Raw genomic sequence first — 55,440 nt, forward strand, 5'->3', positions numbered from 1 at the left:
AGACGAACCCTTCAAGCCGGTGCAGGACCAGAACGACGTGTGGAACCGAGGGGCATACCTCGTTCAGGGTCTAGGCCATTGTGGTGCCTGTCACACGCCTCGCGGCGTTGGCTTCCAGGAGAAGACCATGACCAGCGAGGGCTCTAGCGGCGGCCTGTTCCTGGCCGGGGAAACCGTCGAAGGCTGGCGTGCTCTGAGCCTACGTAACCTCTGGACCTCCGAGGAAACCGCCGAGATGCTCAAGACTGGGCGCAACAAGCACGGCACAGTCTCAGGCAACATGGTGGACGTGGTGCAGCACAGCACTCAGTACATGACAAACGACGATCTGCTCGCTATCGGCATCTACCTGAAATCGTTGCCTTCTGGCAAAGACGACCTACCCATGCAGGTCGCCCAAGGTCCGGGACCTGTCATCACACCATACCGGACTGGTGGCAGGGTCAATCCCGGCGAAGTACCCGGCGACATCTTCACCACACGCGGTGGCCTTGGCTACTTGCAATTCTGTGCCGACTGCCACCGCTCGAACGGCGATGGTGTGCCCAATGCGTTCCCCTCTCTAGTCGGCAATAACACCCTGCAATCGCAAAACCCGGCAACGCTGATCCACATCATGTTGACGGGCTGGCAGGCGCCGCTCACGCAAAGTCATGCACGGCTACTGACGATGCCCTCGTTCGCGCAGTTGAGTGACCAAGAGATCACCGAAATCCTAAACTTCACACGCCGCGCATGGGGTCGGGCCGACGCTCGTGAGATCAAAGCCAGCGAGGTGAGTCGCGCCCGCCAGCTCCTTGATGCCACGGCCGACAATCATCGTCCGTTCGAGACGCCACGTCTCGCAGAAATGCTTAAGGAAAACAACGCCGAGCAACTCGTATTGGGTGCGCGACTGAATATCGATACGGCACGCATGCTTCCAAATAATGTGGGCAACAAGCTCAACTGCGCTAGCTGCCACCTGAATGCCGGCACGGTTGCGGATGGCTCCCCTTATGTTGGCGTTTCTGCCTTCTTCCCCAGCTACGCCCCACGCGCAGGTCGCATCATCACATTGGAAGACCGCATCAACGGATGCTTCCAGCGTTCCATGCACGGCAAGCCATTGCCCATCACCAGCGACGAGATGAAGGCGATGGTCGCCTATTTCGACTGGATGAAGCGAGAGACAAAGCCTGAGGACAAGGTTGAAGGCCGTGGAATCGGCAAGATCGATCGGACGCTCATTCCCAATACGGAGAATGGCAAACGCATCTATGCGGCGCAATGTGCGTTGTGCCATGGAGATAACGGCGAAGGTGTCAGAAATGCTAAGGGCGAGATGGTCTATCCGCCTCTGTGGGGTGACGAATCTTTCAACATCGGCGCCGGCATGGCTCGCACCTACACAGCGGCGGCCTTTGTGAAGCGGAACATGCCCATTGCCTTCGGCAAGCATTTCCCGCTGGGTCAAGGGGGGCTCACTGACCAGGAGGCATTAGACGTGGCTGAATACTTCTCTCATATGGAGCGCCCGGATTTTGCACCCAAGGTCAAGGACTGGCCCCAAGACAAGAAGCCCGGTGATGCGCGCTATTGAAGAACCGGGGGAAACGCGACGCGTGGCATGTAGCACTCGTGATTGCATGCCACGGGAAGCCTGGTGCCTAACACACTATCGGGAGGTTGGCGAACTGACATTCTGACCGAACGCATGACCTGAGCATGCCGTTGGATAGCACTCGCCCAGAATTGAGCTGGTGCTATCGGATATCTCCCACCCGCATAATTCCCACCTAGTCAATGAAGCGCACCTCAGTTGAGGTGTAACGCCACCTCGACAATCGGGCAACCCGAATTTCGCATTCCTGGCTGACCACTCGGCAGCACCCAGTCAAGGTATCGGCATCGCAACAGAAGAGCCGATGCCATGCCCGCAATCCACCCATACCGGCGACTGGTCGGGGCCGGCCTGCTGACCGCAGCCCTGGTCAGCGGCTGCGCGACCACCACGGCGCCGCTGCCGTCCGAGCCCATCGAGGAAGCCGCACCAGTCCTCGAACCCGAGACGCCCGAGTTCATTCCCGTCGTGCGCTATGGCCGCTACACGCTGGTCGAACTTGCGCCCACGGCGGCGCAGCGCGACTTGCTGCTACAAACCATCGACGTGTCTATGCCCGAGGATGCTCGCGCGACGGTCGGCGACGGACTGCGGCACGTGCTCAAACGCAGCGGCTACCAGCTTTGCGAGACCACGTATGCCGTGATCGATCTGTACGCGCTGCCGCTGCCGGCGGCGCATTTGCATCTCGGCCCCATGACCGTGCGCGATGCGCTGCTCACCCTGGCCGGCCCCGCCTGGGAACTGCACGCGGATGACCGGGCACGGCAGGTTTGCTTCGAGCGGTCCGGTGACGACGCGAGCGCCGACCCAGCACCCGAGCCGCCCGCCGCCGAAGCAGTGCAGACGTTCCCGCTGATGCCGTCCACGTCGGGAGGCCAGCCATGAACGCTGCACAATCCCTGCGCCGCCCGACCGCCGCCGTGGCGGTGCAAAGCCTGCTCTGGCTCTGGCTGATCGGCCTCAGCGTCTTCGTGGCCCTGGGCTACCAGGCGACGAACGACCAGGCCGGACAGCAGCGGCTCGATTCCCACCTGCAACGCCTCGAAGCGCAAGTCGCCGCGCTGACCGAAACCACCCAGGCCTTGCAGCAGCGCCCAGCAGCCGCGACAGCCGCAGGTCTGCAAGACGCCCGCAAGGTCTTGGAAGCTCGCATTGCCCAGGTCGAGCAGGCGTTGAGCGACCGTGCCGCTGCCGATGAGCTTCAGGCGCTACGCGCCGAGGTCGAGCAGTTCAAGGCACGCCAGACCGCCGCGCTGGCTGCGTCACCCGCCCAGCCACGCACCACGCGCAAGCCCGCTGCCAAGCCTGAGCCGCCGCCGTTGCCGTTCCGCGTCATCGGTGCCGAACTGCGTGCCGGTGAGCGCAGCGTGTCCGTCGCGCTGAGCGCCGAGGATTTCACGCCCGACCAGGTTCAGGTGCTGCTGCCGGGCGATGCATTCGGCCCGTGGCGCTTGCAGTCCATCGAAGGCAGCACCGCCGTGTTCCAGACCGGCGGCCATACCCGCCGCGTGGCGATTCCTTGAGGTCCATGCGATGAAACATCCTCCCATCCTCATCCTGTTGCTGGCTGCGCTGCACCTGCCGGCGTCTGCGCAGCAGACGCCTCAACAAGCCGCCAACATCCAGCCCGCCCGCAGCAGCCAGAGCCAGATCGCGCACAGCCAGGACACACGTCAGGCAAAGGAATGGGGGCTGCGCGATGACGAGTTCGCCCGTTATCGCGAGTTGATGGAGGGGCCGATTGGCGTCTATTCGCCCAACCTGGACCCGCTATCGGTCTTGGGCATCGAGGCCCGCTCCGACGAGGAACGGCGGCGTTACGCGGAATTGCAGGTACAGGTCGAAGCGCGTCGCGTCGAGAAGCTGCTGGCCTACCAGCGCGCCTACGACGAGGCCTGGCAGCGCCTGAATCCCGGCATGCAGCGCGTGAACCTGCCCGATGACAAGCCTGGTGCTTCCGCCACGCGCGGCATCGGCCGCACAGCGGTGTTCGTCAAGGACGGCTGCGACGCCTGCGGGCAAGTCGTGCAGCGCCTGCAATCCTCTGGGGCCGAGTTCGACCTGTACATGGTCGGCAGCCGCCAGGACGACGCACGCATCCGCGACTGGGCCAAGCGCGCACAGGTCGACCCGGCGCGCGTGCGCAGCGGCAGCATCACGCTCAACCACGATGGTGGCCGCTGGCTGTCGCTGGGCCTACCCGGTGAACTGCCCGCAGTCGTGCGCGAGGTGAACGGCCAATGGCAACGCCAGCCCTGACGGGACGGTTACGTGCACTGGTGGTCGCCGCGGGCCTCTGGGCCTGCGCCGCCCAAGCCCAGGAAGTGCCGCCACCTGCCTACCAGCTTGCCGCCCAGCGTGCGGGCATCCCCTCGACGGTGCTCTACGCCGTGGCATTGCAGGAGAGCGGCATCCGGCGCAACGGTCGCATTGTCCCGTGGCCCTGGTCGCTCAACATCGCCGGCCAGTCGCGCCGCTTCGCCACCCGTGCCGACGCCTGCACCGGCTTGCAGCAGGCGATGCGTTCCACCCCGCACACCCGTATCGACGCAGGCCTGGGGCAGATCAACCTTGGCTATCACCAGCAGCGCTTCACCAGCGCGTGCGATCTGCTTGACCCGTACCGGAATCTGGCCATCGCCGCCAAGATCCTGAAAGAGCAGCACACCCCCGGCAAGGACTGGCTGTTGGCGATCGGCCGCTACCACCGCCCCGCAGGCGGCGAGCCCGCTGCCCGCTACCGGCGCAGCGTGTCGCGCCACTTGGCCCGCGTGCAAGGCACACGCCCAACCACCACGGCGCTCGCAGCGCGCCAGGAGTCCTCCCCATGACGAAACCCCATTTGCCCAATTTCACCTTGAAGGGCCTGCTCGTGTCGCTGGCAGTGCTGCCGGTGGCCTCGCTTGCCGGCGAACCGCTGATCGTGGTCGAGGATCGCGGCGGCACGTCCGCGCTGCCGTACTACGAAGCCCTGAACCTTCAGCCGCGCGCCAATGCGCCGGCGCGCCCGCCCCTCCCGACGCCCCAGGTTCCTGCCACGCCAGCAGACGAGGCCGCAATGCTGCCGGTACGCAGCGCCAAGCTCACGCCCGGCACCGTCGCGCGTCGGGTGATTGAGGCCCCGGGCCTGCGGCCTTTCGTGGTCGTCGGCGACGACGGGGCTTCGAGGGACTGGCTGCGCCGCCATGCAGCCTCGCTGCGGGAGCGTGGTGCGATCGGACTGGTGGTCAATGTCGAGACGGTGCCGGGCCTGGCGCGGCTGCGTGCCCTGGTGCCCGGCGTGCCGCTCGCGCCCGTGGCCGGCGATGACCTGGCCGAGCGCCTGGGCTTGCGGCACTACCCGGCGCTGATCACGGCCACCGGCATCGAGCAATGAAGCCATGTCGGGGAAACAGCCCGTCGAGGTGCTGCTTCGCCCAGCGGTGGAGCTATACACCGTCGCAGCGTGTGCAGGCGCCGCGTTCTTGTCCCTGGTGGCCCCGTGGTCGCTCGCGCTGAGCCCCGCCATGGGCATCGGCAGCGCGCTGGCATTCGGTGCCTATGGCGCGATCCGCTACCGCGATGCCCGCGTCATCCTGCGCTACCGGCGCAACATTCGTAGGTTGCCGCGCTACGTGATGACCAGCAAGGACGTGCCGGTCAGCCAGCAGCGGCTGTTTGTGGGACGCGGTTTCCTGTGGGAGCAGAAGCACACCCATAGGCTCGTGCAGACGTATCGGCCGGAGTTTCGCCACTACGTCGATCCGACGCCGGCATACAAGCTGGCGCGCCGTCTGGAGGAACGGCTGGAATTTGCGCCGTTCCCGCTGTCGCGGCTGCCCGCGCTCATCGGCTGGGACATGCCTTTCAACCCCGTGCGTCCGCTGCCGCCCGTGGGCGGCCTGCCGCGCTTGCACGGTATCGAGCCGGAGGAAGTGGACGTCAGTCTGCCGCTGGGCGAGCGCGTCGGGCACTCGCTGGTGTTGGGCACCACGCGCGTGGGCAAGACCCGGCTGGCCGAACTGTTCGTGACCCAGGACATCCGGCGCAAGAACGCCGCAGGCGAGCATGAGGTCGTGATCGTCATCGACCCCAAGGGGGACGCGGACCTCTTGAAGCGGATGTACGTCGAGGCCAGGCGCGCAGGCCGCGAAGGCGAGTTCTACGTGTTTCATCTCGGCTGGCCGGAGATCAGCGCCCGCTACAACGCGGTGGGCCGCTTTGGGCGCATCTCGGAGGTCGCCACCCGCATCGCGGGGCAGCTTTCCGGTGAAGGCAACAGTGCGGCGTTCCGCGAGTTCGCCTGGCGCTTCGTCAACATCATCGCCCGCGCCCTGGTGGAACTGGGACAGCGACCGGACTACATGCTGATCCAGCGTCACGTGATCAACATCGACGCGCTGTTCATCGAATACGCGCAGCATTTTTTCGCGAAAACGGAGCCCAAGGCCTGGGAGGTGATCGTCCAGATTGAGGCCAAGCTCAACGAGAAAAATATTCCCAGGAACATGATCGGGCGCGAGAAGCGCGTGGTGGCCTTGGAGCAGTACCTGAGCCAGGCCCGCAACTACGACCCCGTGCTCGACGGCCTGCGCTCGGCAGTCCGCTACGACAAGACCTACTTCGACAAGATCGTCGCCAGTCTCTTGCCGCTGCTGGAGAAGCTCACCAGCGGCAAGATCGCCCAGCTCCTGGCCCCGAACTACTCCGACCTCAACGATCCCAGGCCAATTTTCGACTGGATGCAGGTCATCCGAAAGCGCGCCATCGTCTATGTAGGCTTGGATGCACTGTCGGACGCCGAGGTCGCCGCAGCGGTCGGAAACTCCATGTTCTCCGACCTGGTTTCGGTCGCGGGCCACATCTACAAGCACGGGATCGACGATGGCCTGCCGGGCGCATCGGCTGGCACGCGCGTGCCGATCAACGTCCACGCCGACGAGTTCAACGAACTCATGGGGGACGAGTTCGTTCCGCTCATCAACAAAGGCGGCGGTGCCGGTCTGCAAGTCACCGCCTACACGCAGACGCTCTCCGACATCGAGGCCCGCATCGGCAGTCGTGCGAAAGCCGGTCAGGTGATCGGCAACTTCAACAACTTGTTCATGCTGCGCGTGCGCGAGACGGCCACCGCCGAATTGCTGACTCGGCAGTTGCCCAAGGTCGAGGTCTATACGACCACGATCGTGAGTGGGGCGACCGACGCTTCGGACATCCGCGGGACGACGGACTTCACATCGAACACGCAGGACCGTATCAGCATGTCGAGCGTGCCGATGATCGAGCCGTCGCACGTCGTCAGTCTTCCGAAGGGGCAGTGTTTCGCGTTGCTTCAAGGCGGTCAGCTTTGGAAGGTTCGAATGCCGCTTCCAGCGCCAGACCTCGATGAGGTCATGCCGCAGGATCTGCAACAACTCGCGGGCTACATGCGCCAGAGCTACAGCGAGGCCACGCAGTGGTGGGAGTTCACCAGTTCCCCGGTCTTGCAGGACGCGGCCTTGCCCGATGATTTGCTCGATGAGGTGGCCACCGCCGAACCTGCCACTTCCGGCACCGCCGATTCCGCCAGCGACGAGGCGGCGCCATGAACAACGCTGCTAGCACCGCACAGCGAGAGCAGAACCGCCGTCAAGGATTGATCGTTGGCACGCTCACGTTGCCGTTCCGGCTGCTCGGTGTGCTGATCGCTTCGCTGCTGTTCTCGATCGTGGTGGAGTGCGTCGGCATGCACCTGTTCTGGAAGGACCAGGGCTGGCGGCACTCCCAACAGATGCTGCAGTACGAACTCGGGCATCTGTCGAGCCATTTTCAGCGCAGCGTGGTGGTGCAAGAGCCAGGGCGCACGGCGCACGAACTGGTGGACACCGGCTACGAATGGGTGTTCGTGCGCTCGGGGCTGCTGGAGCGCATGAGCCAGACCGCCGAACGTGCCCGCGCACCCAGCCATGGTCAGGTGCGCAACTTCCGCTACTACATCAGTCAGGTCTATGTCTGGACGGAGAGATACCTGATCGCCGCGGCCTTCACGACGCTGACTTTCCTGGTGCGTCTGCTGGTCCTGCTGCTGACCCTGCCACTGATCTTCACGGCGGCATTCGTCGGTCTCATCGACGGCCTGGTGCGTCGGGACGTGCGCCGGTTCGGCGCGGGCCGGGAATCGGGCTTCATCTACCACCGCGCGAAAGCCAGCCTGATGCCATTGGCCGTGCTGCCATGGGTCACGTACCTGGCACTGCCGATCTCGGTGCATCCATTGCTGATCCTGCTACCGAGCGCCGCCTTGCTGGGACTGGCGGTGAGCCTAACGGCGGGAAGCTTCAAGAAGTATCTTTAGTGGACTATGGCATATCCATGCCAGATCACACCCAGCGAAAAACAGTAACTGGACTCAAGCGAACTGCCGGACAGTTTGCTTACTCTTGGGTGAAGCGGACATCGCTTGATCGATTCCCTGCTGGAAGATGGCGAGCAGTCCCTCTTCAAGCCCAAGCGTGTGGACGTCGTTCCCACCGTGCTGCAAGCCCAACTGCACGTCCTCGGCAACAGCGAAGTCCTCTTGGTCAAAGACAGCGTCATTCGTATAGTTGAAGCGTTTTTCCAGCGCTTTCTGACCTGCTTCCCCCTGAAACTCCGAGGACTTGTAAAGCATCTCGTGTGTCCAGATCGTTCGGTTCGCAGCCAGCGGGAAGAACATGTTGATGGACACATAGTCCGGATGCATGATGAAGAAGGCCTGCGGAAAAATTGAGTAATACACCGATGCGTAGTCCAGGATGTTCCGATCCGCCAACGGCACCGAGAGCATGTCCAGGAAATTGGTGCGCGCTGCGGAGAGCCGTATGTGATGGCCGTGTTCATAGTGCGCAATAACGCCTTTCCTGAAGGCGTGCGATAGCGTTTCCCGGTGCAGATAAGGAACGTGGTATCCCTCCAAGTAGGTTTTGATCAGTAGCTTCCAGTTGGCGTGCTTGATCACACTGTTCTTGCGGTAGCTGATGAGTTCACCCAGGGCGAAGTGATCGAGGTCATCCCCAATAGGTCCAAGCGCATTGTCAAGGTCTATCTTTCCGCCCGGCGTCGGATGAATCCAGATCAGGCCGGCCCGCTCTACCACGGGAAGTTCTACCAATGCGAAGTTGTCCCGATCTATGTCTGGAAAGTTGTAGGACTTGGTGATCCCTTTGAGGCGACCGTCCAATCCGTAAGTCCAGCCATGAAACGGGCAGATGAAGGCTTTGAGGCACGGTTCTTTGCCTGACACAATGCGAGCGCCTCGGTGGCGGCACGTATTGAGAAAGGCGCGCAGGTGACCATCCGTGCCCCGGACGATCACATATGGGAAGCTGGACCAATCGCTTAACAGGTAGGAGCCGGGTTCACGCACGCTGCTCACGTGCCCTGCAAGCATGGGGTGATGGCGGAACACGCTCGCCATTTCGCGATCAAGGATTTCCGCGTCGGTATAGATGCTTACGGGTAGTTGGACCACCTTCCCAAGCATCTCCTGGTCACGCCCCTTTTTATGTAATGACTCCAACTGGCAAAGGATATCCATCTGGGTGCTTTTGCGCATATCGGCCTCCTGCAGTGTGGGGCAATCTCATTTTTGGAGCTATGGTCAGGCGAATCGGGTTGATTTCAGGCTGCGGGGACAACAGTCCCCTGAGCCAAAGCACAAAGCTTGCGGCTCTCTCCATCCTCCGCGTATATCTCGCACTGACAAATTGCCATCCGTTTGCCAGTGCTGCGTGCCTGCGCACTGGCGATAAGCCTGATACCAACGCCAGGGCGGATATAGTTGATTTTGAATTCAGCCGTCAGCGCGTTGCCCCCTAAAGCGATGCCACCCGCGAAGGTAATGGCGTTGTCGGCCAGGTAGCTGATGACACCACCATGCACGAAACCGTGCTGCTGCAGATGGTGATCCTGGATGGTGAGGGAAAGCTCCGCGCTGTCACCTGTGGAGGCAGTCAACTCCGCGCCGATGAAACGACTGAAGGGCTGGCTGGCAAACACCTGTTGTGCGAATGCCTGAATATCTTTCATTACCTGTCTCCTGGGGCGCTGAGGCCCGACATCATTCATCTGTGGCAGAACTCGTTCAGAGGTGATTCCTGCTATAAATATTCTAGGAATTACCTTTGCTCCTTGTGTTCGGATTTTGGACATGGCCTATCGTCCCAAAAATCTCTCTGGCGCCACACGGCGCAAGCCGCAGCAGTCGCGCTCCCGGCACACGGCTGGCGCGTTGCAGGAAGCGTTTGTTCAGCTTTTGGTGACACGCGACTACGATGCCGTCACGATCCGTGACATCACGGACCTGGCAGGGACAAGCCTTGGGAGCTTCTACGAGTACTTCGGCAACAAAGATAACCTTGCGAAGGTCAGCGTGCATTTGCGCTCCAAGCGTTTGCTTCGGGTTCTGCAGGACGAAAGCCTTGTTTCCATCCGCATGCCATTGGACAAGGCTATGCATGCAGCCGTCGACCAGTTGCTGGAAGCTCACCGTGAGAGCCCACCACTTTGGGGAGTGCATTACCTGCTGGAGCGTCGCTTCTCTGGGATCGATCCCTACGCGAAGATGTATGAACAGTTCGTGGGCGCCTGGCAGCGCTTGATCATGATGGCGTCGGACCGATCCTGCCCTTGGCCACAGGACGTCGCCAGGACTTGCCACACGATCATCTATGGACTCTTCGCACATGCCCATCTACAAGGTCTTGGCACGACCGGGGCGTGCATTGACTACGATCAGTTGCGCCTCCAGTCCCGACATGCATTGCTGGGCTATCTGGCATTGGCAACGCCCCCTTCTGGGCAGCAAAGAAGCATCTCGATGCGGGGAACTAGGCTTCCGATTGAGCGACCAGAAGACGATCAAAAACCCTTCCCCAGGCCTCATCACCCTTGACCTGAGTTGTGGCCACCTCGGCCCGAATCATTGCCACCAGTTCGGCGTGGCCACTTTCGGTGCCTTCCCAGGTCGCGTACCGTCGCACTGGCTCCGCTCCGTGGTGGGTGTAAACCTCGGTCTCAAATAGAGCCGGACTCCGGTCCGGCAGCGGGCTATGCGCCAGGCCGAGGAACATCGTAGAGACCCGAACGTCATCGATCCACGTTTGCGCCACGCGCCGATCAGCCGCCGCAAACCACACTTTCCATTGCGCATCGTCTTCGCACAGCACAACGCGACGATCATCGAGTATGTACTGGCAGGGGTAATAGCCGACGGAAGGGCGACGCAGCATATCGCCAGCCTACCGCAGATCGTCGTTTAGATGCCAGTGATGGCATTGCAAGCCATCAATCCGGTCGCGCGCGAGTTCCTATTGTTTGCTGCCTAGAACAGCCCTGATCTCCACGATCTAGCCATTGCTGATCACACAGGAATGGCGCGATGTTGGCTTCAACCTGGCTGCGCGCCGCGCATCGCGGCGTGCCCACTTTTCTCGTGACGGCCCTTCTACTGGGTCAGTCCCCGGTGGCGTTGGCCGAGCCCCCGGCACAGCGCCAGGAACTGATCGCGGCACTACGCCAGCTCGACGCATTGCAGCGCAGCGTCGCCGACAGCGCAGCCCATGCCCCCATCCAGCCAAGCGAGCGCTACCACTTCGACTACCCACGGCTGCAAGCTGACCTGGCGCGTGTGCGCGCTGGCATCCAGGCCCATCTCACACCGACGCGCGCCCAGCCGCGCGACCTCTCCGAACTGGCCGGCGGCTACCGCACCGAGCGGTCCGTTTCGCCAGCACCTCGGACGACTGCGGAAGGCAAGCCATGAACGGCGCTCAGGTTTCGGCATTTCAAGCCAACAGCGGCATCGCGCCGTCCGCGATGGCGACCGTCCTGGTCGGCGTCGTGTTCGCGGTCCTGCTCGTCTGGGGCGTATGGGCCATCCGAACGGCCTACGTGGGGTGGTCCGAGAGCCGCCTCAACCAGCGCCAGTTCCTTGGCGTGTGCATCCGCTTCATCGCGCTGTACCTCGTCCTGAGTTTCTTCCTCCTCTCCTGACCTGAAAGGCACGACCATGCAAAACCGCATCCTCCATTCCCGCCTCGCCCAGCGCACCGCTCTGGCTCTGGGCACCGCTGCGCTGCCCGCGCTGTCGTTCGCGCAAGGCCTGCCCCAGTTGGAGAACCCGACCCGTGGCACCGGCAACGGCATCATGGAAACGATCAGGAACTATGGCTACGACATCATCATGCTCGTGGCCTTGCTGGTGGTGGCGTCGATGTTCATCGGCGTCTGCTACCACGCCTACGGCACCTATGCGGAAATCCACACCGGCCGCAAGACCTGGGGCCAATTCGGCCTCACGGTCGCCATCGGTGCCGTCCTGCTCGTGATCGGCATCTGGCTGCTCACCGAAGCCACCGGCATCCTGTAAGGCGAAGCCTGTATGTCCGAGCAGCAGCACGTCCGTGCGGACGGGACGGTCACGTTCCTTCCGCACCGGCTCAACCGCCATCCCGTTGTCGTGCGCGGCCTCACCGCCGACGAGCTGTGGATCTGCTGCGGCCTGTCCGGCGCCGCCGGCCTGCTGGTCGGCGCGCCGCTGTCCTGGGTGTTCCGCACGATCGCCATCGCGCCGACGTTCATTGTCCTGGGCGTGGCCTTCGGCGTGTTCATCGGCGGCGGCATCCTGCGCCGCCTCAAGCGCGGCAGGCCCGACACCTGGCTGTACCGCCAACTGCAATGGCGCATCGCCACGCGCCATCGGCTGATGGCCGGATGGGTGGGCGGCCATGTACTGATCTCGCGCTCGGGCTTCTGGACCACCCGAAGGTCTGTTTCAAGGGGAGCACGATGAGCCGCTTCAAGAACGAGATCGCCCACCTGCAGGCGCACATCAGGACACTTCGCCTCGGTGCTGGCGCGCTGGTCATCGTCGCCCTGGTCATGGGTGGCGGCTGGTGGAGCGCCCCACGCGACCTGACCATCCACGTCCCGCCCGATTTGCGTTCCGGCAGCACCCGCAAATGGTGGGAAGTGCCGCCTGAGTCGGTCTATGCGTTCACGTTCTATGTGTTCCAGACCCTCAACCGTTGGCCGACGAATGGTGAGGAGGACTACCCGCGCAACCTCCACACGCTCTCGCCGTACCTCACCCCATCCTGCCAGGCCTTCCTGCGCGCCGACTACGACTATCGGCGCAGCACGGGCGAACTGCGGCAACGCGTGCGCGGTATCTACGAAATCCCCGGCCGCGGCTACGGCGACGATCCCACGGCGCGCGTGCGCGTGGTCTCTGACCGCGATTGGGTGGTGATGCTGGACATCAGCGCCGACGAGTACTACGGCGCGGAGCAGATCAAGCGCGCCCTGGTGCGCTACCCCATCAAGGTCACGCGAGTGGACGTCGATCCTGTCCGCAACCCGTTCGGTATGGCGCTGGACTGCTACGAAGGTACGCCTCAGCGCATCAGCGCACCGGAGCCGACGCGCCCGGCATCGGGTGGCTTGGCTCCGCAAGCGCCTCAAGGAGGTAATTCCCCATGAAGCCCATGAAGCATCCTGTACTCACGCTGCTGGGGCTGCTGGCCGTCGCCGTAGCTCCCGCCGTCCAGGCGTTGGAGATCCTCCGCTGGGAACGCATGCCGCTGGCGGTGCCGCTGAAGGTGGGCCAGGAGCGCATCGTGTTCATCGACCGGAACGTCCGCGTGGGAGTCCCCGCAGGCATTGGCGAGCGCCTGCGCGTGCAAAGCGCGGGCGGCGCGGTGTATCTGCGCGCCAGTGAGCCGATCGAGCCTACGCGGCTACAACTGCAAGACGCCGACACGGGCGCGCTGATCCTGCTGGACATCGCGGCCGAGCCACCCAAGGACGGCGAACCGGCATTGGAGCCGGTGCGCATCGTCGAGGGCAACAGCACTCCGGCGCGCTATGGCGACCAGGCGGGCGATGCCGACAAGGCCTCGGCGCGCGGCCAGGACCAGGCAGGCGCACGGGCAGCGCGACGCGAAACCCCTGTGTCGGTCGTCCTGACACGCTTTGCTGCACAGAACCTCTATGCGCCGCTGCGCACTGTAGAAGCCATACCCGGCGTCATGCGCGTCAACCTGCGCCGCGACCTCGATCTCGGCACGCTGATGCCAACGTTGCCCGTTCGTGCGATCGCGATCGCGTCGTGGCGTCTGGAAGACCAGTGGGTCACCGCCGTGCGTCTGACCAACACCGGCACGGGCTGGGTCACGCTTGACCCGCGCGTGCTGCAAGGGGACTTCCTCACCGCCACCTTCCAGCACGAGGCGCTTGGCCCACGCGGAACGCCAGAAGACACGACCGTCCTGTACCTGGTGACGCGCGGGCGCGGCCTCGCGCAGTCGCTGCTGCCGGCGATCCACCGCTTCGATCCGGCCGCACATCTGCCGCTGCCACCGACCTCATCGGAACAGGGACGCGAAGCCTCGGACAACAAGGAGGCCGGCCATGCGCAGTAACGGACTTCTGAAGTGGTTGCTGATTCCCGTCGTCCTGCTGGTGCTGTTCATTGCCATCCGGCTGTTCTCGGGTGGAGACTCGTCGGCGCCAGCCGCTGAAGATGCCAGTGCCCAACTCACGCCCGAGGAAATGAAGGCGCTGGGTATCGAAGGCGATACGCCCCGCGACACCGTGGCCACGCTCGTCGCCCAGGTAAAGCAGTTTCGCACCGAGCTTCAGGGCGCGCTCTCGGACAACAAGTCCCAGCGCGAGGAGAACCAGCGGCTGCGCCAGCGCGAGAACTCCATCGACCAGCGCATCAATTCAGCCCTCGAATCCGAACGTTCCAACCTGCGCCGCGACCAGCAGCTGGCGGCCAGCGATCGCCAGCAGACCGAGGGGCTTCTCTCCGATCTGCAGCGGCGTCTGGAGAGCATCGGCGGGCGCGGCGAAGGCCATGCTGATTTGCCTGTGGGCTTTGGACTGCGTGACGGCGACGAGGCAGGCATGGAAGGTGGCCTGCGCTGGGTCGAACCGGATGACGCGAAGCCTGCAGAGGGGCGCAATGCAAGTCGCGGAACGAAAAGCAGCCCGAGTTTCCCCACGAGTTTTGGTCCCGCGCAGAGCACGCAGAAAACGCCGGCCGAACCCGCGGAAAAAACGGGGGCAAACACCACGAACGCAAAGAGCGCCAAGCCCGTCTATACCGTGCCGACGAACTCGACGCTGATGGGATCTGTGGCTATGACGGCGCTGATCGGCCGCGTTCCGATCGACGGCACGGTCAACGATCCATACCCATTCAAAGTCCTCGTCGGCCCCGACAACCTCACCGCCAACGGGATCGATATTCCGGACGTTGCCGGTGCCGTGTTTTCCGGCACTGCATCGGACGACTGGACGCTCTCGTGCGTGCGCGGCCAGGTGCGCAGCATCACCTTCGTCTTCCACGACGGCACGATTCGCACGATCCCCGATGACAGCAATGGCAACCAGCAGAACAGCCAGCAGCAGAACGCTCAAGGTGGAGGCCTGGGTTGGATCAGCGATCCCTATGGCATCCCTTGCGTCGGCGGGGAGCGGCGCAGCAACGCCCAGCAATACCTCGGCTCGCAGGCCCTGATCACGGCCGCTGGTGCCGGCGTGGCCTCGTTGATCGACAGCGACAGCGGCCAGATGTCCTACGTGGGCGCCGATGGCTCCATCGGCAGCGTCGGCATCTCGGGCAACGAGGCCATGGGCCGCATCCTGGCGGGTGGCGTGCGCGACATGGCCGACTGGGCGAACAAGCTGTACGGAGAAGCCTTTGCCGCCATCTATGTCCAGCCCGGCGCGAAGGTCGCCGTCCACCTCGAAAAACCGCTCGCCATCGACTTCGATGCCGAAGGCCGCAAGGTCGATCACCGCGCAGGAGAAAGCCATGCCCTCGAACTTGACTAACCTGGCCCGGGGCCTGGCGCTGGCCGTTGCCGTCGCCGTACTCGGCGGCTGCGCCACCAGCAAGGACAAGCTGCTGCCGCACGGCGACAGCACGATGATGGACATCTGGCAGCAGAACGCTGGTGATGGCGGCGGTAGCACAGGCAAGGCCGCACGCAGGCAGTTGCTTGATGCACGCCAGAGTCTGCGCCGGCCGCTGACCGATGCCGATGTGCAGGCAGCGCCCGCGGAGCAAATGCGCTACACGCGCACGGCGCGCAACGAGGTCTATCGCCAATTCCAGCGCCTGCCCAATCCCGACCTGGTGATGTACGTGTACCCGCACCTGGCGGGCACGGATCCCGTGCCGGTTCCGGGCTACACCACGGTCTTCCCGCTGTACCAGCGCGTGCAGTACGCCATGCCAGGCGAGCGCTTGGAGGACTACTGATGCGCTGGAAGCTCCCTTGGCCGAATCTGGACGCATCTGGCGCTGGCGATGACGAGCAGCCGGACGGCTGGCAGCGCCACGTCGAAGCCTTGCGCCAGGCCGGCATCCCTGAACCCGGCACGGCGGTCCAGGGTCGCAGGCCGGCGACCGTGGCGGACGAGCAGGCGCTGTACGACGTCGCGCCATCCTTCACCGAACTGCTGCCGTGGGTGGAATTCCTGCCCGGGTCGAAGTCCATGCTGCTGGAGGATGGGCAATCGGTCGCGGCCTTCTACGAGTTGGTGCCGCTGGGCACCGAGGGCCGGGAACCCGGCTGGCTCGCGCATGCCCGCGATGCCTTGGAGAACGCGCTCCAGGACTCGTTCGATGAACTGGACGAGAACCCCTGGGTACTCCAGCTCTACGCGCAGGACGAACCCAGCTTCGATCAGTACATGCAGACCCTGCGCGACTACGTGCAGCCGCGCGCCCGCAATACGGCCTTCACCGAGTTCTACCTGCGCTTCTTCGGTCACCACCTGCGCGCGGTCGCCAAGCCGGGCGGGCTGTTCGAGGACACGGTGGTCACGCGGCTGCGCTGGCGCGGACAGACGCGGCGCGTGCGCATGGTGATCTATCGCCGTGCCACAAACCAGGCAAGCCGTCGCGGTCAGACGCCCGAACAGATGCTGAACATCGTCTGCGACCGCCTGTGCGGCGGGCTGGCGAACGCCGGCATCCAGGCCCGGCGCATGGCCGCAGCCGATGTCCATGACTGGCTGCTGCGGTGGTTCAACCCGAACCCCACGCTGCTCGGGCCTGGTGCCGAGGATCGGGAGCGCTTTTATGCGCTGGCACGCTACCCCGACAGTACCGAGGGCAGCGAAGACGGCGAGATCGAACTGGCGAGTGGGCGGGATTTCAGCCAGCGGCTATTCTTCGGCCAGCCGCGCTCCGACGTCGCGCAGGGCACCTGGTGCTTCGACGGCATGCCGCACCGTGTGCTGATCACCGACCGCTTGCGCATGCCGCCCGGCACGGGACACCTGACGGGAGAGACGCGCAAGGGCGATGCGATCAACACGCTGTTCGACCAGATGCCGGAAGACACCTTGATGTGTCTCACCATCGTTGCCACGCCGCAGGATGTGTTGGAAGCGGACTTGAACCACCTGGCGAAGAAGGCCGTGGGCGAGACGCTGGCGTCGGAACAGACGCTCAAGGATGTGCATGAGGCACGCTCCCTCATCGGCAGCGCGCACAAACTCTACCGGGGGACGCTGGCTTTCTACCTGCGCGGGCGAGATGAGGCGGAACTGGATCGGCGCGGTCTGGACTTGGCGAACGTCATGCTCAACGCCGGCCTGCAGCCGGTGCGCGAGGATGACGAGGTGGCACCGCTCAACAGCTACCTGCGCTGGTTGCCGTGCTGCTACAACCCTGGCCAGGATCGGCGCAAGTGGTACACGCAACTGATGTTCGCCCAGCACGCGGCGAACTTGTCGCCGGTGTGGGGCCGTGCCCAGGGTACAGGGCACCCCGGCATCACCATGTTCAATCGCGGTGGCGGGCCGATCACCTTCGACCCGCTCAACCGCCTGGACCGGCAGATGAACGCCCATCTATTCCTGTTCGGTCCTACCGGCTCCGGCAAGAGTGCAACGCTCAACAACCTCTTGAACCAGGTCACGGCCATCTACCGGCCACGGTTGTTCATCGTGGAAGCCGGCAACAGCTTCGGCCTGTTCAGCGACTTCGCGCGCAAGCTCGGGCTCACCGTGAACCGGGTCAAGCTGGCCCCTGGCTCCGGCATCAGCCTAGCGCCGTTCGCAGACGCACGCCGGCTGATCGAAACGCCCAGCGACGTGCAGACGCTCGATGCCGATGCGCTGGATGAAGACCAGCCGCCGGATACCCCGGCCATGGAAGCGGATGAACAGCGAGATGTGCTGGGCGAGTTGGAGATCACGGCCCGGCTGATGATCACGGGCGGAGAAGATAAGGAAGAAGCCCGGATGACGCGGGCCGACCGTTCGCTGATCCGCCAATGCATCCTCGATGCCGCCGAGCAGTGCGTGGCCGAGAAACGTACGGTACTCACGCGCGACGTGCGCAACGCGCTGCGCGCCCGGGGCCAAGACCCGACGCTGCCCGAGATGCGGCGCGTGCGGTTGCTGGAGATGGCAGACGCGATGGATATGTTCTGCCAAGGCACGGACGGCGAGATGTTCGACCGCGACGGATCTCCGTGGCCCGAGGCCGATATCACCCTGGTGGATCTCGCAACGTATGCCCGCGAGGGCTACAACGCCCAGCTTTCCATCGCCTACATCAGCCTGATCAGCACGGTGAACAACATCGCCGAACGCGACCAGTACCTGGGCCGTCCCATCGTCAACGTCACAGACGAAGGACACATCATCACCAAAAATCCATTGCTTGCCCCCTACGTGGTCAAGATCACAAAAATGTGGCGGAAGCTGGGTGCCTGGTACTGGTTGGCTACGCAAAATATCGACGATCTGCCGCGTGCTGCCGAGCCGATGTTGAACATGATCGAATGGTGGATTTGCCTGTCGATGCCGCCGGACGAGGTGGAAAAAATCGCCAGGTTCCGCGAACTCTCACCAGCGCAAAAGGCGTTGATGCTGTCCGCCCGCAAGGAGGCGGGAAAATTCACCGAGGGCGTCATCCTGTCGAAGTCGCTGGAGGTGCTATTCCGCGCCGTGCCGCCGAGCCTGTACCTCGCGCTCGCGCAAACCGAACCCGAAGAGAAAGCCGAGCGCTACCAGCTCATGCAGCAATACGGCTGCAACGAACTGGAAGCGGCCTTCAAGGTCGCCGAGAAGATCGACCGGGCACGGGGCATCGAATCGCCCGCGCTGAACCTGCCGCAATAGCCGCCGGAGAACGCCATGAAGCCGAAACGTCCTTCCATCCCAATACCAATACAGGTTCAGGCGTATCGCCGCCGTCGCCGTGGACGGTCTCGTTGGCCTTGGGCCTTGGTCGCTGCACTGATCGCGCTGCTGCTGATCTGGCTCGTGTCCCGGCCGCCCGACGAATCCTCGCCGCAACCGCCCACGGCGGTCAGCACGGCACAGGTCGATGGGCCGCCATGGCTGATGGGCAACCCAGAGGGCCGTTTCATGCTGACGCTCTATGCGGACCTGGAATGCCCGTTCTGCCGGGAGTACTTCCCGCAGATCAAGCGGTGGGTGGGCAGCAACGCCGATGTGGCCCTGCAATGGCAGCACCTGCCTCTGGCCGCACACGAGCCTGCCGCGTCAACCGAGGCACGCCTGGCGGAATGCGCCGCCGAAGCTGGCGGGCATGCCGCGTTCTGGCAAGCCGTCGAGTGGGTCTATGCCCATACGCGTAGCGACGGCCAAGGCTTGCCTGATGGCTTACGCTACCCCGAATCAACGCCAGCCATTGAGCAATGCCTGGCGAGCGAACAAACCGAGGCGACCATCCGCACCCAGGCCGCTGAAGCCACGAAAAGCGGAGTGACCGCCACGCCGTCGCTGCGTGTGCTCGATCGCCAGACTGGCCAAGCCATTCTGCTGCAGGGACCGGTCGAAGGCGATGCCTTGCTGTCTGCTATGGACATGCTGGCGACCGAAGATACGGCCAGCGGCGCATCCGCCATCCCCACATCCGAAATGCCTGCCGACGTTGTCGGCGACATGCCCAGGTAGCCCTCGGTCTTGGAGGCTACGGCACGGCTTTGCCGCGCTGACCGCTACCCGTTCGCTTCGCATCCTGGCTGCGAACAATCACCGCTGTGCGGTGGTGGATGCATCTTGTTCCGCTGTTTCCATCCCCAGGAGGGCTTGCCCCTTCCAGGGTTCGCACCCTCCGATCTCATCGTCAGGAGGTTTGCCATGTCTTCTCTAGTCAATGATGCCTGTACAGGGTGTCTCTCTACTATCACACCCCAGTCCGATGACTGGATCATCCAGAAAGCCATCGAAGTGCTGGAACAGCGTATGTTCAAGGCAGGTCCGCTCCTTGAGCGGCCTCAAGCCGTGAAGGACTATCTGCGCCTGAAACTTGTCGCCGAGCCCAATGAAGTGTTCGCCATCTTGTTCATGAACAGCCAGCATGAGGTGCTGGCCTACGAACCGATGTTCAAGGGCACCATCGATTCGGCTGGCGTACATCCTCGCGTTGTCTTGCAGAGGGCCTTGGAGCTGAATGCTGCCGCCGCGATTTTTCCCCACCAACACCCATCGGGCAAAACGGAACCATCAAGTGCGGACCGCCAGTTGACCACCCACCTGAAGACCGCGCTGGAATTCATCGATGTGCGGGTACTGGACCACATCATCGTCGGCAAGGGCACCCCATACTCTTTCGCAGAGTCCGGCCTGCTATAGCAGCAATGGCATCAGTTTCACTGATCACTGCGGGAGCTTCGACTCCCGCATTTTCTTTGCGGCAAGACAAGAGCGTCGATCCTCGGGTTGCTCATTCGGCGATCTGCTTGCGGGCCTCGCGCACCCCCATCTTGAGCACTTCGCGCACGCGCACCAGTTGCGCCTCGCGCGGGGTGACCTGGCCTTTTTCCCATTTGTAGACGCTCAGCGTCGAGACACCGAGCAGGCGCGCCATTTCATTCTGGGTCATGCCGAATGCCTTTCGCTTGGCCGCGAGCGCCTCATGGCTGAAAACAAACGCACGCTTCCTGCGCTTGCCTGTGACCTGTCCGGAAGCGCCCTCCACTGGCTGCTGCGGCGGCCGGCGTTCGGCTGTCGCCATCGCTCTTTCCAGCGCCTTGGCGAGGCTACGCACCTGACCCGCCAGTTCCTTGACGTCGCGTTTGAGCGCAGCAACGTCTCCGCGCTGACTCATCACCGCCTTGCGCAGAGAGGACATCTCTTTCTTGTTGTCCTTGCGCGCAATGCGAGCAACCTCCGATCTGAACGATTCAGAAAATGCAGTCATGGTCTGTGGCACCCTCGCCGATGAGTTGAATGAAGGTCACTCGAAGCACCAAAGCCGTCAGGTGTCGCCACCCGCAGCAAGCCCCAGGTGGACTTATTTACCCGCCTTGCGCTTTGCGGCCTTGGGGTCGACAGCAGCCTTGAACTTTGCGCCCGCCACAAACTTCGGAACGGTCGACGCGGGGATCTTCAGGGCCACACCGGTAGCAGGGTTCTTGCCGGTACGGGCTGCACGCTTCGCGGACTTGAAGGTGCCAAAGCCCACCAACTGGACGACATCGCCTTTTTTGACAGCGGTCTGGATGGTCTCGATCAGGGTATCGAGCACGGCATTGGTAGCAGCCTTGGACAGATCGTTCTTGGAAGCGAGGATTTCCACGAGTTCGGCGCGATTCATAGGAATGGGTATCCGTTGAGAGTGAAGAATCGTAATTTATAACCGATCGCAAGTTATGTGTCGCAGAAAGCGCTCGCTGAGCCTTCGGACATACATCCACCTTCTGCGCAGGTATCGCCGTTACAACCAATCTAGCTGAGAGCCTGAGTAGGCCAGACCTTTCTCGCAACACCGAGGGGAAGATGATGCAGATGGTTCTAGAAGTAGTTGACCAGGCCGATCACAGCGGTGACCGTGAAATAGGCTTGCAGAGCCAAAAATCCGAACAGGCGCTTGCGAAACGCCATTCCAACGAACATGGCGTTGCTGACAAAGAACAAGACCCAAGCGAACTTGACATGCTCCCCATTGAATGAAAGAAGCATAGACCCCCCCGCGCTGAAGAAGGACGCCACGCATTCCGTCTTGTTGCGGCGTACGTACTCGACTGTTGAAGCCAGGAGCCGCATGCGGTGACTCGCGCGCGCGCAGTCGGCACCATCTTGTGGCCGAGGCGGTTTGTCGGAGTTGCACGGAACCATGGCGCCAATGTAGAAACTCACCGTGCCAACGTCTCAATAAACCGTGTTTCCTGCCATCTCCGGTTGACGCTTGACAGATCCATTTGTGCCGGGCAGCAAGCCTGCCCCTCTCTTCGGGTGAGGAGCGGCCATGGCCCTCCTGCTGTCTCGGATGGCTTGTGCAGGGTCGAGTTCATTTCTGCGGGCTGCGTGGTGTCCACTGGCAAATAGGACACGCCGAGTTGCGCATTGTTTGCCCCTAAAGAGCATGCGTCAGCGTCTCATAGACATCTGATCACTTTCTGGGGCTCTCGACATGTCGGCATCTCATTCACGGTTCGCTCCGGGCTGGCGAACTCTCGGCCTGGCCGTGGCACTGCCGGCCGCTCTGGCTGTTTTCAGCCCGGCCACCTTCGCCGCGGACGTTGTGGTCGTCACCGACAGCCATCACCCGGTCAAGACCATGGGCGGTGAGCGGCTGATCGAGCTGGACGAAGCCCACCGGATTGAAGCGGAGCTTTCGGCAGAACTGCCCACCGATCCGGAACAGGCGACGGCCATCGCCAAGCGACGGCTCTCCAGCGGCGGCGCTGACCTGCAGCGCCGCATCGCCATCGCATACCAAGGCGTCACCGACGCTTGGAGCCTGGGTGTCACCAGCATCCCGGCAATCGTGGTGGACCAGCGCTACGTGGTCTATGGCGAGCCGGACGTGGCACGCGCCGTCGCGCGCATCGAGCAGCACCGGAGGGCACAGCCATGACTCGCACATTTGACTTGGTGCGCCGCCTGCGCGCTGGCGTGGCGTCCGTGCTGCTGTTGAGCGCCACGGGCAGCTACGCCCTCAACACAGCAACGATCGTGGGCTCCGTGGCTTCGCCTGACTGCCTGGAGTACCGGGTGGTGGGCATCTGCTACTGGCTCTACTGCTCGTGGGGCGGCTGCACGGTACGCACGTCCGTCAAAGTGCGCCACTACATCCCCGATGCTGTTGTCTCCAGCTACAGCAACACCGGGGCGAACCCCTGGATCGAAGTCCGGGCGATGAGCATGCCCAACCCCACGGCCCAGGCGGGCGGGGACGGAACCACGAACGAAGATCACGAGAACAATCTCGCGAAGTTCAAGAACGCGGACGTCATCGGCCATCCCGGTGCCGAGGTGTTCAACCAGTTCGTCTCGTCCTCGGGCTACTTCTGCGAAGGCGCGGGCACGGCGTTCATGCCGTACCTGCTCAGTACCCTGGACACGCTGGCCTGGCGCTACAACGTGCCGGAGATGGTCTACCCCGAAGCGCTGATTCCCGGGATGCGGGAGGTCGGCGCACGCACTTCGATGAATCTCTGGGGGAGCGTGTATCCCCGTGGCGGCTTCCTGCACCAGACCGACGACTTCAAGGCTGGCGCAGTGGTGGCCCAGCGCGCGGGTGATGTGGTCACGCGCCGCGGACAGATCCACGTCTATCAGCCGATGTTGGCGGACTCGCGGCCCGGCTACTGGCCTGCCGGTGCGCTGATGGAGGGCGATGCCTCGACCGGCAAGTGGCAGGAACTCACCCCCGTCCTGTCCTCGTCCTGCACGGTGTTCCCGCGCAGCGGCTTCCTGACCCAGGCCCAGCAAGGCGACTACGCCTGGGCGCTCTGGCGGCCCTATGCGTGCTGCCAGCGGCGGGGCCAGGTGTTCCTTGGCAGCATTGATTTCCTCTGAGGTGGCGCGATGAAACATCGTGAATTCAAACAACTCTCCGTCCCGGTGCGCCGCGCGAGGCACGCTCTCGCACTGGCGAGCGCACTGGCGCTGGCCAGCGGCGTGGCCTGGGGACAACTGGGATACCAGACCAGCGGCAGCGTCATCGGCGATGACGTCATGTACTCAATCGGCGGCGGCAACGCGGTGTCCATGGGCCGTGCGGCCGGCATGCGTTCCATCGGGGTCGGTGTCGGTTGGAACAGCAACCTGATCTGCGGTGACATGAGCATCCAGACCACGTTGAAGAACCAGCTCAACGGCATCACCAACGGGTTCCAGCAGATCATGTCGACGGTGATCCAGAACGCCACCAGCGCGGTCGCGTCCCTGCCGGCGCTGATCATCCAGCGGGCCGATCCCGGCCTCTACAACCTGCTCACGAACGGGGTGCTGCAGGCTCGGCTGGACTTCGACCGCTCCAAGCTGACGTGCCGAGCGATGGCCGAGAAGATGGCTAACATGGCGGGCGGTCAGCTCGGCTGGAGCCAGATGGCGGAAGGCATGGCTTTGCGCGATGCCGTTTCGAGCACCGATGCCGTCTCGGCCATCGAGCAGGCCGAGACGCGCCGGGGTAACGACGGCGTGCCCTGGGTGGGTGGCGGCAATGCCGGCGGCGCGGGCCAGTCCGCCATCAAGGTGGTGGGCGATGTCACCCGTGCGGGCTACAACCTGGTCAATGGCCGAGGCGTGACTGACACGTCATCCATCCCGACCGCCAGTTGCGCGAGCCTGTCGTGCCAGACCTGGACCTCGCCGCAGCAGGCGGTCGAATGGGCCACGCGGGTCCTCGGGGAGCAGGAGCAGCGCACCTGCGATTCGTGCACGAAGACCGAGACGGTGCCCGGCGTCGGCCTCACGCCTTTGATTCAGGAAGAGTACGAAACCAAGCTGCAGGCGCTTCAGGATTTGGTCTCCAAGACCAAGAGCACAACGACTGAAAACCTGAGCGAGGCTGGCAGTGCATCGCTGCCGATCACGCGCGGTGTGATCGAAGCGCTGCGCGACGAGCCGGACCAGCACCTGCTATCACAGCGCCTGGCGTCCGAGGTCGCCCTGTCCTCGGTTCTGGAGAAAGCGCTGCTGCTGCAACGCACGCTGCTGACGGGCAAGAAGGAACCCAATGTCGCGGCTAATGAGCTTGCCGTGGAGGCAGTGAACAAGGAAAGCGACACGCTCGACCGCGAGATCCGCAACCTCAAGACGGAATTGGAGCTGCGCCGCGAACTGGCGAACAACTCGCCGATGGCGATCATCCAGCGGCACAGCACGCGCGCGGCTGGCTCGCGCGGTATCTACCAGGGCGATCCGGTGCCCGACCGCCTCGACCAGTTGCAGAAGGGCAATCCGGGAGGCAACCCATGAGCCCGATGCGCGCAAGCTGGCTGCGGCCGCACTGGCTGTTCAGCCGCCGCACGGCAAAGGCGCTGCTGTGGACGGTGGTGATCGTTGCTTCCGCCGTGGGAGCCAACGTCGCCGGCATTTACCTGGTCGGCAGCATTGCCGGCTGGGACCGGTGGCTGGCAGCCGCCTCAGGCTACTTCCTGGTGTGGCGGTTGTGCCTGTACGGGGCGACGGTCTATGGCTGGGTCTGGATGCGTCGGCGGCTGTTGGCGCGCGAGGCCGATCACGAAGCCGTGCGGCAGGCACGGCGCCGCCTGCTGCGCAGCGAGATCGCCGGCGTCGTCGCCATCGTGGCGCTCGAAGCCAGCCTGCTGATGCAGGGCTGAGGGGAGGTTCGGGTCATGACGCTTTTCACGACGGATTACCTGGAGTACTACCTGACGCTGGTGTCCTGGATCGTCCATAACGGCATCTGGGCGGTGCTGGTATCCAGCGGGGTGTTCGCATTGCCGTTCGTCGCCATCATCGTGCAGGAATGGCTGAAGGCACGTGCAGAAGGCGCCGACGAAGGCAACAAGGGCGTACTCTCGGCCGCCCGCATCGAGAACCGCGTTTTTGTAGCCATCGTCGTAGTGATGTTTGCCGGCATCCCATTCATCGACGTTGATCTGAACACCATCAAGTACGACAGCTCGCGCTCGGCCCAGTGCCAGGTCAACGTGCCACAGCCCGCCGACACGGGCTGGTCGCAGTCCTTCAGCACCATCAATAACCAGTCGGCGAAGGTGCCGGTCTGGTGGGGGTTCATGCACGCACTCTCGCGCGCCGTCACCGGCGCTTCGGTCGCGGCGATCCCGTGCGGCACGGACCTGCGGCAGATGAGGATGGAGATCGACGCGACCCGTATCGACGATCCGGTGCTGGCTCAGGAAGTGGCGGATTTCAGCCAGGACTGCTATGGGCCTGCGCGCGCCAAGCTGTTCATGCAGCGACCCGACCTCGATGAGGATCAGATGCACGACGTGACCTGGATTGGTTCGCGGTATTTCACTGACACGGGCGGCTACTACGACAGCTATCGGTCCAGCACGGCACGGGAGTCCTGGCCCTACGACAGCAACCGGGATGCGGGACTGGCGCAGGTCGCCAACGGCGGCGGCTATCCGACCTGCCGGCAGTGGTGGGCCGATGGTAGTAACGGCCTGCGAGCGCGGTTGCTCGGCCAGGTGGACCCGAGCCTCTTGAACCGTCTGGCGGGCTGGGCCGGTTTCCTGAGCCGCACCGAAGTGGATGACTCCGTGATCCGCGCTATCGCTTCGCCGCGGCAGCAGAAACTGAACCAGGGCAGCGTCTATACCGACTATGGCGGCCAGATCGACAAGACCTTGCCGAATGTCATTACGCGTGCGGCTGGCGATGCAGGGCTTGCGGTCGGTGCCATTGGGGCTTTCCCCGCTATGGACGTGGTGCGGCAGGCGGTGCCAATGGTGATGGCTTTGTTGAAAATGGCACTGGTCATCTGCATCCCACTGCTGCTGCTGGTGGGCACCTACGACTTAAAGACCGTTGTGGTACTGAGCATCATCCAGTTTGCATTCTTCTTCGTGGATTTCTGGTTCCAGATTGCGCGTTGGATCGACAGTACCATCTTGGATGCGCTCTACGGTTGGGGCTGGGGCTGGAACCGGCCACACTCTAACTTCGATCCGGTGATGGGGTTGAATAACGCTTTCGGTGACCTGTTATTGAACTTCGTGATGGGCACGATGTTCATTGTGCTTCCCACGTTTTGGATTACAGCTCTGGGATGGGCTGGCATTCATGCCGGGGGTGCGCTTCAGGGATTGATTAACGGCACGGGAGACGCCAAAGCTGCTGGCGGCAAGGTAAGCAACATGGCATTTGGCGGAGCTATGAAAATGGCAGCGAGACCAGACAAGAAATAACGCGGGTTTCAAAAGTTATTTTCGTCGTCTGGGTCATGCGGGTCGATGCGGTAGCCATCATAGGTATACAAACCGAATCCAACGGGGCCTTGCTTCCACTCGGGCTCTGGAGGCTCAGTCTCCCATTCCATATCCCTGGCTCCCCAGGCAACCGCCGTCAGGAACAGCAGTAGCAGCGCCATCCAAAAAGCAACGTATAGCAGCAGCCCCAGCGCAGCTAGTTTGGCCGCCCACAACAACAAGGAGGCTCCCGCCACCGGCACTTCCTTGGAGACCAACCAGTTCGACGCGCGCCGCTCGCCACGCGCATAAGCGCGCCATCCACGACCAAGGGCGCGGCCGAGGCGTTCTGCGGTGCTGATGCGGGTTGTCGTGTTCATGGTTGTCTCCTGCTACAAGGATGCCTATTCCCGTTTGCTCCAATCCGGTTTGCTTGCCTCGACCAATGCGTTCCAGTCGTCTGGCGGATTTCCACGTCCGAGCATCTTCTCGAACACCGCATAGGGGTCCGACTTGCTACCCGATGACCGCAGGGTCTGCTCGTCGTTGACCCAGGCGTACACGATGACCTTCGCCTTTGAGTCGTACCGGAAGAACAGCCGGTATCGCCTTCCGAGCTTGGCTCGCCGCCAGTGGCGATAGGCCGGCCCCATGGTATTGCCCTGACGGTATTCGTCGCGCGCCGGATCACTCGGCACCACGTCTTGTATCAACTGGACCAAGGCCCGGAAGAACTTGACGTTGGCATTGGCCCCGAACCCTTCCGGGTCGTTCTCTTGAGCGCGCAGTACAGCCGCGCGCAACTTCACCATCTGCTCGATCAGGTTATCGTGAAACAGCAGTGTCCATCCATGCTGTTGCATCAGATTTCCACGTCCTCATCGAACTCGTCGCCCAGGTCCACCTTGTGGCCCGCGTGTTCCAGCATCGTGCGAGCCAGATCCTCGGGCAGACCGCGAACATTCCGGCCAGCTTCAATGTCGCGCGCCAGCAGGGCCAGGAACGCGGCAATGGCAGGGTCCTCGTGTTCGGCATCGGCGCGGGTAACAACCACTTCGGCACCACGCAGCTCGAACGCGAGCTTGCTGCCGGTATCAGCGCCAAGCGCCTGCCGGATGGACTTGGGCAGTGTGATCTGACCCTTGGAGGTCAGCGTGGCAACTTCATGAATGGCGGGCATGGCGGCTCTCCTGATCGCAATGCTTGCATTGTAAGGAAACTTCCTTACTTCGTCAATATGAGGTCTCATCTGGGCTCTCCAGCATCCAACATGGACCTCATCGTAGGGTGGAAACAGTGAGCCTTCCCGCATCAATCCGGCCTCGTTGAGTCCCGCATTGGTGGTGGACGACCGATGCTCGCCGCTCTATATCCAAAGGCTGCAACGGCCAAAGGGCCGAAAGGGCAAGGGAACGGGGCGCAAGGGGAAAGGCCCTATCGAGAAAAGGCGAAAAGGCCTCCCAGTCAGCCCACCACTAGGACACCCACATGCTCTCTCTGTTCAAGCGAAAACGGCCCCCGGTCACCGCCGCGGCGTCACCAGCACCCGCCACCGATCTCCCGAAAGGGCTGATGCGGCCGCAGTCGGCCGCATCGCTGCTGGCGACGCCGCGGCGGCAGAAGCTGCTGGAACACATTTGGCAGAGAACCTCACTCTCGCGCCAGCATTTCGCCACCCTGTACCGCACGCCCCTGGAGCGCTACGCCGAGCTTGTGCAGGCTTTTCCTGCTTCCGAAGCGCATCACCATGCCTACCCAGGCGGCATGCTCGACCATGGCCTGGAAATCGTCGCCTACGCGCTCAAGCTGCGGCAGTCCTATCTGCTGCCCATCGGCGTCAGCCCCGAGGACCAAGCCGCGCAGTCCGAAGCCTGGACTGCTGCCGTTGCCTACGCCGCACTGCTGCACGACATTGGCAAGATCGCCGTCGATCTGCACGTCGAACTGGCCGACGGCTCGCTGTGGCATCCCTGGCACGGCCCGCTGCACCAGCCATACCGCTTCCGCTACCGCGACGATCGCGAGTACCGGCTCCACAGCGCCGCGACAGGCTTGCTCTACCGCCAACTGCTCGACCGCGAAGTCCTGGACTGGCTCAGCGGCTATCCGTCCCTGTGGGCGTCGTTGCTCTATGTTCTGGCTGGGCAGTACGAACACGCCGGCCCGCTAGGCGAGCTGGTGATCCAAGCGGACCGCGCCTCGGTTGCACAGGCCCTCGGCGGCGACCCGGCGAAGGCGATGGCAGCGCCGAAGCACGCGCTGCAACGCAAACTGCTGGAAGGCCTGCGTTACCTGCTGAAACAGGAGCTGAAACTCAATCAGCCGAAAGCTTCGGACGGCTGGCTCACCCCAGACGCACTTTGGCTTGTGAGCAAGACGGTATCGGACAAGCTGCGTGCGCATCTGCTGTCCCAAGGAATCGACGGCATCCCCGCGAGCAACACCTCCGTCTTCAACGTGCTCCAAGACCACGGGATCTTGCAGCCGACGCAGGACGGCAAGGCGATCTGGCGTGCCACCATCAGCAGCGACAGCGGCTGGTCGCACAGCTTCACGCTGCTGCGCCTGGCGCCTGCGCTGATCTGGGAGTCCGGCGAACGGCCCGAATCCTTTGCCGGCACCGTGGCGGTTGAAGAGGGCACGCCAGTTGATGCCCAGGCGGAAGCGCAGCCACCTGCCGCACAACCTGCGGCTGCATTTGAAGAAACAGCCTCATCCCCAGTCGGCCCATTCCCGTCGCAGCCAGGGAGTCTGGCTATTGCTTCGTACCCAATGGAGGACATCCTGTCCATGATCGGTGGAAGCGGGCCTGTGGCCGCAGCGGAGCTTGAAGACGAGACATCCGCCAGACGGCCCTCACTGCCCATGATGGAGGGCACAGCATCGGGCCAATCCTCCTTGACCGTCGAAGCCTCGCCAGCATCTTCGACCTGTTCGCCAGCTCACTTAGCACAGCAACCTACGGGAGAGCACTTCATGGCCTGGTTGCGCAACGGTATTACCGCGCGTCGGCTCATCATCAACGATGCCAAGGCACTGGTGCATACCGTCGATGACACGGCCTACTTGGTCAGCCCTGGGCTGTTCCAGCGGTACGCGCAAGAGCACCTTCAGGTCGCTGCGCTCGCCAAACAGGACAATGTGGCTGACTGGCAATGGGTGCAGAAGCGGTTCGAGAAGCTTCAACTGCACCGCAAGCAACCCAACGGCCTGAACATCTGGACGTGTGAGGTGAAAGGGCCTCGCAAGTCCCGACGGCTGCATGGTTATCTGCTGCAAGAGCCTACCTGTTTGTTTGACGAAAGCCAGCCGAACAACCCTTACCTATTCCTGCAACCGCAAGGCATCGCAGGAAAGCGGCGGACCAATTAAACTGTCAGATGCTTCATGAGCACATGACAGGGCGATAGGGGTGTACTCGCGTGCATACTGATCTTCGGCACCGATGTCGAAGGACTGCACCTTGGTTTACAAGTTCACGGGTTACTTCGGCAGAAATGGGTTCGACGGTCAGGGCGAATAAGTACTAGCATGCGCCGAGACAGCGTTTTGCATTCAATCCGCCATCGCCTCTCCATAGCGCACTGAATGTTCAGGCATCCAACTGGGACTAAGCTGCGCCAAATCAGGTGGGAACAACACCACTACGGTCGAACCCAGTAGAAAGCGCCCCAGTTCGGCGCCTTGTTTCAAGTTAATACGACGGTCGTGATAGCTCCAGTGCTGCACGCTGCCGCGGTATGGAGGCCTGACCACTCCGTGCCAGACCGTCACGATGCTGCCAACGATGGCGGCACCCACCAGCACCAGGGTGAATGGGCCATGCGGTGAGTCAAAATGGCACACCAAGCGCTCGTTGCGTGCGAACAGCGCATCGACGCCGCGCGCAGTAGCCGGGTTTACCGAAAAAAGCTCACCTGGCACGTAGCTCATTGACAGCAGATGGCCATCGCATGGCATATGGACGCGGTGATAGTCGCGCGGGCTGAGGTAGAGAGTGGCAAATGTCCCTCGTTCGAACCTGCGCGCAAGCTCTGGATCGCCAGCGAGTAAGGCACCTATGCTGAAAGATTTGCCTTTGGCTTGGAATAGCTGGTCGCGCTCGATGGGACCACACTGGCTGACGGCCCCATCTACCGGGCATACCCATCGCGCAATTGCCAAAGGGCGCACATCGGGCCGCAGCGCACGAGTGAAAAAATCGTTGAAGGTCTCATAAGCTTCGGGGTCGCTCCACACCGCGTCTGCCATGTTGACATCGTAGTAGGCGATGAAACGCCGGATCACCCATTGCGTCAGCACGCCCGCACGCCGGTGCGCGAGAAAGCCGAATATTCGGGTGATGAGACGCTTGGGCAGCAGGTGCTGCGATTGGACGAATACACGTTCGGACAAGCGCGGTTTCATGTCGGCGCCTGGCGTTTCCCTCGTCATTTGGCAGCGACCTCCATGAATAGCCAGTAACGGAGGGCAACCAGTCTTGGCAGACAGATGCAGTCACCGCAAGCAATGTTTTCAATGTGGAATTTCATTTCACATCTCCTGATAGCTGTTGTTCCATAGCTCTACTAAGACGTTTCATCGTGGGAAGGTCAATCTCTTGGGAATCCTCACTTCTGAGCTTGCGTGGTGACAGGGCCGCGCAAATCCAGGAAGCCGCACGGCTACCTGATACAAGACCCTCGTGGACTGTTCAATGAATGTCCGCCAAATAACCCATATCTGACACGGGAATCGTAAAAATATCTTCCGACCAGCACCTCAGAGACCCACATTCTCCTTTTCCAGCACTTGCTCAGCTCGATAGCTAGAACGCACGAGCGGACCTGAAACAACTTCGCGAAAACCTTTGGCCAGGCCAAACTCACGATAGGAATGAAATTGCTCAGGCGTGACGTACCGCAGAACTGGAAGGTGATTGAGCGTGGGACGCAGATACTGCCCCAAAGTCAGCACATCGACATTGGCAGCTCGGATATCGTCCATGGCTTTCATGATTTCATCGTCGGTCTCGCCCAGGCCAAGCATGATGCTAGTCTTCGTGATGACGTTTGGTGCATACCGTTTAGCATGCGCGAGAATGGCAAGCGTTTGCGCGTAACCGGCCCGCACATCACGCACAGGATGGGTAAGCCGTTCAACGGTTTCGACGTTTTGGGCGAAGGTTGTGAGTCCAGCATCAATGACCTGTTCTACGCCGCCGAGATTTCCCTGGAAGTCTGGCGTCAAGGCTTCGATCGCCGTCGTTGGCGATTTTTCGCGTATTGCCCGGATGCAAGCGGCATAGTGGCTGGCCCCCCCATCTTCAAGATCGTCGCGGTCCACAGATGTCAGCACAACATATTTCAACTGCATCAACGCCACTGCCTCGGCTACTGCCGCAGGCTCATCGTGATCCAGCCAGCCGTGTGGATTTCCAGTGTCCACTGAGCAGAATCGACAGGCGCGCGTGCAGACAGCCCCCATGAGCATCAGCGTAGCGGTCCCGCGCCCCCAACACTCGCCAATGTTCGGGCACTTCGATTCAGCACAAACCGTGTTCAACCTGTGCGCCCTGACGATATCCTGAACTTCCTGATAGTGACCTCCCGATACAACGCGCACCCTGAGCCATGCGGGCTTGGGAGCAATATCGTGTGTCTCGGAAAGGCGGTTGGGACGTATGCCGTCTTTGACTGCCTTCGTTCCTTGAGGACTTACGAATTTTGCTCCCGAAGGTACGCGAACAATGGGTATTACTGTGGTCATAAATTTTTCCCATTCAAAGTGGAGCTACCCAGCATCTTCGCGGTTGCACCATCATTCAAGATGAAGCGATGGACACCGACCATCGCCAGGTGCCCCGCTATTGCCGCCAATAGTGACCAGCCAAGCCAGCCGTGCAGCGTAAGGTGTGTGGCATCGCAGGATATCTCCACGAATTGCTCCCATGCTGGCTTGGGGGTGCTCGACCAGAGAATGGGAACGATGCCGTACAGCGCGAAATCACGCCCCATGCCGCTCCATCGGACAAGCGCTAGCAACGGAACCACCAACATCAGCCCGTACAAAATCGCGTGCCCGACACTGGCGCACCAGGCGAGGCCGCCTGTTCCGTATGTCGGACGCACATGCCAATTGGCGATTGCCCAGATGCTCCGTAGACCGGCCAATATGCCGAGCAGGAGCCCTGCATTTGGATGCGATGGCATCACCCAATAGTCACTTGAATGCCAGCCTAACCCGACCTCCAGCCCCAGGCCGATGAATAGCCAGGCGAACAAGATCGCCATCGTCCAATGCAAACCTCGGCTGACAAGGCCATAGCAAGAGGAATTGTCGAATAGGGGGCTTGATTGCGGCCTTACCCTATTCGAGAGTGCTTTCGTCTGCGCCTGCATCCAATTCAACGGCCCACTGTCGCTGGCATCAAGATCGGAGCAGCAGCTACTCCGCCGTCGTCTCCATCGCTGTCAACGGCTGCGGCTCCCTTGAATCGAAGCAGACGCAAGGCGTTGAGTGTCACCAATGCGGTGGCCCCGGTGTCAGCCAGCACAGCAACCCACAAACCGGTGACGCCCAGTACCGTCGTGACCAGAAACAGCCCCTTCAATCCCAAGGCGAAGAACACGTTCTGATGAATGTTTGCCATGGTTGCCCGCGAAAGAGCAACAAGATGGGCGACGTCCACCACCCGGCTCTTGAGCAGGGCTGCGTCAGCGGTTTCGATGGCGACATCCGTTCCGCCCCCCATGGCGATGCCTACGTCCGCAGTAGCCAAGGCAGGTGCGTCATTGATACCGTCTCCGACCATGGCAACCTTGCCGTCGCGCTTCATGTCGTTGATCAGACGCAGTTTGTCCTGCGGCAACAACTCAGCCTCACACTCCATGCCCAGGGCGGTCGCAATGGCCTGCCCCGTGCGCTTGTTGTCCCCGGTAAGCATGATGGAGCGAATGCCCATGGCTTTAAGCCGTGCAATGCCTTCGCGTGCATCGCGCCTAGGTTCGTCTCGTAGCGCGATAAGCCCCAGCACCTGACGAGACTGCTCATTGAACAGGACCGAGACCGTTTTTCCGCTCTGTTGCAGCGTTTCAATACTGGATTGATGCGCATCGGACAGGGCTGCCGCCTGAGCAGCATGCAAGGGGGACCCGACGGCAAATCGCTGCCCGCCGACAGTCGCATGTACAGCCTTGCCCGCCGTCGCAGACGCATCCAGGGCATCAGGAATGACCAACTCCGCAGCCTGAGCGTGCGTCACGATAGCCTTGGCCAGAGGATGATTCGATCCCATCTCGACGCTGGCCGCCAGCATCAAGACCTGATCTTCCCCGCCTTCGCGGAAGGCCACCACATCTGTGACGCGCGGCTTGCCTTCCGTCAGAGTGCCGGTCTTGTCGAAGGCGATGGCTCTTGCGCGGCCAATGATCTCCAGGGCGTTACCCCCCTTGATCAACAACCCGCGCCGCGTACCAACTGCCAGACCCGATGCAATCGCTGCGGGAGTCGATAACACCAGGGCGCAGGGACAGGCGATCAACAACAGCGCCAACCCGCGGTACAGCCAGGTCCCCCAATCGCCGCCCATGATCAGCGGGGGCACCATTACGATCAATGCCGCAATCACCATGATCGCCGGCGTGTAATAACGACTGAACTGCTCGATGAAGCGCGCGGTAGGCGACTTGGCCGCCTGAGCCTGCTCTACCAATTGAATGATACGAGAGATGGTGTTGTCGGCAGCAGCTTTTTCCACTTGGACCTGAAGGGTGCCATCGACGTTGATAGAACCTGCGAACACACTTTCGCCGATCGCTTTCGGCCGGGGAACGGACTCCCCTGTGACAGGGGACTCGTCGAGACTGGACATGCCCTGTACGATCACGCCATCTGCCGGCACACGGTCACCCGGTCGAATCAGCACACGGTCATCTACGCCCAGCGATGCGGCCGGCACCTCGCGCTGGCCACCTTGCGGGTCGAGCAATACAGCGATCTTGGGCACTAACGATGCCAAGGCTTTGATTCCCGCGCGCGCCCGGCCTGCAGCCACGCTTTCCAGCAGTTCACCCACCGAGAACAGGAATACCACGGCGGCCGCTTCTTCCGCTTCGCCAATGACCAGCGCGCCGATGGCTGCCACGGACATCAGCATTTCGATCGAGAACGGAGAGCCAGACAACGCCAGCGCGAAGGCCTTGCGCACGAACGGAAGCACGCCCGCAACCACTGCGGCAGCGAAGATCCATTGCCCATATCCTGGAATAAGATTGGCAATGACGTAGGCCGCAGCCATCAACGCGCCAAGACCTACGACGTGCTTGCCTTTCCTGCTCTGCCACCAACGCGGGCTGTCGGCCACCGGAGATGGGTTGGGCATAGCAGTAGTGCCCTCCGAGTCTTGGACGGCGGATACGCCAAAGCCCAGGCTCTTGACGGTCTTTTCAATGTCGTTGGCTTTGGTCGCCGCGCCGGGAGCCAGTGTCAAGCCAAGAGTTTCAGAGGTGAAATTGACTCGCACATCGGACACCCCAGGCATCCGCGCCAGAGCGGTTTCGATTTTTGCAACGCAGCTCGCACAATCCATACCCTCAACACGCATGGACAGATTCGGGGGGCTTGCGGGAGGTGCCCTGAAAGCAGAAGATTGATCGCCATGCTCATGCGAGCAGCACGCTCCCTCCACATGGCTATGCCCTTCGCTGTGGCTATGGCCGTGATCGTGGTTGTGACCATGACTTGTGTGCTCATGGCCATTGCATCCAGCATGATCATGAGCGGAATGGCCGTCCTGACTCTTACGCAGATGTGCAGCCGGCTTGACTGGTGCATGAGAACCAGGCAATTCCCGCGCATCAAATCCCAGCGAGCGGATCTTGTTGGTGACGTCCGCGCCCGAGGTTGGGCTGGCCGGGCTCCGCGCCAATGTCAGGGTTTCCGCCGTAAAGTTGACCTCGACTTCCGAGATACCGGCCATGCGTTGCAGGGCCGTTTCGATCTTCCCGACGCAACTCGCGCAGTCCATGCCTTCCACCTGAAAGACAAGCTGCTCATTGGTTTCTGAGGCAGCCTCATAGGGTCTTGACGACATCACAATCTCCTTTGCTCACCGATGTGCTGGCGTTAGTGCGAGTCAGCGACACCATCGATGAGCAAATAATAGCACACATGAACATGTGTTCATATGATTGATGCCAAAGCCCCACAGGGAGCGCAGAAGTTCTGATCTTCACCTAGCCGGATCATTCGGCAACCATGCATCCATGAACCCCTTTACCACCGGGCATTGATGCAGCCCCGTCGAGTTACCTGGGCATCTCGGTTGCTAGTCTTCTGTGTCGTCTTCGGAGACATGGCTTGCCATGTCAAGCAGGACTTGGCTCACGTGCATGTCGGCCACCTCGTAAAAGACTTGTTTTGCCTGGCGCGTGCCCTTGACCAATCGGGCACCGCGAAGCAGTCGAAGATGGTGACTGACCAGTGACTGTGAAAGATCAAGGCATTCAGCAATCTCTCCAACCGACGAAGAACCATCGAGACAACACAGCATGATCTTGAGCCGAGACGGATCACCGAGAAGGCGGAATGTTTCCGCCAGAATCGTGATGTCGTTTTGCGACAGTTCCGACAACACAATGCCATTTTGCGTTGCATCGCGCTGCTTGGAGAACTGCTGCTTGTTTACGGAAAGCGGCGAGTCATCAGCCTGTTTTTTTTTCGAAGTCATTAAAAAATTCCTGAATACAAACTCGAAATGCCTGTCCTGCTGGTGAGAAGCGCAAGGAAACCGCAATCACGTTTCACAGGGTCAATTTTAAGCCATAGGGTAGATCAGTCGCCTACCAGAGTCACCCGCCGCTGCAAGCGGTACCCTTACTTCATGGCAAGACCCTTGCTTTTCTCAGATCGTCACAGTGCAACTGGACATCGCCCGGGCAACGCTGGTCTACCGAGCCCGCCGCTACGGCATCCCCCAAAGTCGAGTGCGCAAGCCATGAAGCTCTCGACGTCAGCAACGGCCTCAGACTACTCATCCCGCCAGCCCTGATGCAAACATGATCAGGCCGGAAACGATCAACAAGCCCAGTACAACCTGTCGGAACCGAAGATCCGACATCCCCTTATACATCCGCGTTCCCAGAAAGGTGGGGATCAGCATTGCCGGCGCCACGATGGCGAACAAGGGCAGTGTGCCCTTAGTCACTAGACCGGATGCGACATACGTTGCCATGATGACGACAAGCATGGCGAGGTTGAAGTTCTGGATGACCGCGCGCTGTTCTTCTCTGGGAAAACCTCGCAGCACGCACCACAGAGTTGGGATCACGCCCGTGAAACCACCAAATCCGCCCAACACACCGCCAGCCAAGCCAGCGGCGGCATCAGCCAATCTGCCGCCGAAGGCAATCTTGGGAATCCGCTGGGCGAACAGCATTGTTGGGCACCAGACCAGCAATATGGCACCCATGCCAATCTTGAAGGTATTCGCATCAACCATGGGCAAAAGCCAAACGCCGACAGGAATTCCCGCCAGCCCTCCCAGCACGAAGGGAAGCAGCAACCTTGAGCTGAAACCGCGCCGGACTGAAAATGCGGCAATCAACTGCCCCAGAAGGCCGCCAAACACTGTCAGCGCGGCGGCTGTCTGTGGATCGACCGCCCACACCCAGAACGACATCGCTACCAAGCCAAAAGCGAACCCAGAAAGTCCCTGAACGAAGCCGGCCACAACCGCGCCCGCAGCAACCACGAAGTAAACAGTCATTATTTTTTGAAATCAGAATATCCAATTAGCGAGATACCAAACAAAAACTGCCCGGACTGGCTCCCAAAAAATCAATCTATAACGGGTTCGTTATCGTAGCCGAGCGCTCCATGCGAGCGTCATGGCCCCCAGGCCCCGAGCACGAAGGAGGCAATCCGAGCGAGTGCTGAGGCCGTGCTGAGGCCCTTGACCTTTCAATAATGAAAGGCTTTAGCCTCTTTGACATCAAAGAGTCAAAGAGAGAACGCGATGAGTGCATCTGCGGAAATGAGAACCGGAGCCAGCGCGGCGACCATCAGCCTTCCCAGGTTGTAGTCCCCCAGAAATCCTAAGACGTCCCATCGTGGAAAGTTCAAGCCCAGCGTCTTCCCTCATCGGTCACGTCGGCGGCAATCGGCGTCTATCCCATCTCAAGAGCGGCATGATCTTCGCCAACGTCCGCGGATAGCGCCTGTTGGCTGGCTCGCTTGGTATTGCAGAAACTGCGCCGGTAATCCGAAGGCGAGGTTCCGAGTTGCGCACTGAACTGCTGGCGCAGCGACAGGGGTGTCCCGAAGCCTACTTCTGAGGCGATGCACTCGATAGGCATCTCTGTGGTTTCGAGCAACTGCTGGGCACGTGCGACCCGCTCGGCGTTGACCCACTTGATGACGGTGGTGCCTGTGGTTTCCCGGAAACGCCGGGTGAAAGTGCGTCGGCTCATCTTCGCGACCTCGGCAAGCATATCGACCGACAGCGGCTCGGCCAGATGTTCTCGTGCCCATTCCAGAACCCCCGGTAGCCGGTTCTCGCTCGGGATCTGTGGCACCGGCCTCTCGATGTACTGGGCCTGGCCGCCCTGTCGGTGCGGCGGTGTGACCAATTGCCTGGCCATGCGGTTTGCCGCATCGGAACCGTGCCGCTCACGAACAAGTTGCAGGCAACAGTCGATCGCAGCCACCGTGCCGGCCGAGGTGACGATGTTTTCATCGGCGACGTACAGCACATCGGGGCGAAACAGCGTGTGCGGGAAACGCTGAGCAAAGACGTCTCGCGCGACCCAATGGGTTGTCGCCTCACGGCCATCGAGCAGGCCCGCGTCGCCCAACACGAAGGCGCCCAAGCACAAGCCCACGATCATCGTGCCCCTGTCATGCGCCTGGCGCAGTGCTTCGATCAACTCCGCCGGGGCGGGTATCTCTGGGTCGGACCAAGCCGGCACCACGATGATGTCAGCGTCGTACATCGCCCACAATCCGTCCGGCACTTCGATCACCAGGCCTTGGTCGCTGGTCACACGCCCTGGTGTCAGCGCGCAATACCGCACCTCGTAGGCCGGAAAGTCCGGTGGCCCGTTGACGACGCCGAACGCCAGCGCAGGGACAGAAAGCTGGAACAGGCTGACGCCTTCAAAGGCCAGTACGGCGACACGAATGGGTGCCATCAAAACACTCCGCGAGACACTATTGGCCCATTTTCTTCCAACAATAGATTCAGGTCAACTCAAGTCTCGACAAGGCCATGGCGGTAAAACGACTCGCCCAGGCGCGATGGGACAGGTCTTCGGCGCAGATCAGCCAGCAGCCCCCCCTGCGGCATCTGGCCGGCTCATCAGTTTCCACCAAGGTAGAGAAAAGTTGTGCCGCTAGCAGCTCTCGTGCCAGCGGCGCGCCTTGCCCCGTCCATTGCGCGGCAATTCTTGGTTGCCGAAATCCGTTGCTGCAGCGTTCAACTGTCTGGTCGCGTCATAGGTAATGGGAAAGGCCGGTGGCGGTGGACTGCCTGCGGTCTCCCGAAACAATCGTTGGAAGACCGACGAACCGTGTGGAAGCACGCGCGCCAGCCGTACATTCGCGCCCTGATCAGGGAACTGCTTTTCGCAGCCTACTCCGCTCGATAACTGAGCAATGCGCTCCTGCTGTGCTCAAGGCTGCTTGCGCGCCACCAAATCGATCAGCGCGGACATGCCGCGGTGGCCGTGGCCCTCGGAAATCTCACTATCATGCTCACGCAGGTGTTCGATCGTCATCTCGGCAAAGGCTGAACGCAGCAGTTCAGTCGTGTAGAGATTCTCGATAGCAGATGGCCCCCCCGTGCGGTAAGCGAGCTGCTCGGGGCGATAGCCCTGCAACAGCAGCAGTCCGCCCGGCCGCAAAGCCTGCTGCATGCCAGTGAACATCGCAGCCCTCAAGGCAGGCGCTGCGAACTGCACAAAGATCGCCACCACCACATCAAAGCTGGCGGGTTCCCAATCGAAGTCACCTAAGTCGGCAAGCACGGTCTTGAGCCCCACGTCATTGGCGGACGCCAGCTTGCGCGCCTTTTCCAGCCCAACCGCTGAAGCATCCATCGACAGCACATCGAGCCCTTGCCTGGCCAGCCAGACGCCATTGCGGCCCTCTCCATCCGCAACTGCCAATGCGCGCATACCCGCTGCCAAGCGATGGCCCTGGGCGGCCAGGAACGCATTGGGTTCGGTGCCGAACACATAGTCATCCACGGCGTAGCGCTGATCCCAGTGCGGGTTGCCCGCAGCTTCCTTAGATCCAAGACTCATGTGACATCGACCTCCTGAAGTTGCCATGAATAGATGAATGGCCTAAATCTATCTCACATTGTCGTTTAGGTCAATTGTTGAGAATGGCTTCCATCCCCAGAATTTCAACCTGAGACGCTCTCCTTGAAAGAGGAGGTGTTTAGGCAATCCATTTTCAAGAGAGAACGCTCGTGAACGACTCGATTTTCGGCACACGCCGTGGCACAGCACCCGCCCCAATTTCCATTCTTGACTTCGCCATGGCCGGCAAAGGTGTTTCAGCGCGCGAGGCGCTGCGGGACAGTATCGAACTGGCCAAGCTGGTGGACCGCCGTGGCTTCACCCGCTACTGGGTCGCGGAGCATCACTCCATGCCTGGCGTGACAACATCGTCACCGGCCATGCTGCTGGCCCGACTGGTCGGTGAAACCCAGCGGATTCGATTGGGTGCCGGCGGGATGATGCTGCCCAACTTTCCGCCACTGGTGGTGGCCGAGCAGTTCGGTCTGCTGGCTTCGTTCGCACCCGGACGCATCGACCTGGGCATTGGACGCGCGCCCGGCACCGACATGAACACCGCCGCCGCATTGCGTCGCGGGCAGACAGGTGCCGAAGATTTCCCGGCGCAATTCAAGGAGCTGCTGCACTTCCTTGACGGAGACTTTCCAGGCGGCCACCGCTACAAGCAGGCAGGCGTCTATGCCGTGCCCGGCCCCACGCAAGACCAGGAAAACGGCATTGAGCGGTCGTTCCAGCGACCGCCGGTCTGGCTGCTGGGCTCGTCGGACTACTCGGCCCGAATGGCCGCAAAGCTCGGTTTTCCATTCGCTTTCGCCGCCCACCTGGCCGACCAGAACGTGATGTACGCGCTGGAAGCCTATCGCGAGAACTTCCGTCCTTCGGCAGTGCTGGATCGACCCTATGTCATCTCCAGCTTCGGTGTCATGGCCGCAGACGATGAGCTGGAAGCTCGCCGTCAAGCCTGGGCGTACTCCCACGCAATGATGCGCATGACCATGCGGCGCTCTTTCGTCGTGCCGACGCCGCAGGAGGCTGCGCAATACAACTACTCATCCGCAGAGCAGAGCGCCATGCAGATGTGGAACGACAAGATCATGAGCGGCACCGGAGAACAGGTGACGGAGAAACTCAATGCGTGGCAAGGGCGCGTCGAAGCGGACGAGCTGATGATTCTGAATCTCGGCCACTCGCAGCAGGCCATCTACCGCTCCACCGAACTTATCGCGGACGCCTACGGCATGCCAGACAACATTCTGGAATAGGCCTCAACCGAGAACAACGCCACCGCCGGCGCCGCGTCGGATCAGCCATTGAGGCTGTTGTTGACTGATACAGACGATGCACACAAGGCAGGCCATCAACAATTACCGGAAGCAAGAAAAATGACGGACCAAAACTACAAAGATCACATTCCAGAGATCGCCAGGCGCATTGAAGAAGCCGATGCGATCCTAGTGGGCGGCGCGTCGGGCATGTCCACCGCCAACCAGCACGACTTCTACGGCTACAGCAAATACTTCCGGGACAACTTCAGCGAGTTCCAGGATGCCTACGGAATCCGCAACCTCTGTGGCGCGCTTTACTACCGCTACAAGACGAGCGAGGAACGCTGGGCCTACCTTTCCAAGCACGGCGCGCTGCTGTTCGACGAACCACCAGGTCAGACTTACGTCGATCTGCACGCGATGATCAAGGACAAGAACTACTTCATCGTCACGACCAATCAGGATTTGCAGTTTTCCAAACTGTTCCCTGACGAGAAGCTGTGCTATCCGCAGGGAACCTCTCACTATCTGCAATGCGGCGTCCCCTGCCACGATGACGTGTACCCGTCCGAAGAAGCCGTCAGGACGATGGCAGCGAACATCACGGGCACGCGCGTACCGAAAGACCTGATTCCCAAGTGCCCGCGTTGTGGCGAGGAAATGGAACCCTGGTTCCGATCGCCGGTATTTCTGGAGGGAACATTCTGGCAGTCGTACATGCGCAAGTACCAGGATTTCATCGAACAGAATTCGCACAAGAAGATTCTCCTGATCGAGCTGGGTGTCGGGCCGATGACGCCGAACATCATCAAGCACCCCTTCTCGGTGGCCACCTACCACTGGCCGAAGGCTTTTCTGGTGCGCATCAACAAGGACGAGCCCCCAACTCACGAGTTGCTGCGCAACAAGACCATTACCTTGGACGCAGACATTGCCGATGTGTTGCGTGACCTGCGAACGCACATGCAGGCTCCGCTCGCAATCACTTCCAACTGATCGCCAAAGGAACAAAAATGACGGAACAACTCCAAACAGTCATGGAGCACATCCAGGCGGCTGATGCCATTGTCATCGGCGCGAGCAACGGACTGTCGATTTCCGAAGGAATCCATATCTTTGCGGAGAACGAGGACTTCGCCCGGCACTTTGGCGAGTTCCGCGCGCAACATGGATTTCGCTGCATTATCCAGGGGTGTTTCCATCCCTATCCTTCAGAAGCGCAGAAGTGGGCGTTCTTCAGCCGAATGCACCAGTACTTCCTACGTGACAAGGCCCCCAGCCAGGTCATGCAGGATCTGTACGATTTGGTAAAGGACAAGAACCACTTCGTCCTCACTTCCAATATCGACGCTCACTTTCATCTCGCGGGCTTCGATCCTTCACGGCTCTTCGAGATCGAAGGCAATTGCAGAAGCATGCAATGCGCGGTCGCCTGCCATGATCGACTCTATCCGGGCGACGATGTGCTCTCGGAACTTGCCCAATCGGTGCAAGACGGAAAAATCCCTGAAGAACTGCTCCCGAAGTGCCCCGAATGCGGAGGACCGATGAAGGTGCATATCGAGATTGATCGCCTGTTCCTCAAGGGAAGCGAATGGAATGAACGGAAACGCGGCTTCAGCGATTTTATCGAAAGAGTCAGTGGCAAGAAAATCGTCTTTCTTGAGCTGGGCGTGGGCGCACGCAACCAACTGATCAAGGCGCCGCTCATGCGAATTGCCGAGTGCGAACCGAATGCAAGCTACATCTGCTTCAACAGGGGAGCGGAGGTCTACATCCCACGCGAAATTGAATCAAAGGCGATCGGCGTCGATGGAGACATTGCGCAGGCGCTGAGGCAACTGGCTGCGATGTTGCCAGCCTAAAAATCTTGGAGACAGCCATGCTTTTGGAAAATGCACTGATCAAACATCCGCTATGCCAACCAGTTGCCAAACGCTACAGGCAATGGTACGACTTCATGGAAAACAACGTCGAATATTGGATGGCAGACAGTCCATGGCATGCGAAGGATCATGCCGCGAGGGTGTTGCTGCTGGCCCTGATACTCGGCCATAAAAAAGGCCTTGATGACGAAGGCATGGACACCTTGAGCTTGGCGGCCGTCTTCCATGACTCCCGCAGAGTAGACGACTGGATCGACAAGGGACACGGGGAGCGTGCGGCACATTACTACCGTGAGCGCTGCCGTGAAACGAACATCTACATAGATGCACATGCCGCCTTCATCATGCACCACCACGACTTGGACGACCGCATTGGATTGGCTGAGATCGACAGGATGTACGCGGGCCGCACGGAGCGCTTGGCGCTCTTCCAAATATTCAAGGACGCCGACGCACTGGATCGCTTTCGTTTGGGGGATGACAACTTGAACGTCTCAATGCTCCGCACAGAGGAAGCACCGACGTTGATCGAGTTCTCCAAGCAAATGTTGCAGCAAAGCAGGAACGAATTGAATGCTCGCTCAGGCGCGGTGACGCTCTAAGCATAGGAGGGAAATGAATTATGCGAATACTGGTCGTGGTTGACATGCAGGAAGACTTCATTCGCGGAATCCTGGGAACACAAGATGCGCAGAACATACTCGCAGATGTCAGGGCCAAGATTGATGGCTATCTCGCTGCGGGTGATGTCGTTATCTATACCCAGGACACCCACACGAGCGACTATCTGCAAACGCAGGAAGGCAGGAAGTTGCCGGTCGCGCACTGCATCAAGGGAACGCATGGCTGGGAAATCGTCCCCGAAGTCCTCGTTCAAGGTTGCGCAGTCATCGAAAAGCCGAGTTTCGGATCTTTGGCACTCGCAGACCATGTTCAGGAGCTTTCGGGGGTCACCGCCATCGAGGTCATCGGGGTGTGTACCGACATCTGCGTCATATCCAATGCGATGATCCTGCGGGCGGCGCTGCCGGAAGTGCCCATCCAGGTGGATGCTTCATGTTGCGCGGGATCGAGTCCCGTTGGACATAGCAACGCGCTACAAGCCATGCAGGCATGCCAGATCGAAGTCGTAGGAGGCTAGTACGATGAGCCAGTATGACGACCGCAACATCAGCATGATGATGGACCTTTACGCGCTGACCATGGCCAATGGCTACTTCGTGTATGGAAACGAGAAAACGTGGGCTGCGTTCGACGTGTACTACCGTAAGAACCCTGATGACGGTGGATTCGCAGTTTTCGCTGGCTTGGAACAAATCATCGAGCACATACAAGGTCTGCATTTCAGTGAACGGGACATCAGCTACTTGCGTGAACTGAGGCAGTTCGATGATGCCTTCCTTGAATATCTGCAAAATTTCCGGTTCTCGGGTGATATTTATGCGTTCCCGGAAGGAACCATCATGTATCCCAACGAACCTATACTGACTGTCATCGCGCCGATGATCGACGCGCAAATGGTCGAAACAGTCATCCTGAACCAAATCAATCACCAGTCCCTGATTGCAACCAAAACGCGGCGCATAGTGAATTCGGCGCAGGGGCGACCGGTGTTCGATTTTGGGGCAAGGCGAGCACATAACGTCGATGCCGCTGTCTATGGCGCGCGAGCTGCTTACATAGGCGGAGCGGCGGGCACGTCAAACATCATGGCTGGCAAGCAGTTCGGAATTCCCTTAAGCGGGACGATGGCCCATAGCTGGGTGATGTTCCATGACAGCGAGTACAAGGCGTTTCGCCGCTACGCAGAACAGTACCCCGATGACGCAGTGCTCCTGGTCGATACCTACGACGTCATGCGTTCCGGCGTTCCTAACGCGATTCGCGTTGCAAAAGAGATATTGGAGCCGATGGGTAAGCGCCTCAAAGGCGTGCGCCTGGACTCGGGCGATCTGGCTTATCTGTCAAATCGGGCGCGAATCGCACTGAACGATGCTGGACTCGAAGACTGCCGCATTTTTGTTTCCAACAGCCTCGATGAATGCACCATCAGGGCGCTGATCTTGCAAGGTAGCAACATCGACGGTTTTGGGGTCGGGGAAAGTCTGATTACATCAAAGAGTGACCCGGTGTTAGGGGCTGTCTACAAACTCGTTGCTGTTCAGGATAAAGAGGTTTTCGTACCACGAATCAAGGTTTCGGAAGCTGCAAGCAAAACAACTAACCCTGGACTCAAGAAGGTGTACCGCATTTATTGCGAAAAAGGTCAGGCCATTGCTGACTTAATCACAGTTGCGGACGAAATACTGAATCTGGCAAAGGACTCCCGGTACGTTGATCCAGAAAAGCCTTGGCAGAATCGCAGCTTCACCAACTGTTCTGCCAAGGAGCTTCAAGAACCTGTTATCAAAGGTGGTCGCCGAGTTTATCCAAAACGCAGTATTGAAGAAATCCGCCATTATGTAGAACAGCAAATTTCGCAAGAAACTTGGAAGGAGGTCACTCGGTTAGAAAGACCTCACGTCCACTATTTGGATCTTAGCCCTGCATACAACGAAATGAAGACAAGAATGCTTCGCGAGGCTTCAATGGCGGATAAGTTTATGCCGAATGCGCTTTCATAGGTTTCCCGTTCAAGCTCGAATATAGGTCCAACCCTCCTGTTTCAACCGGGCAAGCTCCAAAACGGCGGGTCCAGAAATCAAGTTGAGTGGCGATCGGTTTTCTCTTTCAGAGCGCGCCAAGCTGATCGGACATAACCAATCCACAGAATCAAGACCCTCATGTACGATGCCACGTGCAGCAGGAACTGCATAGCATTGGCAATAATGCGTACCTGTGTGCCCGGAGCCTCTCTCATTATATTGGCAGCGTTTTTTCGCGATCGTTCCAAAGAGGTAGGACTCGGAGCATGCCAAATGATCATCATCGGATTTTCACGGTTTATTGGATCTCACTAGATCTTGATGTCTCCCGTCTTCTTCCGAGTATCCCGCAGGCGTTTTCCAACCATGCCAACGCTACGATAGAGTCAAGGATGGCGATATGGAGCGAGAAAGGCCCAACCCCGATCATGGCGCGCCTGCCTCGCTCAGACGCTCAAGGAAATCGTGAGGCTCCATTTCTCCGACCATGCGCTGCGCTCGACGCTCCTTTCCATCAGGACCGACCAGAATCAGCGTGGGCGGTCCCATGACCTGCCACTGCTTGAGCAGTGCTTGATCTGTAGCATCATTGCGCGTTACATCCGGCCGCAGTATCTGCAGCTTTGCCAGGCGCTCGGCCACTGTGGTATCGCCGAAGACGTTGCGCTCGATCACATGACAGCTCACACACCAGTCCGCGTAAAAGTCGATCAGGGTCCACTGCCCCTGTTCGCTCGCTTCGTCCAGTCGGGCTTGAACGTCTTTGACGGACTTTGCTGCAAGGTAATTCGGCTTACTTGTGCTAGCATTGTTTGTGCCGGATGGTACTGTAGACAGCCGCATGTAAGCCAACGGCTGCAAGGCAGAATCTGCTCCAGAAGCTGCGCCCACCAGCATCAGAATCGACCAGATACCGATCAGTGCGGCGCCGAACTTCAACGCCCACATCAAACGGCCCGTGGACTTCAAGGCCTTCGCCCAACCTAGGAGCCCAAACGCTACGCCCAGCGCGAGGGCTCCCCATAACAGCAGGCTTACTGTGGCTGGCAGGAAGCGCGCCAGCATCATGATCGCCATGGCAACCATCACATAGCCGAAAGCAACGCATACCCTGTCCATCCATTCGCCAGGTTTGGGCAGAATACGAGCACCAAAGGCCGCGATCGCCAACAAAGGCAATCCCATACCCAAACCGAGCGCGAACAGCACAAGTCCCCCTGTCAATCCGCTGCCTGTCTGCCCGATGTACAGAAGCCCACCCGCTAGCGGAGCCGTCATGCAAGGCCCGACCAACAATGCTGACAGAAAACCCAGCACGGCAGCACCGGCAAGACTTCCTCCTGCACGCCCGCGCCCCGCAGATTCGATGCGATTGACGAACGCTGAGGGCAGTTGCAGCTCGAAGGCGCCAAACAGCGATACCGCCAAGACGAGAAACAGACCTGCGAACGCGCTAAGGAGCCAAGGCGATTGCAGTGTGGCCTGCAGATTGGCGCCGGCTAGGCCTGCGGCCACACCCACCGCTGCGTAGGTGCCGGCCATCGCCAAAACGTACGCTAGCGATAGCGCGAAGGCACGACGTGGCTTGGCCTGACTGCCAACTACCAGTGTGGATATGATCGGAATCATGGGCAATGTACAAGGCGTAAATGCCAGCAGCAGACCAAAGCCTAAGAACAGCAACATACCGGAAACAGGCCCCATCGCTCCCAGCCGCTTTGCAAGCGCCTGATCGTCACCAACACCTTCGTGAGACTTGGCTGCTCTCGCGGTTTCAGGAACCGGCGATGCGTGGTTGCTGGCTTGGACTCGGTTAGTCGCAGACCAAGCTACAGGAATGGTTCCAGGTGGATAGCAGACCCCCTTGTCGGCGCAGCCCTGCCAATGGAGCGTAGCCGGTCCTGCGGTGTTGGCAGGGAACCGCAGACTCAAGTCCGGAGATGTGTAAATCTCCGTATCGCCAAAAGACTCGTCGTGCTTGGCTGTACCTGCTGGAAGTTCTAGAGGAACATTTCTGCCTTTTTCATCGGTCAGTTTGAGCGCATGCCGGTAGAGGTAATGGCCTTTAGCTATTTTTCCTTCGACAACGATCCAGTCGTCTTGCTGGCTAACTTCTCTCAGCTTGAATACCTCTGCTGCATCCAGGAACTGAGATTCGTTGCTCCACAGAAATGAACCACTACCCGCTACTGCTGCGCCAGCAGCGCAGCACATTAGTACAAGTGCCAATATAGCTCGGCGCAACAACAGATCGATACGCAAATCGTCACCCTTCAGACACAAGTGTTCAGCCAATCTTGGCCGATGTCGATTAAGTGAGAATAAAGTGACGATCCAGCCTTTCCGGCCTAATATGAAGCTTTGACCAAAGCAAGATAGAGGCAAGATGCGGATACTTCTAGTGGAGGATGATGAACTGATTGCGAGCGGCATCCTCGTAGGCTTGCGCGCCCATGGCATCGCTGCGGCGCACGTACTCACAGCAGCAGACGCGGAGTGCATGCAGCAAGAAGAAACGTTCGATGCCATCGTTCTCGATCTGGGGCTGCCGGACCGCGACGGCCTGCAACTGCTCGATGCTATCAGGGCTTTCGAGCCTGCGGTTCCGGTACTGATCCTCTCTGCGCGGGACGCCATCGAGTATCGACTATCCGGCTTGCATGGCGGTGCCGATGACTACATGACCAAGCCCTTCGATTTGAGGGAGCTCGCTGCGCGGTTGCATGCACTGGTCAGACGATCCCAGGGGCGCTGCGTACAAATTATCGAGGCCGGCCCCTTGCGTGTGGAACCCGATAGCGGCCTGGCGTGGTTGAGCGGACAGCCGGTCGAACTGTCGCGCCGTGAAGTGGATTTGCTCGTGCACCTGGCCAATGCCGAGGCGCGATGGCTGCCCCCCGACTCCCTACGAGAACGGTTATACGGTTTTGGCGAAGAGATTCACAGCAATGCACTGAACGTACATATCCACAACATTCGTCGCAAACTGGGTAACCAGGCTATCGAAACCTCACGCGGCTTGGGGTATCGTCTAGGTTGGCGGAGGTCGTCATGAGTTTGCGCTTACGTGCCGTCTTGATCACGGGGATTGCTCTGGTTGTTTTGTGGGGCGCTGCTGCGGGCTGGATGATGCGGGATGTTCATGCAAACTTGGACCGCACCCTTGATGGCCGACTGGCCATGTCGGCGCGTATGGTCTCAGGCCTGCTCGAACGCGCCGCATTTTCTCCTGGTTCAGCAGACCCCGACTGGAACGATGCAGTCCGAGTCAGCGGTGGTGAAGGCATCGCCTGCGAGATCCGCTCACTGCGCGGAGAGATTTTAGCACGCACTGTAGGAGGCCCCCACTCCGCATTTGAAAACTTGCAGTCTGGATACAGCGTCCGAGAGGTAGACAGCCGAGCCTGGCGGGTTTACGTGCTTCGGGCTGGCGACTATCAAATCACCACAGCAGATCGCATCGACGAACGCGACATCCTGATCAATGAATTGCTATGTGCTGCAAGCGTTCCGTTTTTGATTGCGTTCTTTGGTTGCTTGGCAGCATTATGGATAGGAATTGGGCGTGGGCTCGCTCCACTCAAGGCACTGTGCCGCGCCTTGCGCGACAAGAACACTGAAGACACGACTCCGATCGACAGCCACGGGACACCATCGGAATTGCGCCCGGTCCTTGCGGCAATGAATGGCCTGCTCGGACGCCTGGCGAAAGCGTTGTCTCTTCAGAGAGCCTTTACTGATGCAGCCGCGCACGAATTACGCACGCCGTTGACCGTGATCGACACGCATCTTCAAGTAGTGCGGCTGACTCAGGGTGAAGAAGCACAGGCTTCACTTCGCAGCGCTGAAGAAGGAGTACGCCGATTGCGGCGAACCTTGGATCAAATGATGGTACTGGCCCGCGCCGAAGCTCCGATTGGCAGCGACAGCTCGTGTACTTCCATACTGGCAGTGGTGGATGAAATTATTACCCGCCTAGACGATGCTGCGCGCGCTCGCGTAACGCTTGTTAGCGAAGGCGCGGATACTTGCACACCTGTTCCCAAATCCATGCTCGAAGCAGTCCTGCGAAATCTGCTCGACAACGCGCTGCGCTATTCACCATCTACTTGTCCCATCAACGTAAAAATTTCGTTCGCCGAGCCAAAGAAGCAGTGTTACATCGAGGTGATGGATCGTGGTCCCGGCTTAAGCGCCGAACATACAGCCCAAATCGGTCAACGCTTCTGGCGAGGCGATCAAGGTCGACGACGTGGTGACGGTTCTGGCCTTGGGATATCCATTGTTCGAGCCATCGTCGAACGTTTTGGAGGGTCATTGAATATGATGCCGAGGAATCAAGGGGGATTGATCGCCAAAGTTACAATCCCTTTAGGATGAGGAATATATGAACACAAATACGAAGGATTCTTCAGTGCTTGATAGAAAAAATTTAAGTAGCGGTGCCTTTCTTAATTCATTCAAAGACGCCCCAGGCATTGAATGGTGGTCGGAGGAACGTATCGAAGCGTCCATGCAGGAGACATTGGCGCAGCGCCCGAATGGCGACCCAATTTGGCTATTCGCCTATGGCTCATTGATCTGCAACCCGGTGTTTGAATTCGCTGAAAACGTCATGGCTACGCTGGAAGGCTGGCATCGGAGTTTTTGCATCCGCCTGGTGCTGGCCCGTGGCAGCGTGGACCAGCCTGGAAGAATGCTCGCACTAGAGCCAGGGGCGTTCACCGATGGCGTTGCGCTTCGACTGCGGGAAGAGGATCTGGAGCAAGAGTTAAGGATGGTCTGGATGCGGGAGATGGTTGGCGGCGTGTACCGGCCAGAGTGGGCGACCATCACATTGGAAGATGGCCGGGCCGCTCAAGCGATCATTTTCACGGCAAACCGGGAAAGTCATCTGTACGAGTCAGACGCCTCGCCCAATGCAATTGGGCCGGTCATTGCAGTGGCGCATGGGAGCCTGGGAACCAATCGCGATTACGTTCTCCAACTCGACAACGCTTTGCGGATGAAAGGGATAACAGACGGCTATATCCGTGAGCTGGCCGATCTGCTGGCCCAGCATTGAACGCTCTCGAACCTCAGGAGGCTGAGCACGCCCCGTTTATCAACTCATTCGCCATCTCGATTGGGGTTTGTAATTAATAAAAACACCTGCGATTAACGCAGCGAGCATTACTGCCAAGTTCATGCATTAGGCTCCACTATTCTGTGGCCAAGCCCTATGCAGATCATCCACAACGAAAGTATGACAATGCGTATGGTTTTTTGCATATTTGCGCAAATGTGGATGATCAGGAGGCAAATCCGGGTGATCGTGAGTCATATCAGACGAATCACCTGCGGGCCAAAGTTTCAAGGCCAACATGACTCCGAAAAATCCGATCAGCGACATGACAATGAATGTGAACTGCAAACCCCAAGCCGCACCAAAACGCCCCGCGAGCGGGTAGCAAAGAAGCCAGGCAGCATGCGACAAGGCAAACTGTGCTGCGAAGAGCGTCGGCCGATCTTCGGCATGAGCCGAGCGCCGCAAAAGACGACCGGAAGGGGTTTGGGCCGCGCTATAGCCAAAGCCGATCACGAACCAAATCAGCAGTAGCAGGGAATAGGTTGGGATCAGCGATCCAGATGCTGTACCAATAACTAATACGGCTGCACCTGCAACCATGACGGGCCGATCAGGCATTTTTTCGAGAATGCGGGGCAACGTCAGCGCAGCGATCATCGAACCCCCACCGAACGCAGCAAGAGCCCATGCGACTTCAGCCTCGCCGAGTCCAAAGCGAGCTTTTACGATGACCACGGTGTTAACGAGCACCATAGCGCCCGCAGCCGAAACAGCAAGGCAGATTGCCAGCAGGCCGCGCAGGCGCGGTGTAGCGAGGTAAATACGAATACCGCGCGTTGTTCGCTCCCAAATGCCTCTGCGCGGCCCAGGAGTGGTTGCAGGGAGCGTGACGCTAACGACTAGCGCAGCCGAAATCAGAAAGCCGACGACTGTTCCTGTAAACAGATTATGGAAACTAATGGCGGTCAATAGTGCTGCCGCCAACATTGGAGAAATCAGGCTCTCAAGATCGTAAGCTAACCGAGAAAGCGACAGCGCTTTCGTGTAGTCTTCCTCGTTGGGAAGAATATCTGGGATTGTTGCTTGAAAGGTCGGGGTGAAGCTGGCTGATGCCGTTTGAAGTACGAAGATCAACAGATAGATTTGCCATATTTCAGTGACAAAGGGCAGGCAGACGGCGACGGACGCTCGTATCAGATCAAGGACCACCAGTAGAGTTCGCCGCGGCACGCGGTCTGCAAAAGCCTGAGCGATCGGGGCGATGCCAACATACGCGATCATCTTGATGGCCAACGCCGTACCCAGCACGGCTCCGGCATCAGCTTTAGCCAAGTCATAGGCAAGCAAGCCAAGCGCTACGGTCATTAGACCAGTACCGACAAGCGCGATCACCTGGGCGGAAAACAGGCGGCGATAAATTCTGTTTTGCAGAACATCCAGCATTGATTGCCCCTAAAGCAATTTGGCGAGTGCCTTCATTTCCACCAGGATTTCTTGCGTGTCATGGTCAAGGCAGTGATCAATGTGATCATGGATAAGCGTACGTTTTGCAGCAGTTATCGCGCTTTCCACCGCAGAGAGTTGGCGAGCGATGTCGAGACACGAACTGTGACTTTCAATCATGCCAACAACATGCCGAAGGTGGCCTTCGGCACGCTTTAGGCGCTTCACCAGTTCTGGATGGCTTGCATGTTTTTGCGTTCTTTCCATTTAATCATTGTATCCCCCCGGGGGGGATGCAACAAGCATGGAATGGAACCGAGCGTGCTATTTGGCGGCCATGAAGCTTGAATTCACAACCCAGACCTATGCCAACGCAGCCGCGGATACTGTTGCTCCCGGCATACTTCGACGAAGTATGCCGGGGCATCTTCTGCAGTGTCCTATCAGGCCGAGAGGTACTCACCCGACGATTTCACGGTGCCATAGCCGAAGGCGAAAGCGGCCATCATGGCGGCGTGTACCTGAGCTGCGGGGACGGTGACTCCATTGAATTCCAGATCGAGCGTGGCGCAGGCGTCATGCAGCACGGTAACGGGGTATCCCATGTCCGCAGCAGCACGCACCACGGCATCCACGCACATGTGGCTCATTGCACCAACGACCACGACCTCTTCAACGCCGTTCGCATCGAGCTGCTGCTTGAGGTTCGTCTCGCGGAAGGAGTTGATGTAGTTCTTGACGATCACAGGTTCGCCTGTGAACGGCGCCACGGCGGGCTGGATTTCCACACCATCGGTGCCCGGCACGAACACCGGGGCTTCGTTGTTGGCGAACTCGTGGCGGATGTGAAAGACCGGGACACCTTTGGCACGTGCGTCCGCGATCACCTTGGCTGCGTTGGCAGACGCCGCTTCGATGCCCGAAAGAGGCAATTTGCCCGTAGGCAGATACTCGTTTTGCAGATCGACGACGATCAGACCGCGCTTTTTCATGAAACTCTCCTGGTTGGTTCAATGGATGAGCCCATATGTTCACAGGAGGCGTCCGTACCGATAAGTGGCGACACCGACAACATTCGTGTCAATATCGACAAAGCGTGCGGATTGACGGGATGAAACGTCCAATTGACCGATGTGCTATGGGTGTGCCTAAGATGTTTGATCCTAAGTTTTAATGTTGCAATGTTCTCGCCAGAATGGAAGGATGCACTATAGGCCAGGTTTTGCATGGGAGTGCCACAACGACAGAGGCGATCCGTCGAGCGGTACAAAATAATCAAGAGAGCCTGAGGACACTGGGTAAGCGCCATGGCATCAATCCGAAGACGGTGGCCAAGTGGAAAAAGCGGACCTCTGTCGCCGATCTTCCAACCGGTCCCAGGCAGCCGTGTTCCACGGTCTTGTCCGTAGAGGACGAAGCGTGCCTTTCGCAAGCACACCCTGCTGCCGCTGGAGACTGCCTGTATGCGCTGCAATCCACCTCCCGCATCTGACTCGTTCCTCGCTTCATCGCTTCATCGTTGCATCGTTATGACATTTCACGCCTGCCCGAGATTGATGGCGACAAGCCAGTCAGGCAACGTTTCAAGAGCTCCCCCTTGGCTACTTTCTTGTCAACATTGCTGAAGTGCAGACCGCTGAGGGCAAGCTCCATCTCTTTGTGGCTATCGACCGCACCTCCAAGTTCGCACTCACCGAACTGTATCCCTCGGCCAACAAGATGACGGCCGCCCAGTTCCTGCGTAATGTGATTGGGGCGGTGCCGTACACCCTGCATGCGGTGCTCACCGATAACGGCATCCAGTTCACCAACCGCCGCGCAAACTTGCTCGAAGTTCCTCACACGCGATAACTTCGAACTTGCCTAAACCGTTCGCACCTTTATAAAGCTCAACGCCTGCTACTCAGGCTTGCCCCTCATCCCCAGCAACTCACTCGCGCCGATGATGGCTTGGGCAGCCTCTTCAATGGATATGCGCTTTTTCATAGCTTGCTCGCGCAACATTTCGTAGGCACGGTCTTCGCTGACTTGGTGGGTGGCGATGAGAATGGCTTTGGCATCGGTCACACCGCGCTGGCCGAGTAGTTTGTTTTGCAGCTTGTGTATGTACAGCTGCATCTGCCTGCTCTCTCTGTGGGTTTTGCGTGCGACCACCAAGGTGGAGAGGAGACCAAAGGAGCGGATGGGCGAAGGCAGGATGGCTAGGGCCTTGAGGTCCAGAACGGCAGAAACAATGGTGGGGTTTTCATAATTCACCACGGCCACAAGGGCGGGGGCCTGTTCGCCTTGCGCCCAGATCATGGGCAGATGCAAAAAATCGGGGCGTACGGCCAATAGGACGATGTCGGTGGCTTCAGGCAGGTGTTGTACGGGTGGCCAAATGTTCCGCACTTGACAGCCGATTCGTTGGAGTTGCTGGGCAAGCAGCAGGCCATCTGTGTCGTCGGGATGCATGAGGGTGATTTTGAGCTGGCGTAGCTCTTTGAGGTGCGGCGAAGTAGCGCGGGGCTGCTGGCGGTTCACTCTCAGACCTCTATTTTGGCTGTCCAGTCCCCCAGCGAGTGGGTGACAAGGTAGGGATCGGGCGATACGGCACGTTTGGCCTCACGCAGGATGATGAATTCGCCTTGCGCGTTAGCGCGGCCTATGCGCGGGTAGACCCAGGTGTGGTGGTTGCTCGGGTCGATGCGTACACGCCCCTGCGGTGCGTCGAACTCGCTGCCGAGTAGGTACGGCAGCAATTCACTGACAGTGTCACTACCAGATCGGCGGAAGGCGTTAGCAAACATGTGCATCTGGAAATACGAAGCTTCCCAGCACAGGTTGGGACGGCAGTCGTCACCAAACAGCCGCTTGAGATGGGCTAGACAACGCTGGTTGGTGACAGATTGAATGGACTGGAAATAAGGCGCTGAGGTGATGTGGCCAGCGGCGACTTCAAAGCCCATTTGTCCGATTTCGGCCTCCGATGTGGTGAGGCTGCAAATCGGCATTTCCTTGGGGTTGAAGCCGGCATCGGCATAGGCTCGATAAAGTCGGGCAGTGGAGTCGCCGACGACAGTGGAGAAGATGAAGTCTGGACGTTTCTGGCGCACATCTTCCATGACGCCGCGG

The 55,440-nt window shown here is 60.2% G+C and carries 58 protein-coding genes and 2 pseudogenes (2 of these 60 running past the window's edge); 38 read left to right on the plus strand and 22 right to left on the minus strand.

The features are described 5' to 3' along the window. From QMY55_RS22305 to QMY55_RS22340, 8 genes are all read left to right on the plus strand, one after another. Window positions 1-1,582 carry the 3' portion of a c-type cytochrome gene (locus tag QMY55_RS22305; RefSeq protein ID WP_407650560.1) on the plus strand. Its footprint begins 611 nt before the window's first position, so the window shows 1,582 of its 2,193 coding nt (coding positions 612-2,193); its start codon lies off the left edge, out of view; its stop codon occupies window positions 1,580-1,582. A 330-nt stretch (window positions 1,583-1,912) separates the two neighbouring features. Next, complete coding sequence (pilL2, locus tag QMY55_RS22310; protein ID WP_283486285.1) at window positions 1,913-2,491, plus strand: PFGI-1 class ICE element type IV pilus protein PilL2; 579 nt, start codon at window positions 1,913-1,915, stop codon at window positions 2,489-2,491. Then, window positions 2,488-3,129 (plus strand): hypothetical protein, encoded by a 642-nt coding sequence (locus tag QMY55_RS22315; protein ID WP_283486286.1) that lies wholly within the window; start codon window positions 2,488-2,490, stop codon window positions 3,127-3,129. The genes pilL2 and QMY55_RS22315 overlap by 4 nt, the downstream gene beginning before the upstream one ends. A 10-nt stretch (window positions 3,130-3,139) precedes the next feature. Further along, window positions 3,140-3,865, plus strand: a complete 726-nt coding sequence (locus QMY55_RS22320; protein WP_283486287.1) for a TIGR03759 family integrating conjugative element protein — start codon at window positions 3,140-3,142, stop codon at window positions 3,863-3,865. Continuing rightward, complete coding sequence (locus tag QMY55_RS22325) at window positions 3,847-4,437, plus strand: transglycosylase SLT domain-containing protein (RefSeq protein WP_283486288.1); 591 nt, start codon at window positions 3,847-3,849, stop codon at window positions 4,435-4,437. The genes QMY55_RS22320 and QMY55_RS22325 overlap by 19 nt, the downstream gene beginning before the upstream one ends. Further along, window positions 4,434-4,982 (plus strand): integrating conjugative element protein, encoded by a 549-nt coding sequence (locus QMY55_RS22330; protein WP_283486289.1) that lies wholly within the window; start codon window positions 4,434-4,436, stop codon window positions 4,980-4,982. The genes QMY55_RS22325 and QMY55_RS22330 overlap by 4 nt, the downstream gene beginning before the upstream one ends. A gap of 4 nt (window positions 4,983-4,986) precedes the next feature. Next, entirely contained in the window at window positions 4,987-7,173 is a 2,187-nt protein-coding gene (traD, locus tag QMY55_RS22335) for a type IV conjugative transfer system coupling protein TraD (protein WP_283486290.1), read from the plus strand. Beyond that, window positions 7,170-7,919 carry a TIGR03747 family integrating conjugative element membrane protein gene (locus QMY55_RS22340; RefSeq protein ID WP_283486291.1) on the plus strand — a complete coding sequence of 250 codons (750 nt, stop codon included), beginning with the start codon at window positions 7,170-7,172 and terminating at the stop codon, window positions 7,917-7,919. The genes traD and QMY55_RS22340 overlap by 4 nt, the downstream gene beginning before the upstream one ends. 54 nt (window positions 7,920-7,973) lie before the next feature. Here QMY55_RS22340 and QMY55_RS22345 read toward each other — a convergent pair whose 3' ends face one another. Then, a complete protein-coding gene (locus QMY55_RS22345) occupies window positions 7,974-9,158 on the minus strand; it encodes an aromatic ring-hydroxylating oxygenase subunit alpha (RefSeq protein WP_283486292.1) in 1,185 nt (394 codons plus the stop codon). A gap of 65 nt (window positions 9,159-9,223) precedes the next feature. Next, the gene (locus QMY55_RS22350) at window positions 9,224-9,631 is read right to left on the minus strand and encodes a PaaI family thioesterase (RefSeq protein ID WP_283486293.1); all 408 of its coding nucleotides are present in this window, start codon (window positions 9,629-9,631) and stop codon (window positions 9,224-9,226) included. A gap of 121 nt (window positions 9,632-9,752) precedes the next feature. Between QMY55_RS22350 and QMY55_RS22355 the strand changes: the two genes are divergently transcribed. The 13 genes from QMY55_RS22355 to radC all read left to right on the plus strand — a co-directional run bounded on the left by QMY55_RS22355 (window position 9,753) and on the right by radC (window position 20,236). Further along, window positions 9,753-10,496 carry a TetR/AcrR family transcriptional regulator gene (locus QMY55_RS22355; RefSeq protein ID WP_283486294.1) on the plus strand — a complete coding sequence of 248 codons (744 nt, stop codon included), beginning with the start codon at window positions 9,753-9,755 and terminating at the stop codon, window positions 10,494-10,496. Window positions 10,497-10,653: 157 nt separating this feature from the next. Further along, entirely contained in the window at window positions 10,654-10,863 is a 210-nt protein-coding gene (locus QMY55_RS22360) for a hypothetical protein (protein ID WP_283486295.1), read from the plus strand. 119 nt (window positions 10,864-10,982) lie between these two features. Continuing rightward, complete coding sequence (locus QMY55_RS22365; RefSeq protein ID WP_283486296.1) at window positions 10,983-11,366, plus strand: integrative conjugative element protein, RAQPRD family; 384 nt, start codon at window positions 10,983-10,985, stop codon at window positions 11,364-11,366. Beyond that, the gene (locus QMY55_RS22370) at window positions 11,363-11,596 is read left to right on the plus strand and encodes a TIGR03758 family integrating conjugative element protein (protein ID WP_040277343.1); all 234 of its coding nucleotides are present in this window, start codon (window positions 11,363-11,365) and stop codon (window positions 11,594-11,596) included. The genes QMY55_RS22365 and QMY55_RS22370 overlap by 4 nt, the downstream gene beginning before the upstream one ends. Window positions 11,597-11,612: 16 nt before the next feature. After that, a complete protein-coding gene (locus tag QMY55_RS22375; RefSeq protein WP_283486297.1) occupies window positions 11,613-11,972 on the plus strand; it encodes a TIGR03745 family integrating conjugative element membrane protein in 360 nt (119 codons plus the stop codon). Between the two features lie 12 nt (window positions 11,973-11,984). Next, entirely contained in the window at window positions 11,985-12,395 is a 411-nt protein-coding gene (locus QMY55_RS22380) for a TIGR03750 family conjugal transfer protein (RefSeq protein WP_283486298.1), read from the plus strand. Beyond that, window positions 12,392-13,084 (plus strand): PFL_4703 family integrating conjugative element protein, encoded by a 693-nt coding sequence (locus QMY55_RS22385; protein ID WP_283486299.1) that lies wholly within the window; start codon window positions 12,392-12,394, stop codon window positions 13,082-13,084. Before QMY55_RS22380 ends, QMY55_RS22385 begins: the two co-directional genes overlap by 4 nt. Next, the gene (locus QMY55_RS22390; RefSeq protein ID WP_456064498.1) at window positions 13,081-14,025 is read left to right on the plus strand and encodes a TIGR03749 family integrating conjugative element protein; all 945 of its coding nucleotides are present in this window, start codon (window positions 13,081-13,083) and stop codon (window positions 14,023-14,025) included. Before QMY55_RS22385 ends, QMY55_RS22390 begins: the two co-directional genes overlap by 4 nt. Then, the gene (locus QMY55_RS22395) at window positions 14,015-15,445 is read left to right on the plus strand and encodes a TIGR03752 family integrating conjugative element protein (protein WP_283486300.1); all 1,431 of its coding nucleotides are present in this window, start codon (window positions 14,015-14,017) and stop codon (window positions 15,443-15,445) included. Before QMY55_RS22390 ends, QMY55_RS22395 begins: the two co-directional genes overlap by 11 nt. Then, window positions 15,426-15,875, plus strand: coding sequence for a TIGR03751 family conjugal transfer lipoprotein (locus QMY55_RS22400; RefSeq protein ID WP_283486301.1), 450 nt, complete (start codon window positions 15,426-15,428; stop codon window positions 15,873-15,875). Before QMY55_RS22395 ends, QMY55_RS22400 begins: the two co-directional genes overlap by 20 nt. Then, window positions 15,875-18,754 (plus strand): conjugative transfer ATPase, encoded by a 2,880-nt coding sequence (locus QMY55_RS22405; RefSeq protein ID WP_283486302.1) that lies wholly within the window; start codon window positions 15,875-15,877, stop codon window positions 18,752-18,754. Before QMY55_RS22400 ends, QMY55_RS22405 begins: the two co-directional genes overlap by 1 nt. A gap of 15 nt (window positions 18,755-18,769) precedes the next feature. Then, a complete protein-coding gene (locus tag QMY55_RS22410) occupies window positions 18,770-19,555 on the plus strand; it encodes a DsbA family protein (RefSeq protein ID WP_283486303.1) in 786 nt (261 codons plus the stop codon). A 186-nt stretch (window positions 19,556-19,741) separates the two neighbouring features. Next, window positions 19,742-20,236: a RadC family protein gene (gene radC / locus QMY55_RS22415; RefSeq protein WP_283486304.1), complete on the plus strand. Its 495-nt coding sequence runs from the start codon at window positions 19,742-19,744 to the stop codon at window positions 20,234-20,236. Window positions 20,237-20,327: 91 nt separating this feature from the next. On the opposite strand, the gene QMY55_RS22420 is transcribed toward radC, so the two are convergent. The 3 genes from QMY55_RS22420 to QMY55_RS22430 all read right to left on the minus strand — a co-directional run bounded on the left by QMY55_RS22420 (window position 20,328) and on the right by QMY55_RS22430 (window position 21,742). After that, window positions 20,328-20,804 (minus strand): helix-turn-helix domain-containing protein, encoded by a 477-nt coding sequence (locus QMY55_RS22420; RefSeq protein WP_283486305.1) that lies wholly within the window; start codon window positions 20,802-20,804, stop codon window positions 20,328-20,330. Between the two features lie 93 nt (window positions 20,805-20,897). Next, the gene (locus QMY55_RS22425; protein ID WP_283486306.1) at window positions 20,898-21,200 is read right to left on the minus strand and encodes an HU family DNA-binding protein; all 303 of its coding nucleotides are present in this window, start codon (window positions 21,198-21,200) and stop codon (window positions 20,898-20,900) included. Between the two features lie 197 nt (window positions 21,201-21,397). Then, entirely contained in the window at window positions 21,398-21,742 is a 345-nt protein-coding gene (locus QMY55_RS22430) for a hypothetical protein (RefSeq protein ID WP_283486307.1), read from the minus strand. 274 nt (window positions 21,743-22,016) lie between these two features. On the opposite strand from QMY55_RS22430, the gene QMY55_RS22435 reads away from it, so the two are divergent. The 5 genes from QMY55_RS22435 to QMY55_RS22455 are packed head-to-tail and all read left to right on the plus strand — an operon-like array spanning window position 22,017 to window position 26,736. Continuing rightward, window positions 22,017-22,463: a TIGR03757 family integrating conjugative element protein gene (locus QMY55_RS22435; RefSeq protein WP_283486308.1), complete on the plus strand. Its 447-nt coding sequence runs from the start codon at window positions 22,017-22,019 to the stop codon at window positions 22,461-22,463. Further along, the gene (locus QMY55_RS22440; protein ID WP_283486309.1) at window positions 22,460-23,407 is read left to right on the plus strand and encodes a TIGR03756 family integrating conjugative element protein; all 948 of its coding nucleotides are present in this window, start codon (window positions 22,460-22,462) and stop codon (window positions 23,405-23,407) included. Before QMY55_RS22435 ends, QMY55_RS22440 begins: the two co-directional genes overlap by 4 nt. A gap of 9 nt (window positions 23,408-23,416) precedes the next feature. Then, window positions 23,417-24,811: an integrating conjugative element protein gene (locus QMY55_RS22445; RefSeq protein ID WP_283486310.1), complete on the plus strand. Its 1,395-nt coding sequence runs from the start codon at window positions 23,417-23,419 to the stop codon at window positions 24,809-24,811. Next, complete coding sequence (locus tag QMY55_RS22450; protein ID WP_283486311.1) at window positions 24,808-25,176, plus strand: hypothetical protein; 369 nt, start codon at window positions 24,808-24,810, stop codon at window positions 25,174-25,176. The genes QMY55_RS22445 and QMY55_RS22450 overlap by 4 nt, the downstream gene beginning before the upstream one ends. Before the next feature lie 15 nt (window positions 25,177-25,191). After that, window positions 25,192-26,736 (plus strand): conjugal transfer protein TraG N-terminal domain-containing protein, encoded by a 1,545-nt coding sequence (locus QMY55_RS22455; RefSeq protein ID WP_283486312.1) that lies wholly within the window; start codon window positions 25,192-25,194, stop codon window positions 26,734-26,736. 8 nt (window positions 26,737-26,744) lie between these two features. Here the strand turns inward: QMY55_RS22455 and QMY55_RS22460 are convergent, their stop codons facing one another. From QMY55_RS22460 to QMY55_RS22470, 3 genes are read right to left on the minus strand one after another with little or no spacing between them, the layout of a single operon-like run. Beyond that, a complete protein-coding gene (locus QMY55_RS22460) occupies window positions 26,745-27,116 on the minus strand; it encodes a DUF3742 family protein (protein WP_283486313.1) in 372 nt (123 codons plus the stop codon). Between the two features lie 24 nt (window positions 27,117-27,140). Next, window positions 27,141-27,599 (minus strand): type II toxin-antitoxin system YhaV family toxin, encoded by a 459-nt coding sequence (locus QMY55_RS22465; protein WP_283486314.1) that lies wholly within the window; start codon window positions 27,597-27,599, stop codon window positions 27,141-27,143. After that, the gene (locus tag QMY55_RS22470) at window positions 27,599-27,916 is read right to left on the minus strand and encodes a type II toxin-antitoxin system PrlF family antitoxin (RefSeq protein WP_205191412.1); all 318 of its coding nucleotides are present in this window, start codon (window positions 27,914-27,916) and stop codon (window positions 27,599-27,601) included. Before QMY55_RS22470 ends, QMY55_RS22465 begins: the two co-directional genes overlap by 1 nt. Window positions 27,917-28,224: 308 nt before the next feature. Here QMY55_RS22470 and mobH point away from each other — a divergent pair, with 308 nt between their 5' ends. Then, window positions 28,225-30,108 (plus strand): MobH family relaxase, encoded by a 1,884-nt coding sequence (gene mobH, locus QMY55_RS22475; protein ID WP_283486316.1) that lies wholly within the window; start codon window positions 28,225-28,227, stop codon window positions 30,106-30,108. A 183-nt stretch (window positions 30,109-30,291) separates the two neighbouring features. On the opposite strand, the gene asd is transcribed toward mobH, so the two are convergent. Then, a complete protein-coding gene (gene asd / locus QMY55_RS22480; protein ID WP_283489036.1) occupies window positions 30,292-31,131 on the minus strand; it encodes an archaetidylserine decarboxylase in 840 nt (279 codons plus the stop codon). Between the two features lie 228 nt (window positions 31,132-31,359). Between asd and QMY55_RS22485 the strand changes: the two are divergent. Further along, window positions 31,360-31,476 (plus strand): annotated as a pseudogene (locus QMY55_RS22485) (conjugal transfer nickase/helicase domain-containing protein); the annotation flags it as partial. Window positions 31,477-31,497: 21 nt separating this feature from the next. Here QMY55_RS22485 and lipA read toward each other — a convergent pair. From lipA to QMY55_RS22520, 7 genes are all read right to left on the minus strand, one after another. Beyond that, window positions 31,498-32,484, minus strand: a complete 987-nt coding sequence (lipA, locus tag QMY55_RS22490) for a lipoyl synthase (RefSeq protein WP_283486318.1) — start codon at window positions 32,482-32,484, stop codon at window positions 31,498-31,500. Then, window positions 32,481-33,116: a cytochrome b gene (locus tag QMY55_RS22495; RefSeq protein WP_283486319.1), complete on the minus strand. Its 636-nt coding sequence runs from the start codon at window positions 33,114-33,116 to the stop codon at window positions 32,481-32,483. Before QMY55_RS22495 ends, lipA begins: the two co-directional genes overlap by 4 nt. A gap of 5 nt (window positions 33,117-33,121) precedes the next feature. Next, window positions 33,122-35,809 carry a heavy metal translocating P-type ATPase gene (locus QMY55_RS22500; RefSeq protein ID WP_283486320.1) on the minus strand — a complete coding sequence of 896 codons (2,688 nt, stop codon included), beginning with the start codon at window positions 35,807-35,809 and terminating at the stop codon, window positions 33,122-33,124. 234 nt (window positions 35,810-36,043) lie between these two features. Beyond that, on the minus strand, window positions 36,044-36,445 hold the full coding sequence (locus QMY55_RS22505) for an ArsR/SmtB family transcription factor (RefSeq protein WP_283486321.1): 402 nt from the start codon (window positions 36,443-36,445) through the stop codon (window positions 36,044-36,046). Window positions 36,446-36,748: 303 nt separating this feature from the next. Further along, the gene (locus QMY55_RS22510; RefSeq protein WP_283489037.1) at window positions 36,749-37,486 is read right to left on the minus strand and encodes a sulfite exporter TauE/SafE family protein; all 738 of its coding nucleotides are present in this window, start codon (window positions 37,484-37,486) and stop codon (window positions 36,749-36,751) included. A gap of 397 nt (window positions 37,487-37,883) precedes the next feature. After that, a complete protein-coding gene (locus QMY55_RS22515) occupies window positions 37,884-38,906 on the minus strand; it encodes a GlxA family transcriptional regulator (protein WP_283486322.1) in 1,023 nt (340 codons plus the stop codon). Window positions 38,907-39,386: 480 nt separating this feature from the next. After that, complete coding sequence (locus QMY55_RS22520) at window positions 39,387-40,019, minus strand: class I SAM-dependent methyltransferase (RefSeq protein ID WP_283486323.1); 633 nt, start codon at window positions 40,017-40,019, stop codon at window positions 39,387-39,389. A 170-nt stretch (window positions 40,020-40,189) separates the two neighbouring features. Here QMY55_RS22520 and QMY55_RS22525 point away from each other — a divergent pair, with 170 nt between their 5' ends. The 6 genes from QMY55_RS22525 to QMY55_RS22550 all read left to right on the plus strand — a co-directional run bounded on the left by QMY55_RS22525 (window position 40,190) and on the right by QMY55_RS22550 (window position 45,794). Then, on the plus strand, window positions 40,190-41,281 hold the full coding sequence (locus QMY55_RS22525) for an LLM class flavin-dependent oxidoreductase (RefSeq protein WP_283486324.1): 1,092 nt from the start codon (window positions 40,190-40,192) through the stop codon (window positions 41,279-41,281). Between the two features lie 120 nt (window positions 41,282-41,401). Further along, entirely contained in the window at window positions 41,402-42,280 is an 879-nt protein-coding gene (locus QMY55_RS22530) for an SIR2 family NAD-dependent protein deacylase (protein ID WP_283486325.1), read from the plus strand. Window positions 42,281-42,297: 17 nt separating this feature from the next. Further along, complete coding sequence (locus tag QMY55_RS22535) at window positions 42,298-43,149, plus strand: Sir2 family NAD-dependent protein deacetylase (protein ID WP_283486326.1); 852 nt, start codon at window positions 42,298-42,300, stop codon at window positions 43,147-43,149. Between the two features lie 17 nt (window positions 43,150-43,166). Continuing rightward, a complete protein-coding gene (locus QMY55_RS22540; RefSeq protein ID WP_283486327.1) occupies window positions 43,167-43,772 on the plus strand; it encodes an HD domain-containing protein in 606 nt (201 codons plus the stop codon). A gap of 20 nt (window positions 43,773-43,792) precedes the next feature. Beyond that, window positions 43,793-44,311, plus strand: coding sequence for a cysteine hydrolase family protein (locus QMY55_RS22545; RefSeq protein WP_283486328.1), 519 nt, complete (start codon window positions 43,793-43,795; stop codon window positions 44,309-44,311). A 4-nt stretch (window positions 44,312-44,315) separates the two neighbouring features. Further along, window positions 44,316-45,794: a nicotinate phosphoribosyltransferase gene (locus QMY55_RS22550; RefSeq protein ID WP_283486329.1), complete on the plus strand. Its 1,479-nt coding sequence runs from the start codon at window positions 44,316-44,318 to the stop codon at window positions 45,792-45,794. 447 nt (window positions 45,795-46,241) lie between these two features. On the opposite strand, the gene dsbD is transcribed toward QMY55_RS22550, so the two are convergent. Next, entirely contained in the window at window positions 46,242-48,110 is a 1,869-nt protein-coding gene (gene dsbD / locus QMY55_RS22555) for a protein-disulfide reductase DsbD (RefSeq protein WP_407650563.1), read from the minus strand. 91 nt (window positions 48,111-48,201) lie between these two features. On the opposite strand from dsbD, the gene QMY55_RS22560 reads away from it, so the two are divergent. From QMY55_RS22560 to QMY55_RS22570, 3 genes are read left to right on the plus strand one after another with little or no spacing between them, the layout of a single operon-like run. Further along, window positions 48,202-48,870, plus strand: coding sequence for a response regulator (locus QMY55_RS22560; protein ID WP_283486330.1), 669 nt, complete (start codon window positions 48,202-48,204; stop codon window positions 48,868-48,870). After that, the gene (locus QMY55_RS22565; protein ID WP_283486331.1) at window positions 48,867-50,195 is read left to right on the plus strand and encodes an ATP-binding protein; all 1,329 of its coding nucleotides are present in this window, start codon (window positions 48,867-48,869) and stop codon (window positions 50,193-50,195) included. The genes QMY55_RS22560 and QMY55_RS22565 overlap by 4 nt, the downstream gene beginning before the upstream one ends. A gap of 7 nt (window positions 50,196-50,202) precedes the next feature. Continuing rightward, a complete protein-coding gene (locus QMY55_RS22570) occupies window positions 50,203-50,880 on the plus strand; it encodes a gamma-glutamylcyclotransferase (RefSeq protein WP_283486332.1) in 678 nt (225 codons plus the stop codon). Between the two features lie 126 nt (window positions 50,881-51,006). Here QMY55_RS22570 and QMY55_RS22575 read toward each other — a convergent pair whose 3' ends face one another. The 3 genes from QMY55_RS22575 to QMY55_RS22585 form a co-directional block, all read right to left on the minus strand. Continuing rightward, window positions 51,007-52,326, minus strand: a complete 1,320-nt coding sequence (locus tag QMY55_RS22575; protein WP_283486333.1) for an MFS transporter — start codon at window positions 52,324-52,326, stop codon at window positions 51,007-51,009. A 9-nt stretch (window positions 52,327-52,335) separates the two neighbouring features. Beyond that, window positions 52,336-52,593: a metal-sensing transcriptional repressor gene (locus tag QMY55_RS22580; protein ID WP_283486334.1), complete on the minus strand. Its 258-nt coding sequence runs from the start codon at window positions 52,591-52,593 to the stop codon at window positions 52,336-52,338. Window positions 52,594-52,769: 176 nt separating this feature from the next. Then, entirely contained in the window at window positions 52,770-53,318 is a 549-nt protein-coding gene (locus tag QMY55_RS22585; protein ID WP_283486336.1) for a cysteine hydrolase family protein, read from the minus strand. A gap of 218 nt (window positions 53,319-53,536) precedes the next feature. On the opposite strand from QMY55_RS22585, the pseudogene QMY55_RS22590 reads away from it, so the two are divergent. Next, window positions 53,537-54,141 (plus strand): annotated as a pseudogene (locus QMY55_RS22590) (IS481 family transposase); the annotation flags it as partial. 84 nt (window positions 54,142-54,225) lie between these two features. On the opposite strand, the gene QMY55_RS22595 reads toward QMY55_RS22590, so the two are convergent. Together QMY55_RS22595 and QMY55_RS22600 are read right to left on the minus strand one after the other, a co-directional pair. Further along, window positions 54,226-54,849, minus strand: coding sequence for an ANTAR domain-containing response regulator (locus QMY55_RS22595; RefSeq protein ID WP_283486337.1), 624 nt, complete (start codon window positions 54,847-54,849; stop codon window positions 54,226-54,228). A gap of 2 nt (window positions 54,850-54,851) precedes the next feature. Further along, a protein-coding gene (locus QMY55_RS22600) for a transporter substrate-binding domain-containing protein (RefSeq protein ID WP_283486338.1) crosses the window boundary here: on the minus strand, window positions 54,852-55,440 show its 3' portion. 557 nt of this gene lie beyond the right edge of the window; only the last 589 of its 1,146 coding nucleotides appear in the window; the start codon falls outside the window, past its right edge — the gene reads right to left on this strand; the stop codon is at window positions 54,852-54,854.

Origin of the sequence: Comamonas resistens, from assembly GCF_030064165.1 — a bacterium.
In the GTDB taxonomy this organism is placed as follows: Bacteria; Pseudomonadota; Gammaproteobacteria; order Burkholderiales; family Burkholderiaceae_C; genus Comamonas; species Comamonas resistens.

What these genes read in the sequence shown, in the direction of transcription:
- pilL2 (WP_283486285.1), top strand. Translation starts at nt 1,913, where the DNA reads ATGCCCGCAATCCACCCATACCGGCGACTGGTCGGGGCCGGCCTGCTG.
- QMY55_RS22315 (WP_283486286.1), top strand. Translation starts at nt 2,488, where the DNA reads ATGAACGCTGCACAATCCCTGCGCCGCCCGACCGCCGCCGTGGCGGTG.
- QMY55_RS22320 (WP_283486287.1), top strand. Translation starts at nt 3,140, where the DNA reads ATGAAACATCCTCCCATCCTCATCCTGTTGCTGGCTGCGCTGCACCTG.
- QMY55_RS22325 (WP_283486288.1), top strand. Translation starts at nt 3,847, where the DNA reads ATGGCAACGCCAGCCCTGACGGGACGGTTACGTGCACTGGTGGTCGCC.
- QMY55_RS22330 (WP_283486289.1), top strand. Translation starts at nt 4,434, where the DNA reads ATGACGAAACCCCATTTGCCCAATTTCACCTTGAAGGGCCTGCTCGTG.
- traD (WP_283486290.1), top strand. Translation starts at nt 4,987, where the DNA reads ATGTCGGGGAAACAGCCCGTCGAGGTGCTGCTTCGCCCAGCGGTGGAG.
- QMY55_RS22340 (WP_283486291.1), top strand. Translation starts at nt 7,170, where the DNA reads ATGAACAACGCTGCTAGCACCGCACAGCGAGAGCAGAACCGCCGTCAA.
- QMY55_RS22345 (WP_283486292.1), bottom strand. Translation starts at nt 9,158, where the DNA reads ATGCGCAAAAGCACCCAGATGGATATCCTTTGCCAGTTGGAGTCATTA.
- QMY55_RS22350 (WP_283486293.1), bottom strand. Translation starts at nt 9,631, where the DNA reads ATGAAAGATATTCAGGCATTCGCACAACAGGTGTTTGCCAGCCAGCCC.
- QMY55_RS22355 (WP_283486294.1), top strand. Translation starts at nt 9,753, where the DNA reads ATGGCCTATCGTCCCAAAAATCTCTCTGGCGCCACACGGCGCAAGCCG.
- QMY55_RS22360 (WP_283486295.1), top strand. Translation starts at nt 10,654, where the DNA reads ATGCGCCAGGCCGAGGAACATCGTAGAGACCCGAACGTCATCGATCCA.
- QMY55_RS22365 (WP_283486296.1), top strand. Translation starts at nt 10,983, where the DNA reads ATGTTGGCTTCAACCTGGCTGCGCGCCGCGCATCGCGGCGTGCCCACT.
- QMY55_RS22370 (WP_040277343.1), top strand. Translation starts at nt 11,363, where the DNA reads ATGAACGGCGCTCAGGTTTCGGCATTTCAAGCCAACAGCGGCATCGCG.
- QMY55_RS22375 (WP_283486297.1), top strand. Translation starts at nt 11,613, where the DNA reads ATGCAAAACCGCATCCTCCATTCCCGCCTCGCCCAGCGCACCGCTCTG.
- QMY55_RS22380 (WP_283486298.1), top strand. Translation starts at nt 11,985, where the DNA reads ATGTCCGAGCAGCAGCACGTCCGTGCGGACGGGACGGTCACGTTCCTT.
- QMY55_RS22385 (WP_283486299.1), top strand. Translation starts at nt 12,392, where the DNA reads ATGAGCCGCTTCAAGAACGAGATCGCCCACCTGCAGGCGCACATCAGG.
- QMY55_RS22390 (WP_456064498.1), top strand. Translation starts at nt 13,081, where the DNA reads ATGAAGCCCATGAAGCATCCTGTACTCACGCTGCTGGGGCTGCTGGCC.
- QMY55_RS22395 (WP_283486300.1), top strand. Translation starts at nt 14,015, where the DNA reads ATGCGCAGTAACGGACTTCTGAAGTGGTTGCTGATTCCCGTCGTCCTG.
- QMY55_RS22400 (WP_283486301.1), top strand. Translation starts at nt 15,426, where the DNA reads ATGCCCTCGAACTTGACTAACCTGGCCCGGGGCCTGGCGCTGGCCGTT.
- QMY55_RS22405 (WP_283486302.1), top strand. Translation starts at nt 15,875, where the DNA reads ATGCGCTGGAAGCTCCCTTGGCCGAATCTGGACGCATCTGGCGCTGGC.
- QMY55_RS22410 (WP_283486303.1), top strand. Translation starts at nt 18,770, where the DNA reads ATGAAGCCGAAACGTCCTTCCATCCCAATACCAATACAGGTTCAGGCG.
- radC (WP_283486304.1), top strand. Translation starts at nt 19,742, where the DNA reads ATGTCTTCTCTAGTCAATGATGCCTGTACAGGGTGTCTCTCTACTATC.
- QMY55_RS22420 (WP_283486305.1), bottom strand. Translation starts at nt 20,804, where the DNA reads ATGACTGCATTTTCTGAATCGTTCAGATCGGAGGTTGCTCGCATTGCG.
- QMY55_RS22425 (WP_283486306.1), bottom strand. Translation starts at nt 21,200, where the DNA reads ATGAATCGCGCCGAACTCGTGGAAATCCTCGCTTCCAAGAACGATCTG.
- QMY55_RS22435 (WP_283486308.1), top strand. Translation starts at nt 22,017, where the DNA reads ATGTCGGCATCTCATTCACGGTTCGCTCCGGGCTGGCGAACTCTCGGC.
- QMY55_RS22440 (WP_283486309.1), top strand. Translation starts at nt 22,460, where the DNA reads ATGACTCGCACATTTGACTTGGTGCGCCGCCTGCGCGCTGGCGTGGCG.
- QMY55_RS22445 (WP_283486310.1), top strand. Translation starts at nt 23,417, where the DNA reads ATGAAACATCGTGAATTCAAACAACTCTCCGTCCCGGTGCGCCGCGCG.
- QMY55_RS22450 (WP_283486311.1), top strand. Translation starts at nt 24,808, where the DNA reads ATGAGCCCGATGCGCGCAAGCTGGCTGCGGCCGCACTGGCTGTTCAGC.
- QMY55_RS22455 (WP_283486312.1), top strand. Translation starts at nt 25,192, where the DNA reads ATGACGCTTTTCACGACGGATTACCTGGAGTACTACCTGACGCTGGTG.
- QMY55_RS22460 (WP_283486313.1), bottom strand. Translation starts at nt 27,116, where the DNA reads ATGAACACGACAACCCGCATCAGCACCGCAGAACGCCTCGGCCGCGCC.
- QMY55_RS22465 (WP_283486314.1), bottom strand. Translation starts at nt 27,599, where the DNA reads ATGCAACAGCATGGATGGACACTGCTGTTTCACGATAACCTGATCGAG.
- QMY55_RS22470 (WP_205191412.1), bottom strand. Translation starts at nt 27,916, where the DNA reads ATGCCCGCCATTCATGAAGTTGCCACGCTGACCTCCAAGGGTCAGATC.
- mobH (WP_283486316.1), top strand. Translation starts at nt 28,225, where the DNA reads ATGCTCTCTCTGTTCAAGCGAAAACGGCCCCCGGTCACCGCCGCGGCG.
- lipA (WP_283486318.1), bottom strand. Translation starts at nt 32,484, where the DNA reads ATGACCACAGTAATACCCATTGTTCGCGTACCTTCGGGAGCAAAATTC.
- QMY55_RS22495 (WP_283486319.1), bottom strand. Translation starts at nt 33,116, where the DNA reads ATGCAGGCGCAGACGAAAGCACTCTCGAATAGGGTAAGGCCGCAATCA.
- QMY55_RS22500 (WP_283486320.1), bottom strand. Translation starts at nt 35,809, where the DNA reads ATGTCGTCAAGACCCTATGAGGCTGCCTCAGAAACCAATGAGCAGCTT.
- QMY55_RS22505 (WP_283486321.1), bottom strand. Translation starts at nt 36,445, where the DNA reads ATGACTTCGAAAAAAAAACAGGCTGATGACTCGCCGCTTTCCGTAAAC.
- QMY55_RS22515 (WP_283486322.1), bottom strand. Translation starts at nt 38,906, where the DNA reads ATGGCACCCATTCGTGTCGCCGTACTGGCCTTTGAAGGCGTCAGCCTG.
- QMY55_RS22520 (WP_283486323.1), bottom strand. Translation starts at nt 40,019, where the DNA reads ATGAGTCTTGGATCTAAGGAAGCTGCGGGCAACCCGCACTGGGATCAG.
- QMY55_RS22530 (WP_283486325.1), top strand. Translation starts at nt 41,402, where the DNA reads ATGACGGACCAAAACTACAAAGATCACATTCCAGAGATCGCCAGGCGC.
- QMY55_RS22535 (WP_283486326.1), top strand. Translation starts at nt 42,298, where the DNA reads ATGACGGAACAACTCCAAACAGTCATGGAGCACATCCAGGCGGCTGAT.
- QMY55_RS22540 (WP_283486327.1), top strand. Translation starts at nt 43,167, where the DNA reads ATGCTTTTGGAAAATGCACTGATCAAACATCCGCTATGCCAACCAGTT.
- QMY55_RS22545 (WP_283486328.1), top strand. Translation starts at nt 43,793, where the DNA reads ATGCGAATACTGGTCGTGGTTGACATGCAGGAAGACTTCATTCGCGGA.
- QMY55_RS22550 (WP_283486329.1), top strand. Translation starts at nt 44,316, where the DNA reads ATGAGCCAGTATGACGACCGCAACATCAGCATGATGATGGACCTTTAC.
- QMY55_RS22560 (WP_283486330.1), top strand. Translation starts at nt 48,202, where the DNA reads ATGCGGATACTTCTAGTGGAGGATGATGAACTGATTGCGAGCGGCATC.
- QMY55_RS22565 (WP_283486331.1), top strand. Translation starts at nt 48,867, where the DNA reads ATGAGTTTGCGCTTACGTGCCGTCTTGATCACGGGGATTGCTCTGGTT.
- QMY55_RS22570 (WP_283486332.1), top strand. Translation starts at nt 50,203, where the DNA reads ATGAACACAAATACGAAGGATTCTTCAGTGCTTGATAGAAAAAATTTA.
- QMY55_RS22575 (WP_283486333.1), bottom strand. Translation starts at nt 52,326, where the DNA reads ATGCTGGATGTTCTGCAAAACAGAATTTATCGCCGCCTGTTTTCCGCC.
- QMY55_RS22580 (WP_283486334.1), bottom strand. Translation starts at nt 52,593, where the DNA reads ATGGAAAGAACGCAAAAACATGCAAGCCATCCAGAACTGGTGAAGCGC.
- QMY55_RS22585 (WP_283486336.1), bottom strand. Translation starts at nt 53,318, where the DNA reads ATGAAAAAGCGCGGTCTGATCGTCGTCGATCTGCAAAACGAGTATCTG.